Source organism: Nocardia sichangensis (assembly GCF_047200615.1).
Taxonomy (GTDB): Bacteria; Actinomycetota; Actinomycetes; order Mycobacteriales; family Mycobacteriaceae; genus Nocardia; species Nocardia sichangensis.
The window spans coordinates 1-57,671 of the sequence record NZ_JBJZOK010000002.1; the positions used below are offsets into that span (position 1 = coordinate 1).

Here is a 57,671-nt window from a genome sequence, read left to right on the forward strand (position 1 = left end):
TAGCATTCCGAATTCGCGTCGCTTCACAATGTCCTCGACTTCCGGCGCGCTATCGCGACCATCCCTGACCAGGCTATCGCTCGCTATGCCGACGAAGCGCTGGTGAACCAGCGGCACCGTGGCCTCGTGTACGGAGTTGATCTCGGCGCGGAAACGGGCACGCTGCTCATCAGTGAGACGGGCAAGCTCGGTGTCCAACGCTTCAGCCGACTCATTCCGCACCGGCTTCGCGTGGGTTGCGCGCTCCCACTTCCGAATTGTCGCCGTCGTGAAGCCCACCTTCTCGGCGAACTGCTCCTGCGTCATCCGCAGGGCCGCCAAGCGAAGCGCTTTGACCTCCACCTTTGTCCACTTGCAGACGATCATGCTCACCCCCTGTTGCCCCTGCAAAAGCCTGTTGGCGCAAGCGTATTACTTCTGTGCAAGTCCTGTGGCTGGGATCGCATGCCTGCCCTGGCGAAGCTGGAAGCGGCCCCGCCGCCGGGTTGAAATCGGACCCTCACCGACTCCCCGGCGGCGGGTGCATGCCACGTTGAACCAGACGGAGGGACACCCGAATGAGTTCGCCGAAGGACATCAAGGACACCCCGTTGTCGGTGTGCCACTTCTACCGGAATGTGTGTGGCCTACCCGCTGAGGTAGATCCGCCGCACACGGGCCGGATCGTGATCCGCACCGGCGTCGTATGCGGGTTGATGATGCCGGCATTTCTTGGTTCTGAGGTCAAGGCGCGGATGCGGTGCCACGGTCCAGAGGTCGGCCCGATTCTGACTCACCCGCGTTCGCAGCGGTGGACAATCCTGGTGAGTGCGGATCTTCCGGACGAGATAGGGCTGTTCGCGGAGATGTCGCGCTTGCAGGTCTCCATTATCCGTGGCGGAGGAATCATCGCTCTGCCTGGCCCGGGCCAGCGACCTGGTCTGTTCCGTGCGTGGGTACAGCCGCCGAGCGGTCCGTTTCGGCCGTCCGGACGTGCCGTTGTCAGTGCGATTCGGGAGAGTGTCGCGCAGGCGAGCAAGCGGAGGGGACTGGTGCACCATGTCCGATGACGCGCACGGATGCGGCCCGGAATGCGAACCATGGATCACCGCGACGCATTGTGGCGTGACGAAGAGCGATCAAGTGACTGGTGAACTTCTCGCGGTGCGCTGTCCGTCGAAGAACTGCACTGATGTCGTTGTGCCGCTCGCCGCAGGCCGGATTGCGCCACATGTCGCCACGGCCGGTGCGGCGCGCGGTCGGTGCCCATGGACCGGCATTCGCGTGGTCGACGACCGCGCCCAGGTCCACAGCGAGATCGTTGAACCACGTCCGACCGAAGCGCTCACTCCAGACGACAGGTGGTCCGGAGTATGAACTACGACGTCCCCGCAGAGGCGGAAATCGACGTGCTCACGGACGTGCTGACCGCACTTGGCAACGCCACCAGGACAGCAGTCGGCCGCAGACTCAGCGAGGCCGATCGTGTCCGCTTGTTCGCCGTGGTTCTGTACGAGTTGATTGTCAGCGCGCGCAGTGTCGCCGGCCCGGACGCCGGACGGCTGTACGCCGCGCCGATCCTCGACCCGATTATCGAAGGTCCCGCGTTCGCCGATGAGGTGTCGCCGTTGGACCTGCTGATACCAGCTCTGCTGGCCCTTCGGGCTCCGCCTTAACGGCTGTCGCTGAGGATCATTGCGGAACATGTCCAGCAGCGACCCGGTGCCTCCCTGACTCATGGACGCTCCATCCAGATGTCGTCGTACTACGGGCAGGCAGGCCTGAATGATCGAATACACGTGCTACACGGATTGCTAATTCTTCGATCGAGTTCGTTCGCCCGCAGACAGCACACCGACAACCGCGCGATCTCTACAAGCTCTTCGTCCAGTGCTTCGAAGACGACGATCCGAGCCAGTTCCCAGAGGAGCCTTCGTAGTTGAAGCTTCCTACGTAGTGGTTTTCGCCGCGGCAGGGATCGCACACAAGGAACGCACGCATTGGCGGCTCACGCCGGGTTGTGGTTCGGTGCTGTGATCAACAATCGCAAAGGCTGGCTTGGTCTGACAGAGACTGCTACCGTCCGGCGGAAGGATCCGATCCTTCAGGTACGAGTCCTGCTAGTTCGTCAGCGATAGCGGCGCTGTTGATGTAGATCAGCCATGTCTCCTGAGGATGCTTGAGTCTCTGGACCCTTCGTAGATGCTTGGTAGGAGTCGGCGAGACAGCGCCAGATCGCAAGCGCGACGCCGCCCACGCCATCTAGTAGCTATTCCTCAACAGTGAGTGGCTCGCACGATGGCCGTCAGTAAGATCATCAGTCATGCTAGAACAGCCAGACGTCCTCACACGCCCGAACGAGGTCGATATGGTCGACCTGTTCGCTGGACCCGGGGGCCTGGATGTGCCTGCGCGGTGGCTAGGTCTGAAGGTGTACGGGCTCGAGTGGGATGCGGACGCCTGCGCGACACGAAGGGCTGCTGGCTTCAACCATCGTGTTCACGATGTACGGGATTTCGGTCCGGCATCGGTTCCTGAAGCCTCAATTCTTGCCGCTGGGCCGCCGTGCCAGACCTTTACCGTGGCGGGCTCCGGTGCGGGCCGTCGTGCTTTGAAGACAGTACTCAGTTTCGTCGAACGGATGGGCGCTGGGGAAGCCAACCTCCGATTGGAACTGAGCAGGCTCGATGACGATAGAACGGCTCTCGTCCTCGAACCTCTTCGCTGGGCGCTAGAGGCCGGATCAGCTGGCAGCCCATATCGAACCATTGTGCTCGAACAGGTTCCGGCGGTGCTGCCGGTGTGGAAATCCATGGGGAAGGTGTTGAAGGAGAGACTCGGGTACCGAGTTGCCCACAAAGTGCTGCATACCGAGATGTTCGGTGTCCCACAGACACGGCGTCGTGCCGTGCTCATCGCGTCGCTGGATATCGAACCCTGTATGCCTGAGCCGACACACAGGATTTATCGGAAGGCGGGTCTTCGGGCCAGCGACGACCATCGACTTCCTGTCTGGAAGACTATGGGACAGGCCCTGCCCGCTCGAGGCGATGACTTCGAAGTTATCTCCAACTACGGCACGGGGGGAAACCCAAGACTACGGGGTGTCCGCACGTCCAGACAGCCCTCAGCCACTGTGACTGGGAAAATATCCAGGAACAGGGTTATCTCTGCAAGCGGTGAAAGTCGCTTCAGCGATGCAGAGGCGGGACGGCTTCAGAGCTTCCCTGAGGACTACCCGTGGTCTGGCGGCGGTATTGCACAGCAGATCGGCAACGCGGTGCCGCCCATCTTCGGGCTGCATGTGTTGTCCGCAGCGCTAGGGCTGCAGGTGACACGGGAACAGGCGGAAGAGGCCTTCGAACTGTCGTGGACATCGGTTCGTCGACGAGATGAACTCGGTGAACCAGCGGTGCTAGCCGGAGTTCGAGCTGTCGGTCCACATGCGCGCCAGAAGTGGCGGCCGCAGGCGGAGTCTGCACAGGAGCCGACGGGACTCGTTCTGTTCGGTTAACCCGACCTCATTCGTCACCACTCTGCGACCCAAAGTTCGCGCAGGTAACCTGCTCAGCGGCTCAGTCGGCACCACCGATCTACGCGATAGCTTGCATCCCATCGCTTGATTGGGCATATGGTTTATCCACAACCGGGGGGCACCAAACCTCCCTTCACCGACCTTGTTTCGTGGGGAGTGCGGGTGATCCATCTCATCGGCGTTCGATACGTTGCGGACACGTTCCTGCCTTTCGCCGCTCTGTGCGACAGCCAGCGGTCCGATCCGCGGGGGCGGCCTCCCTGCGCCCTATCTCGTGTCTGCCCGGATGTGCCACCGGATCCGTTCGTCAACCTCCCTTCGGTCTCGACCTCCGTGATGTATCGGCAATCGGCAGCACAGCTGTCGGCTGAACTCTGTAACGCCACACGATGGTGCACGCGATCTGTCGTCGGCGGCACGACGGAGTAGCCGGATTCCGCGCAGCCCAACAGAATCGAAGAACCGACATGGTCAGTAGGATGGCATTGAATCAGACAGCGGCGAACTCGTGGAGCCCGGATCCGGGCCTGGTCCAGGACGTCAGAGACCAGTTTGACCGCGCAATCGCTGCGTACCAGGCGAACCCACACCTTGTCATCGAACATGCCAATCACGAAGAGTCGATTCGGGTTGGTGGCTACGCGAATCGAACGCTGCTCGAACTCGTGCAGAACGCGGCTGACGCGATGGCGGGCGTGGTAGCTGACGGATCGGATGTGGCGGGCAAACGGGTGGAAATCATTCTAGACCTCCAGAACTCGGCCCTGTACTGCGCGAATGCGGGTAGACCGTTTTCAAAGGCCGGGTTGACCGCGATCTCACACGCGCATCTGAGCGCGAAACGTGGAGACGAAATCGGCCGGTTTGGTCTCGGTTTCAAGTCGGTCCTCGCTGTCACTCGCGCCCCTCAGGTGTTCAGTCGGTCGGTTTCCTTCGAGTTCAACTCCGAGGTGGCAAACGCTGCGATCGCGACTGTGCGATCTGGTGCAATACGTTACCCGATCCTGCGGACGGCAACCTTGCTGGACGCGCAGAGACAATTCGCGGCGGACCCGGTGCTCGCCGAACTTGCTCAGTGGGCGACCACCATCGTGAAACTGCCGCACGCTGTAAATCTCGACAAGTTGCGGAAGGAGATTGAGGGATTTTCTTCCGAGTTTCTCCTTTTTGTCAGTTCTGTCCGTGAAGTCCAGCTCCGAACGATCGGTGCCGAGGGATTCGAGACGACACATACGTCTCGAGACATGGGTGACGGAGTCCTTAAGATCGAACGACCGGACGGTACCGGCGAAGAGTGGATTGTGCAGGACAGGATGCACCGGCCCTCCAAAGCTGCCAGGCAAGAAGTGGGAGAGGCAGTTTCACGGGAAAGAGTTAAGGTTACTGTCGCCGTCCCCGCTAGAAACTCGCGTCAGCGTGTCGGAAGGTTCTGGTCGTACTTTCCGTTGCAGGATGCCACGTCGGCCTCCGGTCTGTTCAATGCGCCTTGGAGCGTCAATGACGATCGCACTACATTATTGAGAAACGCTTACAATCGAGAAATCCTCCAGACGATGAGCGAGATGTTTGCCGAACTCGTCACCCGTGTCCGGACCCCGGAGGATCCTGCATCGCATTTCGACTACCTGCCTGCTCGTGGTAGGGAGGAAAAATCCTTCGGCGACTCGGTGCTGTGCTCGATTATACCGCAACTATCGGTTACCATTCCGATGATTCCAGACGCCGAGGGCGTGCGCCGCTATCCGAACGAGTTGCGTGCACTTGACTTGGCGGTTAAACAGGAGCCGGAATTCGCGCAGTGGCACCACCGATGGAGTGACTCGCCGAACACAGGAACGGATGTGCCGCACTGGCGTTGCTATACCACGCAGCAACGCTTCACTCGACTGCGCACCTTGCTAGTTCAAGGAGTTGGTTCCGACATCATCGATGACGAGAGTCGAGACCTCAAGAAGGCGTTGGCACTGGTTCCTAGGCGAGGAATGTTGTCCTGGCTTCGGGAATGGGCTGAAGGGAACGACCTCAATTCTGCTGTCGATGCGCTACGGTTCGCGATCCGGTTCAACCACGCCGACGCCAAGGTGGTTCCTACCACCGTCGGATTTCGCGCGATTTCGGACAGTGCGATGGTTTTTCTGGAAGCCGAGGAAGACCTGGAGATCGAGGGCGCCGCCTTCGTTTCGCCGGAGTTTCTTCGACTGAACGGTGTGCGGGATCTTCTCTTGAAGGCCGGCTTCCGGAACCTTGATCCGCTTGCGATCCTCCGAGCCAGGGTCGGTCAGTTGTCGACGTCGGCCACCAACGAGGAACTCATGCGTCTTTGGGATGCTGTCGATTGTGTGTCGGCGTCAGACGCGGTCAAGGTGCTGGCGTCGGACGGGCGTCGGGTCATCAAGGTACCAACCCGCGACGGTGGATGGGCCTGGCCTCGGCAAACTTTCGATATCGATGCGGATCTCGGCCCCCAGTATGCGAGCTTCATGCTCGACCGCAAGAGATGCATGCCGAATGTGGCGCACTCTCTGGGAGTCGTGACCGGGCCTCAGAGGAAGTATTCGATCGATGACGAACCGCTGAAACACGAGTACGAGCAGTGGGTTCTTCAGTCCATTAACGAAATCCTGGGGCTTGGCGATCGGCCGGTCGAGCGGATCAGTCTCTATCCACGCAATGGCGGATCACCGGGGCCGTTCTCGATGTTGTTCATGCTGCGAGAGGCGGGCGTGCCGGATGCTACTCGGGTACGGTGGACGTACAGCCTGCTCAGTCACGGCGACGCTGTGTGGGATTGCGAAGATCAGGACTCCGGGCACTCGTACGAAGTGACCTCCCCCGCATTATGGGCCGCCCAGCAAGCAGGTGTCGCGAAGACATCGCTCGGTATCCGCAGATTAGACGAGGTAGTCGCCTCTTCACTGGTGCGGTATCAGTTCGTCCTGCCCTTATTCGACGGACCACGGCCGGTTGCCGATCTCCTTGCCTTGGCGGATACTCTTGAGGCTGTCGCGCCGGACATTCTTGAGGCGGCCTTGGCGTACGAGCAGCTTCGACCCGATATCAGCGACGCTGTGCTGGCAGAATTCATCACGTCGGCGACCCGCATCGTGTATGCGGACGATCGACCCCCGGCAATTCCTGCCCGGGTAGGCCGAGGAATCGAACCACGACCGCCGACATCGGTTTTCATCGCGACGACTGATGAACAACGGAATTTCCTGGCCGATCGACACCGGCCCTATCTGTATGCGACGGCCGAGATGGCAGAGGAACTCGTTGAGGAAGTCGGGTGCCTCCGATTCGAGGACACCTTCGATTTCTCGATGCACTTCGAAGGTCAGCAGTCGACAGAGCAGATCCTGGATGTGTTCGCAGGGCTTCGAGGTCGTCCCGCCGCTGGGAAGCTCGTGACGGCGACTGTCACACGTGCAATGCGCATCGTCAAGCGGGTGACCACGACTGATGGTGTCGAAGACCAATCCCAAGACTGGCACCTGACGGACTCGGATTTATACGTGCAATCCGATATTGATGAACGTGAGCTGTTGAGAGTCGTCAACGAGGCGTTCCAGCTCGGCTTCAACAATGCCGAGCTGGACGGGGTTCGACGGGCTGGGGTCGACCACCGGCTCGAGAGGCTGCGTCAGCAGGCGCGCGCAGCCTGCAGTGATGTCGAACGCATCGAGATCTACTTTGGTGAGGATGATCTCCGTGACGAACTCCCAAAGGGGCTGTGGAAGGCGCTAGAAGCACAGCGTTTGGTCGACTCGTCGACTTCGGTGGCTCAACTGTGCTTCACAGTCTACGGAACCGACACGATCAGGAGGTTGGCCGAAGCCTTCCGACGTGAGGGTTTCCCCGATGTGCCGAAGGCATGGGTAGGAAGTAGCGCAACGATCTCCTGGCTACACAAGATGGGGTTCGGACCCGAATACGCCGGTCGTTCATCGAGGCGTGAGGAGGCCGAGTTCGTTGTCCCTGGGGCGACGCGACTGACTTCGCTGCACGACTTCCAGCGTGATATCCGGGTGAAGCTTCGTGATGTGCTTACCAAGAAGGACGACAAAGGTTATTGCCTTAAGGCGATGGTTGAATTACCGACGGGATCCGGAAAGACCCGCGTGGCAACACAGACCATCCTCGAGCTTTTCCGCGACGACGAGATGCACGGCACGATCCTGTGGATCGCGCAGTCACAGGAGCTGTGCGAACAAGCGGTACAGACTTGGAGCTTAGTGTGGCGTGGTCTCGGCGACGAGCGTCCGTTGACCATTGCTCGACTCTGGGACAGCAATGAGGTGCACGAGCCCGACACCGAATTCAGTGTTGTCGTGGCGACCGACGCCCAGCTCGACAATGTACTTGGCCGGTCGGACTATCACTGGCTCCGCAACCCGGCAGCTGTGGTCGTGGATGAGGGGCACCGTGCCGGGGATTCCGAACGATACACTCGAATTCTTGAGTGGTTGGGCGTCGCGGGACGCGGTCACGAACGTCCGCTCATCGGGCTGTCAGCGACCCCGTTCAAAGGCAACTCCGATGGCGCGTCGGAACGATTAGCAGCGCGCTTCGGAAATACGATTCTTCGTGCCTTTGAGCGTGACGCCTACCGGCGGCTCGCCGAGAAGAGGATTCTCGCGCGCGTGGAGCACGAGGTGCTCGCCACCGGTCACGCCGTGAAGATGGACGCCGACGAGTTGCGGCACGCTGCTGTGTTCAGATCGATTAAACCCAGTGTCTTGGACAAGATCGGAAGCGATACCAAGCGTATGGAGACCCTGGTCGAGCACATCATGCGGACCTACCGCGAGGGGTCGGTGTTGGTATTCATGCCGAGCATTCTGTCCTCGCAGGTACTCGCTGCCATTCTATCGTATCGCGGTCTCGTCGCCGAATCCGTAAGCGGCGATACCGGTAGACAGAGAAGGCGGGAGATCATCCAACGCTTCAAGGACCGCAAGATTGATGTCTTGACCAACTGCGACCTGTTAGTGCAGGGATTCGACGCACCCGGAGTCCGGACGCTGTACATCGCCCGTCCGACGTTCAGTCCCAACGCTTATATCCAGATGGCTGGTCGGGGTCTTCGTGGACCGGAGAATCAGGGAAGCGAGGTGTGTCGAATCGTGGATCTGGAGGATAACTTCGGTGATACAAACGACTTCCTCGGATTCCGCAAGTATGCCGATCTGTGGGAGGAGTACCGCATATGATCATCGTCCCCGGCCTCGTGGAGATCGAGCGAAGCTCCGCGAGTGAGGCAGAGAAGAGGATCGCGCGGATTCTCAAGAAAATAGCTGGTCCTGAGGACTCTGTCGCGTTCCATTCCGTGAGGCTACGTTCGCACGCCCGCAAGCAACAGGCCGAGGCCGACTTCGTCATCCTCTGGAAGGGGCTCGTTGTGGTCGTCGAAGTCAAGGGAGGTGGCGTTGGTAAGCATCACGGCTCCTGGTGGTCAGTGGACCGCCGGGGCGAGTGGCACCGACTTAAGGAATCGCCGATGTCGCAGGCGCAGTCCGCGATGTTCGCTCTTCGCGACATTCTGCAGCAGGACGGGGTTGGCTGGTTCGCGCACGAGGCAATCGTCATAACGCCAGACACCGACGTGCCACCGCGCTCGATCGAGTGGAAGTCGACGCATTGGTTGGCGAAGGATCACACCACCACTGCCAGCTTGACCGAGGCCCTTGACGCTCTCCTCGCCGACGCTCGGGTCGAGCCGAACAGGGCGAAGAGAGCGCCGATGAAGAAGTTAATGGAAAGGCTGTTCGGCGAGTTCACGCGGATGCCGGTCATCGATGCCCAGCGCGGAGCAGTGCTCGAAGAGCAGAACAAGGCGACCGAGGAGCAAGCCAGAATTCTGGCCTCGTTGGCGCGAAACAAGCGCATGCTCGTCTTCGGAGGAGCAGGGACCGGGAAGTCCCTCGTGCTCGCAGAAGCGGCGAAAGTAGAAGCGGATGCGGGTCGGTCGGTGCTGATCACCTTCCATTCGCCCGGATTAGTCAATCTGTTCGACCCGCTCGTTGCGGGTAGGCAGATCGATGTCGTTCCCTTTGATCGGCTCACCACCGAGCGAGCCTACGATGCCGTCCTCGTCGACGAGGCGCAAGACCTGATGACGGCGGAGGCGATGGATCTGCTCGACAAAGTGATTGCCGGCGGGCGGTCAGGGGGCCGGTGGCGTCTTTTTTTGGATCCAAACAATCAGGCACACGTCGACGGCGGTTTCGACCGAGATGTCTACGACCTGGTCGCCGATGAGGCACCAGCGTTCGACCTGAACCGCAACGTCCGTAACACCAAGGCGATCGTTAGTGCGGTGCAGGGATATCTAGGTGCCGACGTCGGGGATCCGGGCATCGTCCACGGCGAGAAGATTCAATGGCACTGGACCGAGGCCGCGGATGTGGACGGAGCGACCGACGTGGCTCGCACCCTGGTAGGGAACGGCATAGCGCGCAAGGAGATCTGGATCATCTCGGTGACGGCCCGGGCACCATTCGACACTACAGAGGACGGGTACGCAGTCAGGACTCCGAAGCAGGTGAAGGGCTTCGAAGTCGAGCACGTGATCGTGTGTGATCTCCCCGATGAGTTCAACGATGCCTCGATCGCCGCGTTCTACGTGTCACTTACGCGGGCGCGTGTCTCGTTGCATGTCGTGGCGACGAGTGCCGACAAACGCAGATTGCAAAATCTAGCCCAACAGCGGGGAGGCTTTCGATGACCCTGACGATCGCTCAGCGAGACGTGCTGAAGCACCTCCGGGCTGCCTACCTCGGTCCCGAGGGCGGTCCGGACGAGGTGTTGTTCAATCGCCCCAGTCTGCAGTACTCGGTCGGGATGTTGTTTCCTGCACCTGCGGAGGGAGTTCGGGCAAATCCTCCTCGTACCCCGGATGAAATCGAGTTGGACGCAATGGTTCCGATGGGGGAGATCGAAGAGTCGGACGCGGGCGTTCCGCTCGCCGAGGATTGGCGACCATCCTCGGTCGCGCTCTCGTTCGTCACTGACCAACCAACCGTCGTGTGTCGTGTGGCGGGTGGAACCTATGCGTCTCTCGAAGGCGATGGACCACCGCGATGGGTGCGCACACCGTTCGAGTTCGCTGACGTGAAACTCAGGCGTGTGAAGACCTCGCAGACCCTTTTGGCCAGTGGGGTACCATTCGAGATCGGCTCGCTGTGGCGGCCTTTCGGTGACGCTTTTCTGGTCACCGTGCACATCCGTCTTCAAACAATCTCCACGGAGGATGACAAGCTCGACATCCTCAGGATGTTGTTCCAGATCGAACTTGAGGTCTCCGCGGCGCCGGGAGGCCGAATCCTGGAATACTACTCATCGAGTGCCTTCGATCTAGATGAAGAGGCGGCGGAACTGCGTCTCCGATTTCGGAACCGGAAGGTCTATGCCGTCGGACACGGCATGGCCGCGGAGTGGGCCTTCGACAACGGGCATTGCTCGAAGGTGTTCCTCGACCCGGTGCCGTCCTTTGTCATCCCGCAGGTCGAGACGACCGGATTTGCGGTGGACTCCCCCGAGGCCAATGCCTTGCGTCTGAAGGAATTGGCACTGCTGGACACCGAACCGCTCCGAGTCCTGTCGTCGCTTGATGCCTTCGTGGCCGCCTTCGCTAGCTGGGTTTCCACCCAGGAAGTCCGCGCAGAGACCTTCATCGAACACCGGGCGGCCGCCCGCAGAATTGTAGACCGCGCTGCTACTGCGGTCAGTCGCATGAAGCAGGGAGTCGATCTGCTTCGCGATTCGGAGAACGCTACATTGCGACAGGCATTCTCCCTGGGAATGGCGGCCATGCGCCTACAGATGGCGAAGACGGCCGTGAATCGTGACGGCTCGGCTTCGGAACCTGCCTGGCGTCCGTTTCAGCTGGGCTTTCTGCTAGTGTCCCTGGCCTCGTCGGTCGATGAAACTCAAGAGGATCGCGAAGTGGTCGATCTGATCTGGTTTCCGACCGGGGGTGGCAAAACCGAAGCTTATCTCGGTCTCGCGGCCATCGAGATCTTCCGCCGCCGCTTGGTGCACGGTATCGACGGAGGTGGTACGGCGGTTATCACCCGATACACGCTACGTCTTCTGACTGCTCAGCAGTTTCAGCGCGCTGCGGCACTCATTTGCGCCATGGAGATTCTCCGGAAGTGTGACCCGCGGACGAAAGGAATGGCACAGTTCTCCATCGGTCTGTGGGTCGGCAACGAGGTCACGCCCGCAACGCTCGTTGAAGCCAAGGCAGCCGTAGAGCGAATGTATCGAGCCGCTCGCCCGGACGAGGCCAATAGCTTTCAGGTGGAGAGCTGCCCATGGTGTTGGAATCCGCTAGTACCGCAGGAGCGATCCGCCGATCGCAGCAGATACGGTGTCAAACTCGTTGGCAAGGATGTTGTCCTGTACTGCACAGATGCAGCATGCGAGTTTCATCACGAGTTGCCGCTGTCAGTAGTCGATGATGTGATTTACGAGAACCCACCGACGATTCTCCTCGCAACTGTCGATAAGTTCGCACGCTTACAGTTCAAACCGGAAGCAGGACGGTTGCTCGGGCTCAACACCGGTTACCGGCAGCCGTCGATGATCATCCAGGACGAACTGCACCTGCTGTCCGGCCCGCTGGGGACGACCGTGGCGGTGTTCGACGCGGTGATCCAACAACTGTTGTCCACGAATGGAAGCACTCCGAAGATCATCGCGTCGACCGCGACGATTCGCGCTTCGGACGAGCAGATCGCCGGGCTGTACGGCCGCACGGTGCACCTGTACCCGCCATCTGGCTTGGATGATGACAACACGTTCTTCTCCCGGCCAGTCAAGTCAGGAGAAGGGCGCCTGTACGTCGGTCTGATGCCCCAATCGGTGTCGCAGGCATCTGCGCTGGTCGCCAGTACCGCGCCGCTGATCGAGATCCCGGAAGTGGTCACCGGCAACGGCGCCGGGGGGATCTCCCTCGATGCCTATTGGACGCTGGTGATGTACCACAACAGCTTGCGTGAGCTGGGTCGCTCAGGAACGCTTGTCGTGGATGACGTCAACGGGCGCTTGGAGACCCGCGCCGCACGCCTGGATATCCCGCTGCGGCCTATTCGAGCTGGCAAGGTGTTGGAGCTGACGAGCCGTCGCGGGCCGGAGGAACTCCCGAACGATCTTCGTGAACTGCGGTTGTCCGCGGACACCACGGGAGAAGCTATCGATGTCGTGCTGTCCTCTAACATGCTATCTGTCGGCATTGACATTCCACGTCTAGCGTTGATGCTGATGGTTGGACAACCCAAGACAACTGCGGAGTACATCCAGGCGACGAGTCGGGTGGGTCGTGGCAAGAACAACGGAATCGTGGTCACCCTGTTCCGCTCGAATCGTGCAAGGGATCGATCACATTTCGAAAATTTTCGTGGCTATCACGAAGCGCTGTACCGGAGCGTCGAGCCGACCAGCGTCACGCCTTGGTCGTTGGCGTCGCGTGACAGGTCGCTCGCCGGGGCCCTCGTTGCGCTTATACGCCAGAGCATTTCGATGCTGTCCGAGAACACGTCCGCGATTTTCTTCGACCTAGAGAACGAGGACTTGCGGCTGAGAGTAAATCACGTCATCGACAAGTTTCTCGGCTTCGTCAACCGCTCAGATCCAGCCGAGACGGATGAAACGAGGGAAGAGATCGGTCGACTCCTACGGGAATGGGACGAGCGAGCTCGTGCGGCACGCCAGGGGAACGGGTCGTTGCGCTATGACTGGCCCAGCACGAGCGAGCCATCACTGTTGAGGCGTTTCGGACAGTACGGGCCGGGCTGGTTGGTCGGCGACTCGATGCGGTCAGTGGAAACTAACGTCGCTGTCGAAGTGCGAGAGCCGAATGAGGAGGTCGATCATGGATCGTATTAAACATGACTTGCGCCTTTCTGAGACGATCACACCGTTCGGTGTGGGCGCTGTAGTGGATATTCGGGGTGAGTCACTCGCTGCGTCGGACGCGTCGTGGTGGGATCGAAGCCGATCGCCCGAGATCCGGTGTGATCGGCTGCTGACCCGGCTGGGCCGGGGGGAGCTCCGTCAACCGCCGTCGCATGCCGGTCGCAGTGCTAAAGACACTGCGGCACTGATGTATTGGCGCTTTCCCGCTTGGCGCTTCTGCGAGCGGTGCACTAGGCTCTCCAAGCTCTCCGGCAAGTCTAAAGGCCGGTGGAGCAACGCATGTGGTTGCGGTGGATTCTTGGTACCGATGCGCTATATCGCTGTGTGCCAGGGTGGCAGTCACATGCAGGACATCAACTGGTTCCAATGGGCCCACCGTGGGACAGACGAGGGTGTCACCGAGGAAGTCCGGTTCTGCCGTGCGTACGCCGAGCTGCGTTTCGTGCGCTCCGCCAAGCATGGTGAAGGCCTGGCATCGCTACGGGTCAGCTGTAGCAAGTGCAAGCGATCTCGGCCGCTGACCGAACTCGTCGGGCCCCAGTCCCTTCGCCGTGACGGCATCAAGTGCGAAGGTCGGCAGCCCTGGGAGGTGCGTGACTCTGCAACTCAGCCCTGTGATCATCCGCTGATCGCTGTGCAGCGCGGTGCGACCGGGAACTACATCGCGGAGCGTGTCTCGGCCCTCGACATTCCGGACGACCAGCCCAGGTCCAGCGGGATAGCGGAGAAGGTACGCAAACACGACTTCTTCAGCCGATTGGAAGCCGATAACGGTGGTCCGCAGTCGGAGATGATCGCGAGTTGGATCGCCGCTGACCTCGGGATCACAGCCGAGGAGGTACTCGCTGTTCTCGGTGGCGACGGGGGTGGCGATGAATCAATTCTGCTCGACCTGAAAGATGGTGAATGGGCAGCCTTCCTACGCAAACTCGCGCATCGTCGAGATCGAAGCGACAGCAACTTTGTGGTCGATGGTCGGAAACTTGATCGAGGCACGTCGGACATCGGTTCACTGATCGACAGAGTGTCCGGGGTGGGCCAGGTTCGGAGAGTGCGGGAGGTCCGGGCGCTCCGTGGATTCAGACGTCAAAGTGCCCAGGCGTCGTTCATTCCTGCGGATATCGGGCCGGACCAGCATCGTCGTCCGATCTTTCCTGCCATCGAACTGTTCGGGGAGGGCATCTTCATCCGATTCGCCGAGGAGCGCCTTGCAGAATGGGAGTCGCAACAGGAAGTTCAAGCCCGTGCTCGGGTGCTGGTCGACCGGCGGCGTGATTCGGGATGGGCTAGTCGTCTGGACGATCCCGAGCCCCGCTACATTGCTCTCCACACGATCGCCCACCTCCTGATCAGGCGGCTCGCGTTCCAAAGTGGTTACTCATCGGCTTCATTGCAGGAACGAATCTATGCGAACTCGAATCGAGCAGATCCCACGGCCGGGATATTGATCTTCACCGTAGCGGGTGACGCTCAGGGCACGTTAGGAGGATTGGTGCGGCTCGGTGAGCCGCAGCGTCTCGTCTCTCTTTTCCTCGCCGCGCTGGACGACGCCGCAATCTGCTCGAACGATCCGGTCTGTATCGAGAGCGACCGGCAGGGGGCCAGTCGGCTGAACCTGGCGGCGTGCCATGGATGCTCTCTGGTCAGTGAGACGTCCTGTGAAGCGGGCAACCGGCTGCTGGATCGACAACTCGTCCTCGGTGGGAGCAAAGCTCCAGGGTTCCTGGAAGCGGTTCTTCCCGAGCTGAGAAGCGTCCTCGCCCACTGATGTCTCGGCGATTCGTTCGCCGTAGATCTGGGGCTAGTACCGTTAACCCGTGGTGTCTTTCGCAGTGGCGCGACAGGGGCGAGGCGCCTACTTGACCAGTAGCTGCTCGAAGTAGCCGAGCAATAAGACCAACTCAGTGCCTTATTGCGGAACCAACTGTCCAGACACGGCAATGGGTCGCCCCATCGTGTGGTCGTTGAGTGCTGAGCCATGTACCGGTCACCGCCGGACTTCGACGACGTTCACCGCCCGTCCCTCGCGCCGCGACAACTCACACGCCTCGGCGACATAGAACACTTCGAGCGCATCCGCCGGAGTGCAGGGATTGTCGACCCGTCCGGTCGCAACCTCGATGAACGCCGCCAGCTCCTCCGCATACGCCGGACGGAACCGTTCCATGAACCCGGCATAGGGAGGATTGGGGGAGGGATTGTGATCGGGTTCGACGGAAGTCAGCGGCGACCGGTCATCCAATCCGACAATGGCATTCCCGCTGGACCCCAACGCCTCCAGCCGAACGTCATACCCGGCCCCGTTGTATCGGGTCAGCGATACGGTGGCCAGCGTCCCATCATCCAGACGCAGCACCACCGCCGCCGTGTCGACGTCATCCGCTTCGGCGAAGAACGCCGCGCCCCGGTTCGCCCCGAGCGCATACACCTCGACGATCTCCCGCCCCGTCACCCACCGAATGATGTCGAAATCATGCACCCCGCAGTCGCGGAAGATCCCACCCGACCGCGGAATGTACTCGGCGGGCGGCGGGGCCGGATCGAGTGTGGTCGCCCGCAAGGTATGCAGCCACCCCAGCTTGCCGGAGCGGATCGCTTCGCGCGCCGCCCGATAACCGGCGTCGAACCGCCGTTGGAAGCCGATCTGGACGGGAACCGAGGAGTTGCGGGTGTGGTCGATGACGGCGAGCGTGCCGGTGATGTCGGCCGCCACGGGCTTCTCGCAGAAGACGGGGATCCCCGCGTCGACCGCGCGGATGATGAGGTCCGGGTGGGAGTCGGTGGCGGTGGCGATGATCAGGCCGTCGAGGTCGGCGGCGAAGAGGGTGTCGAGGTCGGGGGCGAATTCGACGCCGAGGACGGCGGCGGTGGTGCGGGCGCGGTCGGCGTCGGCGTCGGCTACCAGGACGGTGGCGACGTTCGGGAGCTTCTTCAGGGTCTCGGCGTGCGAGGTTCCGATGCGGCCGGTTCCGGCGAGGCCCAGCGTGACGGGTCGGTGAGGTGACATCGGCTCTCCTTATATATGGACGCGACGTGTGTCGGCGGGCCTCCGGGCCCGGTGGTTCAGCGTGGGGCGGCTGTGGTGGAGCGGACGACGAGTGACGGTTCCACCCGGCGGCGCGCTGGGGTGGTGCGGCCGTCGCGGAGGCGTTCGGTGAGCGCGTCGATCGCTAGGCGGCCCATCTGGATGCGGGGCTGGTCGATGGTGGTCAGCGCGACGTGACGCAGCGCGGCAAGCGAGGTGTTGTCGTAGCCGACCACAGAGACGTCCTCTGGCACCCGCAGGCCCGCTTCCTCCAGCGCGGACATCGCCCCCACGGCGTTGAAGTCGTTGCCGCAGACCAGTGCGGTGGGGAAGTTGTCGTGGGAGAACAGGTTCAGCAGTTTGCGCACCGCGGCCATGCCCGCGGAGTCGGTGTGCTCGCTCGGCACGACCATCGGTTCCAGGCCGTGGCGCTGCATGGCGGCGCGGTAGCCCTTGCGGCGTGGGGCCGAGGTGAAAGCGCCGCCGCCGTCGAGGTGCACGATGCGCCGATGTCCGAGCATGACCAGGTGGTCGACGGCCAATCCGGTGCCGACCTCGCCGTTGTCGTTGACCGTGTCGATCTCGGTGACGGTGGACGTGCGGGATACCAGCACCAGCGGAGCCTGCTGCGCCGCTGCGCGAATGGCGGCGGCGGGCAGGATCGGCGACAGCAGGATGATGCCCCCGGGACGGAAGGAGAGCAGGCTCTCCAGCGCGGTGCGCTCGCGGGCGGCGGTGCGTCTGCCGGTGTTGAGGATCAGTTCGAGGCCGGCGGCCTGGGCGGCGGCGTCCATGCCTTCGACGACGTCGGCGAAGAAGGCGTTGCGCAGGTCGGAGACCATGACGCCGACGATGTTGGAGGTCCGGCTGGCCAGCGAGCGCGCCATGATGTGCGGTTGGTAGCCGAGGTCTTTCGCCGCGTCGAGCACGGCGCGGCGACGGTGCTCGCTGACCTTCGGGGAGTTGCGCATGACCAGCGAGACGAGGGCGCGGGAGACGCCGGCGCGGGCGGCGACATCTTCCATGGTCGGTCGTGCCATGTCGCCTCCGTTCCGCGTTCGCAGGCCTTTTCGGCTCGGACGATACAAGCTCCGCGCGGGCTGATCAATAGAGCGCTCTAATCGGACTTCACGAGTGGCGTATCGGTTCGGGCGAGGCGCTCACAGCCGAATATCGCCTGGTAATTGCGTTTTGGCGGCGCGCTGACGACTCTTGACACGCTATGACCTGCGTTACATAGTTGGAGCGCTCCAATAGAGCGGTTCACCTCGACGTCGAAGGTCGGAGAGCACCGATGACCGAATCCCTCTACCCGCTGCGCATCGCGGCCGCGCCGATCTCCTGGGGAGTATGCGAGGTCCCCGGTTGGGGCCACATGCTCGACGCGCACACCGTCTTGGCGGAGATGGCCGCACTCGGCCTGACCGCGACGGAACTCGGTCCTCCCGGCTATCTGCCACGCGACCCAGGTGAGCTGCGCCGGTTGCTGGAGACCTTCGGACTCACCGCCGTCGGCGGATTCCTCGCCGCCGTGCTGCACCGCGACCGGCAGGACGCCGTCGCCCGCGCCGAGGACACCGCCGCCCAGCTGGCCGCCGCGGGCGCTGAAGTCCTCGTCCTCGCCGCCGCGACCGGATTCGACGGGTACGACGCGCGCCCGCAACTGGACGGCTCCGAGTGGAGCGCCTTGGTCGACACGGCCACCGCGATCCGGGACGTCGCCGCCGCGCACGGCCTGCGCACGGTGCTGCACCCGCATGTCGGCACCCATGTGGAGAGCGCGGCCGAGGTCGAGCGGTTCCTCGCCGATTCCGATCTCGACATCTGCCTGGACACCGGGCATCTGCTCATCGGCGGCACCGACCCGGTCCGGCTCGCGCGACGGCACGCGGAGCGGATCGGGCACATCCATCTCAAAGACGTGCGCGGCGCGCTGGCCGATCAGGTCCGTGCCGGAAAGCTGGACTACAGCTCGGCCGTGTGCCGTGGGCTGTATGTGCCGCTGGGCGAGGGCGAGGTCGACATCGCGGCACTTGTGCACACCGCGCGGGCCGCGGGCTACCGGGGCTGGTACGTGCTGGAGCAGGACACCGCGCTGCGGCCGGGCGAGTCGGCGCGGCAGGCGAGCGACGACACCGGGCGCAGCCTGCGCCACCTCGCGGACATCGCGCTCGCCGCCGCGGGAATCTGAAGGAAGCGACGATGTCTCCGACACCACAGCGCTGCCTCACCGCGAGAGGGCGGCGTTCGAGCCGCCTGCTGCCGTGGATCGCCACGGCCGCGCTCCTGGCCGCGTGCACCGGCCCCGGCGCCGACGCGCCCGCGCCCTCGCAAACACCGATGGCCGCTGGGACGGTGGAATCCATCGCGGTGGTGACCCACGGCAGCCCTGGCGACGCGTTCTGGAATGTGGTCAAGAACGGCGCGGAAGCGGCGGGCAAGGACCTCGGAATCCGGGTGGAGTACAACGCCTCCGGTGATCCCGGCCAGCAGGCGAAGCTGATCGACAACGCGGTGGCGCAGGGCGTCGACGGGCTCGTCGTCTCCATGGCCAATCCCGAGGCGCTGCGGCCGTCGGTGGAAAAGGCTGTCGCAAAGGGCATTCCGGTTGTGACCATCAATTCGGGCGAGTCCGAGAGCGCGAAGTTCGGCGCGTTCGTCCATGTGGGACAAAGCGAATCGCTGGCCGGGCAGGCCGCGGGCAGACGGCTCGCCGAGGCGCGGCGCACCAAAATGCTGTGCGTCATCCACGAAGCGGGCAATATCGGCGCGAACGAGCGCTGCGCGGGCGCGACCAAGGCCTTCGGCAATGCCACCACGCTCCAGGTGGACATCAACAATCCCACCGACGCGCAATCACGGATCAAAGGAGCGCTGGAGGCCGACCGCTCCATCGACGCGGTTCTGACGTTGAACTCGCAAGTCGCCGCGCGAGCCGTGGACGCGGTGCGGGAAGCCGGTTCGGCCGCGACCGTCGCCACCTTCGACCTGAATTCCGATGTGGTGGAAGCGATCCGGGCCGGGAAGCTGCTGTTCGCGGTGGATCAGCAACAGTACGAGCAAGGCTATCTGCCGATCGTGCTGCTGAAGCTGTACCGGACGAATCTGAACACCGCCGGAGGCGGCGCTCCGGTGCAGACCGGACCCGGTTTCGTCGACAAGAGCAATGTGGACGCCGTCGCCGCGCTCGTCGCGCAGGGCACGCGATGAGGTGGATGAAATGACCGTTGCCACAAAGACACCCGACCGGACCCAGGACACGGGCCGCTCACCGCTGCAACGCCTGGCCGTGCGGCCGGAGATCGGCGCGGCGCTGGGGGCGCTGCTGGTGTTCGTCTTCTTCTCCGTCATCACCGACCGGTTCCTGAGTCCGCTCGGCGTCGCGACCTGGCTGGACGACGCCTCCACGCTGGGCATCATGGCGGTGGCCGTGGCCCTGCTGATGATCGGCGGCGAGTTCGACTTGTCGGCGGGCGTGATGACCGCCTCCACGGCGTTGGTCACCGCCCTGCTCGCGGTGCACGCCGGCTGGAACGTGTGGTTCGCGCTGCTCGCTTCGCTGGTGTTCGCGCTGGTCGTCGGCGCGTTCAACGGCTGGGTGGTGATGCGGACCGGCCTGCCCAGCTTCATCGTCACCCTGGGTACGTTCCTCGCCCTTCAGGGCCTGAATCTCGGCGTGACACGGCTGGTCACCGACACGGTGCAAGTATCGGGGGTGCGCGGCGCGGACGGCTACCAGTCGGCGGGCTGGGTGTTCGCCTCGACACTCGATATCGGGGAAGCGCACCTCCAGGCGTCGGTGGTCTGGTGGGTCGTGCTCACCGCGATCGCCGCGATAGTTCTGGTCCGCACGAGGTTCGGCAACTGGATCTTCGCCGTCGGCGGCGCGCTGCCCAGCGCCCGCGCGGTGGGCGTGCCCGCGGATCGCACCAAGATCCTGCTGTTCATGGGCACGGCGTTCGCCGGCTGGGTGGTCGGCTCCTGCAACATCCTGCGGTTCGCGAGCGTGCAGGCCAACCAGGGCGTCGGGCTGGAGCTGCACTACATCATCGCCGCCGTCGTCGGCGGGTGTCTGCTCACCGGTGGCTTCGGTTCGGCGGTGGGGGCTGCGATCGGCGCGCTGATCTTCGGCATGGCGCGCCAAGGCATCGTGTTCGCGCGCTGGGACAGCGACTGGTTCATGCTGTTCCTCGGTGTGCTGCTGCTGGCTGCGGTGCTGGTCAACAACCGATTCCAGAAACGAGCCGAAAGGGTGCGCCGATGACTTCCCTCATCGAGGCCGTCGACCTCGGCAAGAGCTACGGCGGCGTGGTCGCCCTGCGCGAGGTGTCGACGGTGGTGAACGCGGGCGAGGTGACCTGCGTGCTCGGCGACAACGGCGCGGGCAAATCCACGCTGATCAAGATCCTTGCCGGAGTGCACCGGCACGGCCGAGGCGAACTGCGCGTCGAGGGCGAATCGGTGCGGTTCGCCTCACCGCGCGAGGCGTTGGATCGCGGCATCGCCACGGTGTACCAGGATCTCGCGGTGGTGCCGTTGATGAGCGTGTGGCGCAACTTCGTGCTGGGCTCGGAGCCGACGTTCGGATTCGGCCCATTCCGGCTGCTGGACCGCAAGAAAGGCTGCGCGATCGCGCGAACGGCGTTGGCGGATATGGGTATCGAAATCCGCGACATGGAACAGCCTGTCGGCACGCTGTCGGGTGGGCAGCGGCAGTGCGTCGCCATCGCGCGGGCCGTGCACTACGGCGCGAAGGTGCTGATTCTCGACGAGCCGACCGCCGCGTTGGGCGTGAAGCAGGCGGGGGTGGTGTTGCAGTACGTCGTGCGGGCACGCGAACGCGGGCTCGGCGTCGTGCTCATCACGCACAACCCGCACCACGCCTATCCGGTCGGTGACCGATTCCTGCTGCTGAAGCGGGGCGCGATGCTCGGCTCGTACGAGAAATCGGAGATCGACCTGCCGGAACTGACCCGCCAGATGGCGGGCGGGGCGGAACTGGAGGCGTTGCAGCACGAACTGCGACGCGTGGTGACGCCGTGAACGAGGAGGCGAATTCGTGACCGAGCTGGAGGCGTTGACCATCGGCCGGGTCGGGGTGGACCTGTATCCCGAACAAAGCGGCGTCGCCTTGGCACAGGTGCGCAGCTTCTCGAAATTCTTGGGCGGCACCGCGACCAACGTCGCCGTGGCCGCCGCCCGGCTCGGTCGCCGTACGGCGGTGCTGACCAAGGTGGGCCCCGACGGCTTCGGCGACTTCGTGCGCACGGCGCTGGAGGACTTCGGCGTCTCGTCCCGTTATGTGACGACCGCGCCGGACCTCCAGACGCCCGTGGTCTTCTGCGAGCTCACGCCGCCGTCCGATCCGCCACTGCTGTTCTACCGCGCGCCGATCGCGCCGGACCTGACCATCACTCCGGACGAAGTGCCCTGGGAAGTCGTGGATGCCGTGCCCCTGCTGTGGGTCACCGGCACCGGAGTGAGCGCGGAGCCGGGGCGCGGCACGCAGCGGGACATACTGCTGCGGCGTGCACGACGCGGGCATACGGTGCTCGACCTGGACTACCGGCCGATGTTCTGGCCGGATGTCGAGACCGCGCGGACCGAGATCGGGTGGATGGTCGACCACGTGAACGTAGTGGTCGGCAACCGTGCCGAGGTAGAGATGGCGGTGGGCACCGCTGACCCGCACGCGGCGGCCGATCGGTTGCTCGCCCGTGGAGTGCGCCTCGCGGTGATCAAGCAAGGCGGCAACGGCGTGCTGGTGGCCACCGGCGAGGAACGTTGGACGGTGCCGCCGTGCCGCGTGGACGTGGTGTGCGGGCTCGGCGCGGGCGACGGATTCGGCGGGGCGCTGATCCACGGACTGCTCTCGGACTGGGACCCGCGCCGCATCGCCACCTACGCCAACGCGGCGGGCGCCCTGGTCGCCGCGCGTCTGGTCTGCGCCGACGCGATGCCCACGGGCGCGGAGATCGAGGAACTGCTGTGCGGCTGAGTCGCGTGGGCGGGTTAAGGAGCTGTCGTGCCGGTGGCCGACGGCTCTGGGGCGAGTCACTGCGCGTGTGTGCGACGGATGCCCGTCGGGACGGAGCGCAGCTACGGGCTCCGGCAGCTCGGTGGCCCGCGAAGCGGAAGTGCCGCAATCCGATCCATGGTCTGCTTTCGGATCGGCCTCGCGTGCACCGACACCAACGCCGACACGATGGGCGCATCGGCCGCTTCTTGCCCGGCGTGCGGCGGATGCGATGGCACACGGACGCGGAGATCGAGCATCTGCCAGGCAGCCGCACCGAATGGGGAGCGGCCGTGTTGTGGAGCCGGGCTGGAATTCCGGGGCAGCCGCACCGAATGGGGAGCGGCCGTGTTGTGGAGCCGGGCTGGAATTCCGGGGCAGCCGCACCGAATGGGGAGCGGCCGTGTTGTGGAGCCGGGCTGGAATTCCGGGCCGGCCGCACCGAATGGGGGAGCAGCTGTGTGGTCGAGCCGGGCCGGAAATCAGGGGCAGCCGGACCGATGGAGACTCAGCTGTGCGGTTGAGCTGGGCCGGCAATCGAGAAGCGGCGCGCGGACCGATCTGTGCTCAGCCGCGGACCGCGGCTGAGCACTGAGTGCGGGAAGGAGTAACTGTCATGCATGTGACCGACGAACGCTGGCGTGAGTTACTGCACGTGCGCGCGACGGACCCCGCCGCGGTCGAACGGGCCTACGCCGAACGAGTACGCCGCGCCGACTTGTTGGCGGGCAAGCAGACCTTGTTCCTCGTCGCCGCCGACCACCCGGCCCGCGGGGCGCTGGGCGTCGGCGCGGATCGCACGGCCATGGCGGATCGGCGCGCGTTGCTGGAACGGCTGCTGATCGCGCTGGCCGACCCGGATGTCGACGGCGTGCTCGGCTCGCCGGACGTGGTCGAGGAACTGTTGCTGCTGGACGCGCTGGACGACAAGGTCGTGATCGGTTCGATGAACCGCGGTGGGCTGGCGGGCGCGGAGTGGGAGATCGACGACCGCTTCACCGGATACGACGCGGACTCCATCGCGCGGTTCCGGCTCGACGGCGGCAAAATGCTGCTGCGCCTGGTCGACTCCGACGCGGGCACCGTGCCGACGCTGCAAGCTTGCGCGGAGGCGGTCTCGGAGCTAGCGGCGCACGAGCTGATGGCGATGGTCGAGCCGCTTCCGTATCACCGGGACGGCTCCGATGCGCTGGTGATGAGCAAGGACGCGGTCTCGCTGTCGCGGGCGATCACGGTGGCCTCCGGACTCGGCGTCACCTCGGCCTACACCTGGCTGAAGATCCCTGCACCGCAGGATATTTCGGTACTGGACGCCACCACACTGCCGGTTCTCGTGCTGGGCGGTGCACCGTCCGGAGATCCGGCGGTGGATCGAGCGCTGTGGGGCGGGGCGCTCGGCCACGACGTTGTTCGCGGTCTCGTCGTCGGCCGCACCCTGCTGTACCCACCGGACGGCGACGTCGCCAGGGCGGTCGAAACCGCCGCCCGCTTGCTGAAAGAAGCCCGATGAGGCGGGACAGCATCCGGGTACCGGCCTCGCGATGTGCCACAGACGGCGGCGATCGCTCACCGACAGAGCCGATCCGAGCGGTTCCCGTCGTTCCTGCCGTGTACAGCACGGGCACAGTCTCCGACCACTGGCACGGTCGTCGGCGAAGGGGTCGGCCGAATGTGTTCGCCCGGCGAGGCGACCGAGTTGCCGGTTCTGGATCGAGCATGGAGGAGGTGCGATGACACTGCATCGTCCGGAAGGAACGCTGCGTCATGACGGTGACCCGATCCTGCTGACTCCCGACGACGCCGGATGGACCTATGCCGGGCTGCGGGTGCTGCGGATCGACGCGGGCGAGTCGCGGACAGTTCGGACGGGGGAGTTCGAGGCGTTCGTCCTGCCGCTGTCAGGGGCGTGCACGGTACGCGTCGACGGGGAGACCTACGCGCTGACCGGCCGGGAATCGGTCTTCACCCGAGTGACGGATTTCGCCTACGTCCCGCGCGACGCCGAACTGGAACTCGTGGCCGAGGGCGGCGACCTCGAGGTAGCACTGCCGATGGCGCGATGCGGGAAGCGGCTCGAGCCGAGATACGGCCCTGCCGAGGAGGTGCCGGTCGAAATCCGAGGCGCGGGAAGCGCGACGCGTCAGGTGACCAACTTCGGCATTCCCGGTGTGTGGGAACACGCGGACAAGCTCAACGCCTGCGAGTTGATCACCCCGGATGGCAACTGGTCATCCTATCCGCCGCACAAGCACGACGAGGCCAGCGCCTGCGAGGTCGTCAACGAGGAGATCTACTACTTCCGCATCGCCGGACGGGACGGCATCACCCCGTCCCGCGAGGGATTCGGTATGCACCGCACGTACACCGCCGACGGCACGGTGAACGAGAACGTCGTGGTCCGCGACGGTGACGTCGTCCTGATCCCGCGCGGTTATCACGGCCCGTGCATCGCCGCGCCTGGTTACCCCATGTACTACCTCAACGTGCTGGCCGGTCCGGCGCCCGAGCGATCGATGGCGTTCTGCGACGACCCCGCGCACAGCTGGGTGCGGGCGCGCTGGGACGCCGAGCCGATCGATCCGCGCTGCCCGGTCACTTCCCACGAAGGACGGATCGGATGAAGCTCACCACGGCGCAGGCGCTGGTGGCCTGGTTGATCGCCCAGCGCTCGGAGACACTCGACGGCCGCGAGGCGCCGTTGTTCCCCGCCGTCTTCGCGATCTTCGGCCACGGAAACGTGCTCGGCCTCGGCACCGCGCTGCACGAGCGGCGCGCCGAACTCCCCGTCTGGCGCGGGCACGCCGAAGAGGGGATGGCGCTGGCCGCCGTCGGCTATGCGAAGGCCACTCATCGGCGTCAGGTCGGTGTCGCCACCTCATCGATCGGTCCCGGCGCGCTCAACATGGTGACGGCGGCGGGCGTCGCACACGCGAATCGCCTCCCGCTCCTCCTCCTTCCTGGCGACACCTTCACCGGACGCGCGCCGGACCCGGTTCTGCAACAGGTCGAGCACTTCGGCGACCCGACCGTCACTGTGAACGACGCGTTCCGCGCGGTGAGCCGCTACTTCGACCGCGTCACACGCCCGGAACAGTTGATCGCCACTTTGCCCCAGGCGGCCGGGGTGCTCACCGACCCGGCCGACGTCGGCCCGGTCGTCCTGGCGCTTCCACAGGATGTCCAGGCCGAGACCTACGACTTCCCTGACACGCTTTTCGAGCCGGTGCTGCACCGTCTCACCCGGCCACGTCCCGACCACCGGGCACTCGCCGAAGCCGTCGCCGCACTGCGCGCCGCGCACCGTCCGCTGCTGATCCTCGGCGGCGGCGTCCGGTATTCGGGCGCGGGACGCACCCTGCTGGAATTCGCCGAGAAGCACGGCATTCCGATCGTGGAGACCACCGCGGGCCGCACCCTGGTGCCGCACGAACATCCGCTGTACGCGGGACCGCTCGGCATCACCGGCTCGGCGTCGGCGAACGCGATGGCGGCCGACGCCGACCTGGTCCTCGCGGTCGGCACCCGGTTGCAGGACTTCACCACCGCGTCCTGGACGGTCTTCGCACCGGACGTTCGCCTGGTCACCATCAACGTGGCACGCTTCGACGCCCTCAAGCACGGCGCGCTAGCGGTGGTCGGCGACGCCGAGGCCACCGTGTGCGAGCTGGCCGGGCGGATGGGGAAGTGGCGAGTCGACGCCGAGTGGACCGCGCGAGCCGCCGAGCAGCGGGGCGCCTGGGACGCGCACATCGATGAATTGCGCGCGCCGACCCCGGGCGCGCCGAGCTACGCCCAGGTGGTCGGCGCCGTGAACGACCTGAGCGGGCCGAGCGACTATGTGCTGACGGCCTCCGGCGGCCTGCCCGGTGAACTCGTCGGCGGCTGGCGGGCGACCGGTGGCGCGCCGACCATGGACGTGGAATACGGCTTCTCCTGCATGGGCTACGAGCTGGCGGGCGCGTGGGGCGCGGCCATGGCGCGCACCGACGGCGTGGTGACGACGCTGCTCGGCGACGGCTCGTATCTGATGCTGAACTCGGAGTTGTTCTCGGCGGCCTTCGCCGGGCATCCGTTCGTCGCGGTGGTCTGCGACAACGACGGCTATGCCGTGATCGCGAGGCTGCAAGAGGGGCAGGGCGGCGCGCCGTTCAACAACTTCTATGCCGATTGCCGCACCACGCGGGAACAACCGCCGCGAGTCGATTTCGCCGCCCATGCCGCCGCTCTGGGGTGTGCCGCTTTCACCGCCGCCGACCTGGACGAATTTCGTGACGCGTACCTGCGGGCGCGGGCGACGGCGATGGCCCAGCAGCGCCCCGCGGTGCTGGTTGTGCGGACGCGGCCGTCGTCGTGGACCGACGCGGGCGCCTGGTGGGAGGTCGGCGTGCCCGAGCAGCTGCCGGGCCGCGCCGCCTACGACGAGGCGAAACCGCGCCAGGTGCGCTACCTCCGGCCGTGAACAGAACTTAATGAACAGTGCGCCCGATGGGCCACGGACCTAGGCTGAAGTAGGAGTCTAGGCGTGGTACGCTGAAATACGCTGCGGCACAAGATAACTGGTAGCGAATCCGTATCGGTTTCGAGCCGCGTCGCAAAGAAGCTCCACGCTGCCTGGCGCAGGTCGGTGGGGCATGCTCGTCAGGGAGGGTGACGGGCGTTATCCGGCGAAAAGTACGGGTACCCGACGGGCGGGCCCCGGCGATGTCGCGTGATCGGGACCCGACCGAGCGTGGGAGGTGACAGACCAGCCCGCCCCTGAGCGAGCATTGCGAGTGCACTCGCGCACGACCGAGCCGAGCGTCCTCGTGAGCGTTAGCTCACAGTTGGTGGTGCGAAACGTGAGTAATTCGTCGGATCATGGCATCGTTGATCTACGAGACCAGGGCATCTCGATAACACCACCTGGCTCGTCTACAGAAAGTATGAAATGGCTCAAGGCATTGTGAAGTGGTTCAACAGCGAGAAGGGCTTCGGCTTCATCGCACAAGACGGCGGAGGGCCCGACGTCTTCGTGCACTACTCGGCTGTGAGCGGCTCGGGTTTCCGGTCCCTCGATGAGGGGCAGCGCGTGGAGTTCGAGATCGGCCAGGGACAGAAGGGTCCGCAGGCCCAGGACGTCCGCGTTCTCTGATCGCGACTTGACTTTCGAAAGGCCCCGCACCGGGACGGTGTGGGGCCTTTCCGCTTGTTCGGAGGGTCCTCACGCCTCGGAGCGGGTGAAGGTGACATGGGTGACGGCGGGGGAGTGGGTCACCGAGGCGACCTGGTAGCCCGGCAGTTCGCCCAGATCGTCGTAGAGGCGCTCGCCCGCGCCGAGCAGGATCGGGACGACGGCCAAATGCAACTCGTCCACCAGCCGCGTCCGCAGGAACTGCCGCACCGTGGAGCAACCGCCGCCCAAGCGCACGTCTTGGCCGTTCGCCGCGTCGAACGCGCGGTGCAGCACCGCCTCGGGGGTTTCGTCCACGAAGTGGAATGTGGTCCCGCCCTCCATCCCGAACGACGGGCGTGGATGGTGCGTCAGTACGAAGACGTCGTGGTGGTACGGCGGATTGTCGCCCCACCAACCCGTCCATTCGTGGTTCGGCCATGCTCCGCGAATCGGACCGAACATATTGCGGCCCATGATGGTCGCGCCGATGCCGCGATCGCCCGCGGCCAGATGCTCATCGTCGACGCCGGGATCGTTCGTGGCCTCCGGGTTGGCGTAAGGGGTCGCGAAGACCCACTCGTGCAGTCGCGTGCCGCCTTCGCCCAGCGGATTGTCCGGCCCTTGGTTCGGACCGGCGACATAGCCGTCCAGGGAGATCGCCAGGTTGTGTACGCGCAGCTTCGGCATGGCCCACTCATTCCCACTAAGTGATTGCAATTCGCAATCGGTTATGCGGCAGCGTACGTCCAACTGGTTGTATATTGCAAGCAGTAGTTGACGATCGACAGGAGTGCCGGATGCGCGAGGAGGGACGTTCGGGATGCCCGATCAACGCGACGATCGAGGTGATCGGCGATCGGTGGACGCTGCTGGTGCTGCGTGACGTGATGTTCGGCAACCGGCGGCACTTCCGCGAACTGCTGGCCGGATCGGAGGAGGGCATCGCCTCCAACATCCTGTCCGACCGGCTCAAGCGCCTGGTAGCCGCCGGGCTGCTCAGCCGTGCGGACACCAGGCCCGGCCAGAAGGCCGAATACCGGCTCACCGAAGCGGCCATCCAATTGGTGCCGATCATGGCGCAGCTCGGCGCGTGGGGTCTGCGGCACCGCCCGACCACCAAGCGTCTCCGGGTTCGCGCCGAATTGCTCGAGGCGGGCGGTCCGCGGCTATGGGCGGATTTCATGGACGAATTGCGCGAGGGCCACCTCGGCATCCCGCGCCCGGATCCGGACCGTCCGACCGCCACGCAGCGACTCGCCCAGGCTTACGCCGACGCCGTCGCCGAGGACGATCGGAAAGTCGCCTCGTAGGCGTCAGCCCGCCAGTGCCTCGGAGCGGAAGAACTCCGCGGTGATCGCCCTGGCCCGAGTGATGTCCTGGCCCCGAGATTTAACGAAAACATCCTCCGCACAGGCGAATTCGGCGGCGATGAACGCGGAGATCGGCGCGGGCACCGAACCGCTGCCCATCTCGCGGGTTCGTGATTTGAGGTCGGTCAGCTCGGTTACCGCCGCCGACAACTCCGCGGGCAGTTCGCACTGCCGCAACAGTGTGGGCAGATGCATCGGCGCCACCGCCGCCCCGGGACGCTCGCGCAGCCAGCGCAGTGCCATCGCCGGACGCAGCGCGTAGAACACCTTCTTCAGCGATCCGGTGCGCTCGAACAGCTCCCACTGCTTGGCGCCCAGGTGCAGATAGTGCCGGGCGACCCTGTCACGGTCGGCGACCTCATCGGCCAGCGCGCGCAATCGGTCGCGAAACAGCGGGTCGCCGCGGTACACGATCGGCGACATCAGCCATTCGATCAGCACGGCGTTGCCCTGCACCAGCAAGCGCAGCGCTTTGGCCAGATCCCAGCCGTTCACGTCGAGTAGGTCTGTGAGCGGCGTCTCCACCACGTCGCGGGTGCGCCACGGGGACAGATAGGTCTCCAGCGCGGCGACGTAGACGAACCGGCAGTCGTAGTCCGAATCGGGAGACGGAAAGCCCCACGCGCGGCTGCCGCTTTCGATCGCCAACCGGATCGACACCCGGTGGTCCAGCTCCACCCGGTCCAGCTCGCGATCGATGGACCCGACCACCGTCGGGTCCATCGAATCCGGTATCGCGCGCAGAGACATGGAGCGATGGTAGGTGCCGCAGCGCGGTTGTCGCAGCTGCATTTTCGTCGTTCAGGACCGGTGCACGCCCCTTCCGAGCGCGGCGACCGGCACGGCCATGAGCGCGAGCGTCCCGCCCAGCCACATGGCGGCGGCCACGCCGATCGCGTCCGCCGCCAGACCGCCGATCAGCGACCCCAGCGCGATGGCGGCATTGAAAACACCCGCGAACAGGGCGGACGCGCCTTCCTTCGCCTGCGGCGCCGCGGCGAAGACCCAGCTTTGCGTGCTCACCGAGACCCCGCCGTAGGACACGCCCCACACGATCATCAGCACGACAGCCCCCGGCAGGGAGGCGCCCAGCGCAGGCAAGGCGATCGTGGTCGCGGCCAGAATCGAGCCGATCGCGATCAAGGTCTTCCGCGGTGCCCGCGCCGCAGCGGTGCCCGCGCCGAAATTGCCTGCGACACCGGCGATCCCGTAGATGAGCAACAGCGCACCGAGCGTTTCCGCATCGACGCCGGTCGCTCCCTCGAGCGCAGGCCGCACATAGGTGTAGGCGGTGAAGTGGCCGGTTACCAGGAATGCGACAACGAGCAAGGCGATTCGCAAGCCGGGCTGCCGCGAAAGTCGCAACACGCCACGCAATGCCGAGGTTTCCGTCGCGGGCAGACGCGGCAGCAGCACCGCCAGAGCCGCGAGCACCAGTACTGCCAGGCAGGCCGCGGCCACGAACGCGATCCGCCACCCGGCGAGCCCACCCAAGAAAGTTCCGGCCGGAATGCCGAGCACCGACGCGACCGCGACGCCGGAGAAGACCAGCGAGGTCGCGGCGGCGACCGATCGCGCGGGCACCAGCCGCGCGGCCAGGCTCGCCGCGATCGCCCACACCCCGCCCATGCCGACGCCGACCAGCACCCGCGCCCCGATCAGCACGCCGAAGGTGGGGGCGGCGGCCGCGCCGAGATTGCCCAGCGCGAGCAGCGCCAGCAATCCGCACAGCACCACCTTGCGCTCGACTCGGCGCAGCGTCGCGGTGACCAAGGGCGCGGCCAGCGCGGCGACCAGGCCTGTCACCGTCAACGCGAGACCGGCGCGGCCTTCGCTCACTCGCAGCGCCGAGCCGATCGGAGTGAGCAGTCCGACCGGCAACATCTCGGCGGTGACCACCGTGAACGTGCCCGCTGCCACCGCGCCCACTCCGAGCCAACCGCGTAGCGACGAAACCGGCTGCGAAGCAACGACTTCTCGAACCTGTGTCATGTCTTCCAGACAAAAGGCTCCCGGTATGGGGAAACAACGGCGAAGGTCTCATAGTTCTATGAGCTGGACTCATCGACCGTGGAAGGGAAGCAGATGAGTGGGCTGGAGGTCCGTGAACTGGAAGCGTTTCTCGCGCTCGCCGAGGAACTGCACTTCGGGCGGGCCGGTGCTCGGCTGTATGTGTCGCAGAGCCGGGTGAGCCAGCTACTGCGCTCGCTGGAGCGGCGCATCGGCGGACAGCTCGTGGAACGGACCAGTCGCACCGTCCGGTTGACCCCGCTCGGCGCGGATTTCCTCGCCGCGCTGCGGCCCGCCTATGCCGCGTTGCGCGCGACGGTCGACGATGCTCGCGCCGCCGCCCGGGGTGCGGGCGGGATCTTGCGCATCGGATTCCAAGGCGCGGGCAACGATCACCTGATGGCCGCGGTCGAGTTGTTCCAGCAGTGGCACCCGGACTGCTCGGCCGAGCTGGTCGAAATACCGCTGGCCGACCCGTTTGGTGCGGTGCGGCGCGACGAGGTCGACGCCGCCGTCGTGCTGCTGCCGATGGGCGAGGGAGATCTCGTGCTCGGCTCGGTGTTCGCGGGGCAGCCGCAGACGCTCGCGCTGGCCAGTGCCCACCCGCTTGCGGGCCGGGCCGAACTGTCGGTAGAGGAACTCGCCGCTCTTCCACTGATAGGAGTGCGCGCGCCCGCGCCGGAGTATTGGCGCAGAGCTCAGGCGCTCGACGTCACGCCGGGCGGTCGAAGGGTGCGCTCCGGGCCCGAGGTCGGCACGTTGGAAGAAGGTCTCGCCGCGGTGGCGGCCGGCCGCGGAGCGATGTTGCTGTGTCATCCCACCGCGGATTCCCACCGCCGACGGCCGGTGGCCTTCGTGCCGGTCACCGGGATCGCCGAGTCCCGGCTCGGACTGGTGTGGCGTCGGTATCGCGAGACACCGCGGGTGCGCGCGTTCTCCCGCGCCGTCGCGGCCACCAAGCCGTCCGAAGATGTGCGATCGGTCACTGTCGGGGCATCCTGACGGTCTGCCGTCGCGGCGCCCGGCGAATCGGGAACAGGGCCGCCGACGTGGAGCCGAGCATTTCTCCGTCTACCCCTTCGACGTATTCGAAAGTTATTTGGTATCTCTATTGCCGGGTTTGTCGAAGTGGCTCGAATCACTCGGCGGCCTCATTTCCGGACGCGGCGCGAGATTCGTACGAAGTTTTTCTGGAATGTCGCATTCGACTTCTATTAGCGAGGGAAATCTTCTAGCGCTTTCGGTGTCTTGACCTGGACAAACGTATAGATTCCCAGCTCATTCGCAATGGGATGAGTGTCGTGAGTCACATTTCGATTGATATGTGGTCTGCATTACCAAACATTCGAATTCTGTAACTGTCGCCGATCCGGCACCGACATGCCCCGTGTCAGCCAGTTCGACTGGATAAGTTTCGAGGAAGAGGTATTTCCATGATCCCCGTTATCATCGACACCGGTAGCGCTGCCTTGAACGGTCTTTTCGGCACCCTTGGCGCCGCGCTGCACGGTCTTGTCGACACCCTGTGGACGGGTTCCTTCGGCGGCCGCTGACCGACGTAACGGTCGAGCAGAGTCGACCGGGTCGCGCGCCGACCGATGGCGTGGCCGAGCGGGCCCCCGCACCTGGTGGTGTGGGGGCCCGCCGCTATGTGCGGTTGGTGGACGAGCCGGGGTGGTCGGGTTCCGCCGCGATGAGGTCCGCGCCGATGCCGGGAAGGTCGAAGCACAGTGCGGCCGCGTGTGCTGCGCGTCGACAAGCCGCGCCCCGCAACGGGCGGGATCGGCCGCGCGGCCGGGATGTCGGCGGTCGGGATCGGCCTCGTGCCGCGTGGTCAGCGGTGGGTGTGGCCCCGTGCCCTCGACGCCGGAGTCGGAGATCAGCCTTGCGCCGCGATGTCGGAGTGCGAGATCAGCCCTGCGCCGCGACGGCGGAGATCCGGCTGAGTTCTGCCGCCACCTGGGCCGGGTGGGTCAGTTGCGGGTAGTGGCCCGCGCCTTCGATCGAAATCCGCTCTCGCGCGGTCGGAGCGGTGATCGGGTCGTCGGAACCGGCGATGATCCGCACCGGCACGTCGATCCGTTCCAGCAGAGTTCGCAACTCTGCACGCCGCGCGGGAGCGCTCGCCTCGCGCAACGCGCCGACCGTTCGACCCGCGACGCCCGGCCTGCGCAGGTTCGCCGCCGCGCTCGCGATGGCGTCGCTCTCGGGCACGCCGAGCCGTTTCGACAAGGCCGCCGCCGAGCTCCGGCGCATCGCCGCGGTCGCGAGTGGCGAGCGCAGCAGCCGGCCCGACCGCGGCTGCAAGAAGGCGGGCGCGACCAGCACCACGCCGGAGACTCGGTCGGGATGCTGCGCCGCGTACCGCAGCACCGGGCCGCAGCCGAGCGAGTGGCCGACCAGAACGGGGCGCGTGTGCACCGAAGCGAGCAATCCCGGCAGCACCGCGTCACGATCCCCGGGCGCCGAACGCCCGAGGCCGGGCAGGTCCACGACCAGGGCGGGCCCGTCCAGTTCCGCGCGCACCTCGTTCCACGACTCGCCGTCCAGCGGAAGGCCGTGCACCAGGACGTAAGCGGGGCGGACGCGCTCGCCGCCGACCCAGACACCGTCGGCGAAACCGGCTGTCGGGTCATCGGCCACCGCGCCGAACCGGGTGGCCACGAGATGGTCGGCCCAGCCCAGGAGGGTCGCCTCGGTCGGCGGCATGGTGAGACCGGCTCGGCGCGCCACTTCCAGCGCCGCCGATGTGTCGTAGCGGTCGTCGGCGATGAAGCTGAGCGTCTCCGGGTCGGCGCCGGTGAGTGTGGGCGGAAGCTTCGAGATGACGCCGACCGGAATCGAGAACCGGGGCGCACGGACGCCCAGGTGATCCGCCAGTAGCCGAACAAGCTTCGGCAGCACGGGAGTCCGATCATCCAGAACCGTGTAGGACCGGCCCGCGGTATCGGGCAGCGTGGGCAGGCTGATCAAGAAATCCGTGAAGTAGTCCAGATCCACGATGGGCACGAAGGTCTCGGGCCCGCCGGGGAGAGCCGGGAGCCGCCCGTTCCACAGATCCTCGACGACGCTCGCCAGCCCGATGTATTGACCGGGGCCGATGACGCTGCTCGGGTTCGCGATGGTCAGCGCGACGCCGAGTTCCGCCGCCCGGCGGCGCAGCAGCGGATCCGATTCGAACTTCGACGCGCCGTACGCGCCGTTCTCGTAGTGCTGCTCCTCGGATTCCTCCACGGTGATCCGGTACCCGGTGATGTGCACGACGCGTCGCAACTCGGGGAGGGCGGCGGCCCATTCCAGCACCCGCAGCGCCCCGGTGACGTTCACCGCGTACGCGTCCTCGGGGGCGAGCCCGAAGGCGAAGCGGGCCGCGCAGTTGTACACGTCGCGCACGCCGGACGAATCGAACTCGGCGGGCAGGCCGAGGTCCGGCGCGGTCACGTCACAGGTGAGGATCTCCAACCCGCTCTCGTCCACGCCTTGTCTGCGCAGCCAACTGGTGAGCCGCTCCGCGCTGCCCGCACGCAATGCGGCGGCGACGGAATGCCCCTGCTGGAGCAGGCGGGCGACCGCATTGCGGCCGAGGAACCCGGCGGCTCCGAAAACGATGCTGTCGGACATGACATCCTCCTTACTAGACCGGTCTACATATTCTGGGGACATGGAAACCTCCTTGCGGTATCGGCGGATTCGGCCTCAGATCATGGCGCGCAGTGTGCGTTCGACCCGTTCCAAGGGTTCACGGCTTCGCTGCGCACGTGCCAGCAGCAGTGCGCCCTCGACCATCGCGAGCACCGCTGCCGCCAGATCGTCCGCATCGTCACGGCCGTCGGCCCGCAGCCGGATGCGCAGCGCCTGCTCCCATGCGGCGTAGGCGGCGGCGCACTCGGCCTGGATCGGGTCGTTCGCCGCCGCGACGTCCAGGGCGACGGTGGCGACCGGGCAGCCTTGTTGCCAGCCGGATGCTTCCAGCCGGTCGCCGAACGCTCGGAGCAGCCTGCTCGCGGCCTCGGCGGCATCGCCGGGCTCGATGGTGTCGATCAGCGCGGCGATCTCCTTGCCCGCTTGGGCGACCGCCGCCGCGACCAATTCGTCCTTGCCGCCGGGGAAATGGAAGTACAACGATCCGCGTGGCGCCCCGCTGGCCGCCAGGATCTGGTTGAGCCCGGCGCCGTAGTAACCGTGCCGCTCCACCAGCGTGCGCGCCGCGTCGACGAGTTTGCCGCGAGTCTCGGTGCCTTTGACGCCCATGCGGTGACTGTAGACCGGTCTGCATATTTTTGCCAGCGTCGGGACTGACGACGGCCGCCCACCAGGTGGTAGCCGGGTCGGAAATCGCGCGCACTAAGCTGGTCGGCGGTAATTGCCGACCCCATTCCCCAGGAGTACTCCACGTGAGCCAAGCAGGCCGTCCTGTAGTTCTGATCGCCGACAAGCTCGCCCAGTCGACCGTCGACGCGCTCGGTGACGGTGTCGAGGTCCGGTGGGTGGACGGACCGGACCGCCCGGCCCTGCTGGCCGCGGTGCCCGAGGCCGACGCGCTGCTCGTGCGGTCGGCGACCACGGTCGACGCCGAGGTCCTGGAAGCCGGGAAGAACCTGAAGATCGTCGCTCGCGCGGGCGTCGGCCTGGACAACGTCGACGTTCCCGCCGCCACCGAGCGCGGCGTCATGGTCGTGAACGCGCCCACCTCGAACATCCACACCGCCGCCGAGCACGCGGTCACCCTCTTGCTGTCCGCCGCCCGCCAGATCCCGGCCGCGGACGCCACCCTGCGTGAGCACACCTGGCAGCGCAGCAAGTTCAACGGCGTCGAGATCTTCGACAAGACCGTCGGCGTCGTCGGCCTCGGCCGCATCGGCCAGCTGTTCGCCGCGCGACTGGCCGCCTTCGAGACCAAGATCGTCGCCTACGACCCCTACGTGTCGCCCGCGCGCGCCGCGCAGCTCGGCATCGAGCTGCTCAGCCTGGACGAACTGCTCGAGCGTGCCGATCTGATCTCGATCCACCTGCCGAAGACCCCGGAGACCAAGGGCATCATCGGCAAGGAGGCCATCGCCAAGACCAAGCCCGGCGTGATCATCGTCAACGCCGCGCGCGGTGGCCTGGTCGACGAGGCCGCCCTGGCCGAGGCGATCAAGTCCGGCCACGTGCGCGCCGCGGGCCTGGACGTGTTCGAGACCGAGCCGTGCACCGACAGCCCGCTGTTCGACCTGCCGCAGGTCGTGGTGACCCCGCACCTGGGCGCCTCCACCTCCGAGGCGCAGGACCGCGCGGGCACCGACGTCGCCAAGTCGGTGCTGCTGGCGCTCGCCGGTGAGTTCGTGCCCGGCGCGGTGAACGTCACCGGTGGCGCCGTCGGCGAAGAGGTCGCCCCCTGGCTGGACATCGTCCGCAAGCAGGGCGCCCTGCTCGGCGCGCTGTCCAACGAGCTGCCGGTCAGCGTGGAGGTGCAGGTGCGCGGCGAGCTGGCCGCGCAAGAGGTCGGCGTACTGGAGCTGTCCGCGCTGCGTGGCATCTTCTCCGCGCTGGTCGAGGACCAGGTCACCTTCGTCAACGCGCCCGCGCTGGCCAAGGAGCGGGGCATCACCGCCGAGGTCACTACCGCGACGGAGAGCCCGAGCCACCGCAGCGTCGTCGACCTGCGCGCCGTGTTCGGCGACGGCAGCACCCTGAACGTGGCGGGCACGCTGACCGAGCCGCAGCTGGTGGAGAAGATCGTCAACGTCAACGGCCGCAACTACGACATGCGCGCCGAGGGCCTCAACCTGGCCATCCTGAACTACGACGACCGGCCGGGCGCGCTGGGCAAGATCGGCACCAAGCTCGGCGAGGCCGAGGTCGACATCCTGGCCGCGCAGCTGACCCAGGACGTCGACAAGGAAGGCGCCACCGTGGTGCTGCGCGTGGCCCGCGAGGTGCCCGCCGACGTCCAGGCCGCGATCGCCGAGTCCGTCGGCGCGGCCAAGGTCGTCCAGGTCGACCTGTCCTGATCCGATCCGGGGCGCGGCCCCGGTGAACTCGGAATCGGCGCCGCGCACGAGCACTCGTGCGCGGCGCCGGTCTCTTCGTCGGCGCGCAGGCCCGCCACGCGCCCGGTGCTCGGCGATCCGGCCGCGCCGAGTACCGTGACGGTGCTGCGGTCACCCGGCCGGAATGTCGTGCGCACGCCGACGGTCGCCTCCGGGCCGCACGTTGCGGCGGCCCGCGACCGGCAATATCGAACGGAGCATTTGTCATGAAGCTTGCTGTCATCCCGGGCGACGGGATCGGGCCCGAGGTCATCGCCGAGGCGCTCAAGGTGCTCGACGCGGTCGTGCCCGGCGTCGAGAAGACCGAGTACGACCTCGGCGCGCGCCGCTACCACGCGACCGGCGAGATCCTCCCGGATTCGGTGCTGCCCGAACTGAAGCAGCACGACGCGATCCTGCTCGGCGCGATCGGCGATCCGTCGGTGCCCAGTGGCGTGCTCGAACGCGGCCTGTTGCTGCGCACCCGGTTCGCGCTGGACCACCACGTGAACCTGCGGCCGTCCAAGCTGTTCCCTGGCGTGACCAGCCCGCTGGCCGGCAACCCTGACATCGACTTCGTCGTCGTGCGCGAGGGCACCGAGGGCCCGTACACCGGCACCGGCGGCGCGATCCGCGTCGGCACCCCGCACGAGGTGGCGACCGAGGTCAGCACCAACACCCGCTTCGGCATCGAGCGCGTGGTGCGCTACGCCTTCGCCAAGGCGCAGGCCCGGCGCAAGCACCTGACGCTGGTGCACAAGAACAACGTGCTCACCTTCGCAGGCTCGCTGTGGCAGCGCACGGTGGACGAGGTCGCGGCCGAGTTCCCCGATGTCACAACGGCTTACCAGCACATCGACGCCGCGACCATCCACATGGTCAACGACCCGGGCCGGTTCGACGTGATCGTCACCGACAACCTCTTCGGCGACATCATCACCGACCTGGCCGCCGCCGTGAGCGGTGGCATCGGCCTCGCCGCCAGCGGCAACATCGACGCGTCCGGCACGAACCCGAGCATGTTCGAGCCGGTGCACGGCAGCGCCCCCGACATCGCGGGCCAGTCCAAGGCCGACCCGACCGCGGCGATCCTCTCGGTCGCCCTGCTGCTCAACCACCTCGGCGACGCCGAGGAGGCCGCGCGCATCGAGTCGGCGGTCGCGAAGGACCTCGAGTCTCGCTCCGGCACGGCGTCGACCGTGGAAATCGGCGACCGCATCGCGGCCACTCTCTGACCGTCGCCCAGGAAGGTCCCGTTGCCACCGCCGGCAACGGGACCTTCCACGTTCAGCCGTCCGCTCCGCCAGCGCGGGCGAATCCCGCGGCGGCTCCCGCGCCCCGCGGCGCGCTCGACCAGCGCTGTGTCACCGAATTCAGGTGACGCAGCGACATCGAGTCGAGATCGTCCGGGGCGATCTGCATGCGGAGTGCGGCCCTGTGCCGCGGACCCGGCAATCCTTCGACGCGTGAACCTAGGCGGGGTCGCGGGGAACCAGCGGGACCGCCGCGACGGCCGAGACCGCGGCCAGGAGGAAGGCGGCCGGGAAGCCGCTCGCGGTGATCAGGGCGCCGAACACGGGCGGAACCGCGGCCATCGCGAGGTTCTGCCCAGTGTTCTGGATGCCGAGGCCCCGGCCGCTCCAGTACGGGCCCGCGATCTCGGCGACCGCGGTGAAGGCCAAGCCGTTGTCGGAGACGGTGATCACGGACGCGGCGATCAACAGCGGAATGGCGGCCCACCACCAGTGGGTCGACGCGGTCAGCGCCAGCGCGGTCATCGACAGCACGGCGGCGACGGCCACCGTGCGCAGCGGGCCCATCCGGCTGCCGACCCGATCCGACCACGCGCCCGCACCGATGCGGCCAAGCGCGCCGAGGATCTGTGTGACGGTGACCAGCGCACCCGCCGCGGCCAACGACCAGCCGACATCCCGGTGCAACCACAGCAGCGCGAACGTCCACACGGTGCCCTGCGGGACGACGAGCAGAACCGAGACCAGATGGATGCGCCACAGCATGGCGTTGTCGCGATAGGGATTGGCGCGCAACGCCGGATCGGCGGCGGCGCGATCGGGACGCGGTGGGTCCACGATGCCGGCCAGACAACCCATGGCCGCGACACCCGCCATGAGTGCGGGAACGAGAATGGCCGCGGGTACACCGTGGGCGGAGGCGACGGCCGGAATCGCCAGCGCGCCGACACCGACGCCCAGCGGCTGCGCGGTCTGCCGGATGCCCATCGCCAGCCCGCGCCGCTGCGGCGGGAACCAGCCGACGATCACCCGGCCGCTCGCGCCGTTCGTGCTGGCCGCCCCGACGCCCCCGAGAAACAGCAGCGCGCCGAGGGCGATGTCGTTCGTCGTCGCCGCGGCGGCGCAGCCCGCCGCCAGCATCAGCAGCGGACCACCGACCAGCACCTTGCGTTCGCCGATTCGGTCCACCAGATAACCCCACGCGATCAGGGTGCACACCAGCCCGACGGTGGGCATGGCCACCAGCAGGCCCGCCGTCGCCAGCGGCAAGCCACGGTCGGTCAGCGCGGGCAGCAGGAACGGGACGCCGTGGATGAAGACCGCGCTGGAGGCCTGGGCGAACACGCCGAGACCGAGCATGGACCAGCGTCGAACCTCGTCGATCTGCGTAACGGTCGCCATCGGCCTCACCTCGACATCTCATTATTTGGGATACAATTCCCATTGTGTGAACTTCGCTGCTCACGGTACACCCGGCGGCGGTTCGATTCGACGGTTGCGGCTGTCGGGCTGCTCACAGCGCGCGCCGCCGTCGGATCCGGGCGGATTCCGTACCACCCGGTCGGGCGCGTTCGAGCAGGTGACGGTGGGTCGATAGACTCCGGGCATGCGTCTAGGTCGAGTTGCCAGTCCCGATGGAGTCGCTTTCGTCAGCATCGAAGGCGACGGAAGCGACAGCGTGGCCAAGGAGATCGCGGAACACCCGTTCGGCACACCGACGTTCACCGGCCGCAGCTGGCCGCTGGCCGACGTGCGGCTGCTCGCGCCGATCCTGGCCAGCAAGGTGGTCTGCATCGGCAAGAACTACGCCGCCCACGCTGCGGAGATGGGTGGTCCCGCGCCCGCCGACCCGGTGATCTTCCTCAAGCCGAATACCGCGATCGTGGGGCCGAACGCCCCGATCATCCTGCCGCCCAGTTCATCTCAGGTCGACTACGAAGGGGAGCTGGCGATCGTCATCGGCCGCCCCTGCAAGGACGTGCCCGCCGCCCGCGCGCTGGACGTGGTGCTGGGTTACACCGCCGCCAACGATGTGACCGCTCGCGACCAGCAGCGCCACGACGGCCAGTGGACCAGGGGCAAGGGCTACGACACGTTCTGCCCGCTCGGTCCGTGGATCGAAACCTCCCTGGACCCTTCGGATCTGGAGGTCGTCACCGAGCTCGACGGTGAAGTGCGTCAGCGCAGCCGCACTTCGCTTCTGCTGCACGACATTCCGAAGCTCATCGAGTGGATCACCACCGTGATGACACTGCTGCCCGGTGACGTCATCCTCACCGGCACCCCGGAGGGCGTCGGCCCGATGCGGGAGGGCCAGCAGGTGTCGGTGACCGTCGAGGGCATCGGAACCCTCACCAATCCCGTTGCCGCCAAACGCTGATCGAAAGAGAGCCATGACTGAAGTACGGGTCCGATTCTGCCCGTCACCGACCGGGACGCCGCACGTCGGCCTGATCCGGACGGCGCTGTTCAACTGGGCCTACGCCCGCCACCACGGTGGCGCATTCGTCTTTCGAATCGAAGACACCGATGCCGCACGGGATTCCGAGGAATCCTACCGGGCGATTATCGACGCGCTGCGCTGGCTCGGCCTCACCTGGGACGAGGGGCCGGAGGTCGGCGGGCCTTACGCGCCATATCGCCAGTCGCAACGAAAAGAACTGCACCAGGACGTTGTTCGGCGTTTGCTGGAGGCCGGTGAGGCTTACGAATCGTTCTCCACGCCGGAGGAAGTCGAGGCCCGTCATCGCGCCGCGGGACGCGATCCGAAGCTCGGTTACGACAACTACGATCGCGACCTGACGCCGGAGCGGATCGAGGCGTACCGGGCCGAGGGGCGCCCCGCCGTCGTCCGGCTGCGGATGCCAGAAGAAGACCTGTCCTGGAACGATCTGGTGCGCGGGGAGACCACCTTCAAGGCCGGCAGCGTCCCGGACTTCGCGCTCACCCGCGGTAACGGCCAGCCGCTGTACACGCTGGTCAACCCCGTCGACGATGCGCTGATGCGGATCACCCACGTACTGCGCGGCGAGGACCTGCTCTCCTCCACTCCCCGCCAGCTCGCGCTGTACGCCGCGCTGCGCCGGATCGGGGTCGCCGATTTCACTCCCGAGTTCGGCCATCTGCCGTTCGTGATGGGTCAGGGCAACAAGAAGTTGTCCAAGCGTGATCCGGAGTCGAATCTGTTCGCCCATCGCGACCGCGGGTTCATCCCCGAGGGTTTGCTGAATTATCTCGCGCTACTCGGCTGGGGCCTGTCCGAGGACCGCGACGTGTTCTCCATGGCGGAGATGGTCGAGGCCTTCGACATTTCGAAAGTGAATTCGAATCCGGCCCGATTCGACCAGAAGAAGGCGGACGCGCTCAACGCCGAGCACATCCGATTGCTGGCTCCGGGTGATTTTGCCCACCGGCTGCGGGAGTATCTCACCGGACACGGCCATATCGGCGCCGAAATCGATGAAAAAGTGTTCGCCGCGGCGGCGGAACTCGTGCAGACCAGGATTGTCGTCTTGTCCGACGCTTGGGACCTTCTGCGTTTCCTGTTCGCACCAGCGGAGGAGTTCGCGATCGACCCGGCCGCGGGGGCCAAGAATCTCGGTCCCGACGCGGCTCAGGTATTGCAGGCGGCTATTACCGCCGTGGAGCCGTTGACCGAGTGGACCACCGAAGCGATCGAAGCGGCACTGAAAAAGGCGCTGATCGATGATCTCGGGCTGAAACCGCGCAAAGCCTTCGCTCCGGTGCGGGTCGCGATCACCGGATCGCATATCAGCCCGCCGCTGTACGAATCCCTGGAACTGCTCGGCCGCGACCTCACCTTGGACCGGCTGCGCGCGGCGCTGGACTGGAAGGAGACCGCCCAGACCGGCTCCGAAGGCTGAAAATATGGCTTTGACCAGGCGATTTGTAGTTAACCCGTAGCCGTTTGGTACTCTTCTTCTCGGCCCGGAACACGGTCTCGAGTCACCCAGACGCGAGGCTGAACGACCTGGTCATTGGGGTATGGTGTAATTGGCAACACAGCTGATTCTGGTTCAGCCATTCTAGGTTCGAGTCCTGGTACCCCAGCGGAGTGTGTTGTAAGACTTCGGTTCGCGGCCGAAATCCCTCAGCACCTGGCGATTTGGTCGCCGGGCCTCGGCCAGATAAACTAGCCGAGCCTCCTGATCGAAAGATCAACCACGGCGCTCCTCGCGACAGTGAGAAGCAGTCCTGGCCCCGTCGTCTAGCGGCCTAGGACGCCGCCCTCTCAAGGCGGTAGCGCGGGTTCGAATCCCGTCGGGGCTACACGAATGGAAGGCCCATGCTCATGGAGCATGGGCCTTTCTCGTTTCGCAGTGTCTTGTGATGGTGCAACCCCCACGCCCCGCCTGGAGGGCTTCGCCCCCGGACACTCGGCGAGGGCTTCGCCCCGCCTGGATGGTCGTGGTCCGGTGGTGTGGTCAGTGGCGGATCCGGGCCTAGGCGGGCGGCGGATCTCTTCGGAAGCTCGGCCTGTCGTTGGTGGTACCTCGCCTGAACTACTGACTGTGCCGTATCTCACTCTCGGCCGATGGTTCGCGCTGGACCCCGTGGGCGCTGTCCGGCTCCGTATGAAGGGGCCATGATCCAGGTGTTCGGCGGGTACCAGCTCTGGTCCCGTCCCACCGTGGGAACGCCGCCGAGTCATCGAAGGCAGAGCGGCATCCCATGCGACGTGCTCGTGTGGACCGATTCGCATGCTGCGGCAGTCGGCCCGAGTCTCGATCCGCAATGACCTGGATCGCACGGCAGAGAGCGTCGGAGCCGCCTGTGCGGACGGTCAGGATCGCCCACCGGCAGGATCGGGCTGCGCGGCGGTGGCGCCGAATTGCCCGTGCCGGGTCTTCCGGGTGCGGGACTGTTCGAGCCGTCCCGGTGAGTCCGGCAGTCCAGCCGAGCCGTTCGCGGGAGAGGGGGCAAATGAGCGGCCCGGCTGCGCCGGTGGCAGCGGACGGACGCAAATCGGCCGCCGGGCCGTGCCGGTGGCAGCGGACGGACGCAAATCGGCCGCCGGGCCGCGCCGGTCGCGGGGGACGGACGCAAATCGGCCGCCGGGCCGCGCCGGTCGCAGGGGACGGACGCAAATCGGTCGCCGGGCCGCGCCGGTCGCAGGGGAGAGCGGCAAAAGAAAGGCCCTCCAGCGATCTTGCTGGAGGGCTTTCGCCGACTGTGCGGACTATCCGCTCTTGCGCCGGAATTCCCGCTTGTGGCCGACCGCGGAGTGCGCCGAGGACGCCTTCGACCGTCCGTCGAGGTGGTCGGCCGCGCGGGCGTTCTGCTGGTTCTTGCGCTCCAGTGCTTCCCGGAACTTGCGCTTCACCTCGTCGGCGCCGTTGGACTTACCCGAATCCGCCATCGCTGCTCCTCGTCGTCGCGGCCGCGCGCCGCGTCCTCGCGGGCGGCGGTGCCCGGCCGATTGCTGTCGAACACCCGACGCTAGCCCGTGCGAGGCGGTTGTGTCAGTTGGATTTCGCGCGCGTCGCGCGGCCCGATCGCGTTCGGGCCGGTCAGTCGAGTGCCTGCGCGGTACTGCCGCCCAGCGGCATCGCCGGAAGGCCGAGCTTGCGATGATCCCAGCTGCGCGTGCGCTCCGGCACGACGCGCACGGCGACCCGCTTGTTCAGCATGGCTTCGACCATCGGGCGCAATTCCTCGTTGTAGGGGCCGGTGTAGCGCTCCCATACGCTCACGCCGACGGCGAAGAGTTTCTCGGCGTCATCGATGATCTCGGCGCGGCCCTCGATCGAGACGCCCCGGAGTTGGTCGTAGGTGTCGCCCGCCTCGACCATGCAGGTGACCCGAGGATCGCGGCGCAGGTTCACCGCCTTCTGCGATTTGGCCTTGGTCTCGAACCAGATCTCGCCGTCGATGAGCGCGTACCACATCGCGGTCAGGTGCGGCGTGCCCTTCGGTCCGATGGTCGCCAGCGTCGCGATCCGGCTGCGCTGCAGGAACTCGGTGATCTCGGTGTCGGACATCACGATCTGTGCCCGTTGATTGACTCCCATGGGGCAACTCTAGAGAGTCCGGACTGAAACAGGTTACAGGCGCTTGTGCAGCGCCTCGGCCGCCGCGACCAGATCCGCCGCCCACCGCGCGCCCGGCCTGCGGCCCATCCGATCGATCGGTCCCGACACCGACACGGCCGCGACCACGGCGCCGCCCGCGTCGCGCACCGGCGCGGAGACGCTGGCCACGCCTGCCGCACGCTCGGCCGCGCTCTGCGCCCACCCGCGCTTGCGCACCTCGGCCAGCGCGCGTTCGCCGAACACCGCGTCGGCCAGGATGGTGCGCTGTAGTTCCGGGTCGGCCCACGCCAGCAGTACTTTGGCCGCCGACCCCGCGGTGAGCGGCAGCCGCGCCCCGATCGGCACGGTGTCGCGCAGTCCCACGGGAGGTTCCAGCGCCGCGACGCAGACGCGGGCGTTGCCGTCGCGGCAGTACAGCTGGACGCTCTCGCCGGTGATCTCGCGCAGCCGGGGGAGGATGGCCGACGCGGCCTCGAGCAGTGGATCGTTCGCGCTGGTCGCGAGCTCGGCGAGGGCCGGCCCCGGCCGCCAGGTGCCGTTGCTGTCGCGCGCGAGCAGGCGATGCACTTCCAAGCCGACGGCGAGACGGTGTGCGGTGGCGCGGGGTAGACCGGTGCGCGCGCACAGCTCGTTGAGACCCGAGGGATGCTCGGCTACGGCGTACAGGACCGCCACTGCTTTGTCGAGGACGCCGATGCCGCTATGCTGTCTCATAGAACGATACTAGCGTCTCGGATGTTGAGAAACCACCTCCACGGATCCTTCCTCTCAGCGTTCGGACCAGGCGCAGCTATCCCAACTTGTGCAACCGTCGCCGCGTCGGAGTCCAGATCGCGGAACGGCTGCTTCGTCCGAAAGGTGATCGACAATGGCCGAACCGCGCACGCTGGCCGAGAAGGTATGGGACCAGCACGTCGTCGCTCGCGGGGAGGGCGAGGGTGCCTCGCGCGAACCGGACCTGATCTACATCGACCTGCATCTCGTCCACGAGGTGACCAGCCCGCAGGCCTTCGACGGACTGCGCGCGGCGGGCAGGCCGGTGCGACGGCCCGATCTCACGATCGCGACCGAGGACCACAACGTTCCGACGATCGATATCGACAAGCCGATCGCCGACCCGATTTCGCGTACCCAGGTGGAGACGCTGCGGCGCAACTGCGCGGAATTCGGTGTGCGGCTGCACCCGATGGGCGACCTGGACCAGGGCATCGTGCACGTGGTCGGGCCGCAGCTGGGCCTGACCCAGCCGGGCACGACCGTGGTCTGCGGCGACAGCCACACCTCGACGCACGGCGCGTTCGGGGCGCTGGCGATGGGCATCGGCACCTCCGAGGTGGAGCATGTGCTTGCCACTCAGACCCTCTCGCTGCGCCCGTTCAAGACGATGGCGATCACGGTGGACGGCGTCATGCCGCCCGGCGTGACGAGCAAGGACCTGATCCTGGCCGTCATCGCGAAGATCGGCACCGGCGGCGGACAGGGCTACGTCCTGGAGTACCGCGGCGAGGCCATCCGGGCCATGTCGATGGAGGCCCGAATGACGATCTGCAACATGTCCATCGAAGCGGGCGCTCGGGCAGGCATGATCGCGCCGGACGAGACCACCTACGAATTCCTCAAAGGACGGCCGCACGCGCCGCAGGGAGCCGATTGGGACGCCGCGGTGGCCGCCTGGGAGGCGCTGAAGACCGACGAGGGCGCTGTTTTCGACGCCGAGGTGCACATCGACGCCTCCGAGCTGACTCCGTTCGTCACCTGGGGCACCAACCCGGGTCAAGGCGCCCCGCTGGGCGAGGCGGTGCCCGACCCCGCCGCCATCGCCGACGAGGTGGCTCGCGAGTCCGCGGAGAAAGCTCTGCGTTACATGGACTTGGAGCCGGGTACTCCGCTTCGACAAGTGCCGATCGACACCGTATTCGTCGGCTCGTGCACCAACGGACGCATTGAAGATTTGCGTGCGGTGGCCGGGATTTTGAAGGGACGTCATGTCGCCGACGGCGTGCGAATGCTGGTTGTACCGGGCTCGATGCGGGTTCGCGCACAGGCGGAAAAAGAAGGACTCGGGGAGATTTTCACTGCGGCGGGCGCCGAATGGCGGCAAGCCGGCTGCTCAATGTGCCTGGGAATGAATCCGGACCAGCTCGAGCCGGGCCAGCGTTGCGCGTCCACCTCGAACCGCAACTTCGAGGGCAGGCAGGGCAAAGGCGGCCGTACGCACCTCGTTTCTCCCCTCGTAGCGGCCGCGACGGCGGTCCGTGGAACTCTGTCATCGCCTGCGGATCTGGACTGACCGGCCCCGATTCCCTCAATCAAACCCAGGAGATTCGTTATGGAAGCCTTCACTGTGCACAAGGGCATCGGGGTGCCGCTGCGCCGCTCCAATGTCGATACCGATCAGATCATCCCGGCGGTCTACCTCAAGCGGGTGACGCGGACCGGATTCGAGGACGGGTTGTTCGCCGCATGGCGCACCGATCCCGACTTCATTCTGAACATCGCGCCTTACAACAGGGGTAGTGTCTTGGTGGCGGGTCCGGATTTCGGTACGGGATCGTCGCGTGAGCACGCCGTTTGGGCGCTGTCGGACTACGGCTTTCGGGTGGTCATCTCATCCCGGTTCGCCGACATCTTCCGCGGCAATGCGGGCAAGGGCGGTCTGGTCGCCGCTCAGATGTCACAGAACGATGTCGAAATGCTCTGGAAGTTGCTCGAGGAACAGCCCGGCTTGGAATTGGTTGTGGACCTCGAGGCGCGCACGGTGACGGCCGGAACCGTCGTGTTGCCGTTCGAAATTGATGACTACACCAGGTGGCGTCTGCTGGAAGGATTGGATGACATCGGCCTGACGCTGCGCCGGGAGGACGCGATCGCCCGGTTCGAAAAGGCAAGGCCAACATGGAAACCCACTACCCTGCCTGCACATATTTCGCAGACGTAATCACCCCCGCCGGTTAGCTGGACACCCGGAGTTGCGGTAGCTGGACGTGTGCTAAACCACATGAATTTTGGCGTGGCACATAGACTCTTGCCCAAAGTGGGTTTACCGTGGTACCTAGTCGGTCCGACGACGGGCCATTAGTCTGCGGAGGATTCAATGAACAAGGCGGAACTGATCGACGTTCTGACCGAAAAGTTGGGTACGGACAGGCGCACGGCCACCGCGGCAGTCGAGCATGTGGTCGACACCATCGTGCGCGCGGTGCACAAGGGTCAGAGCGTCACTATCACCGGATTCGGTGTGTTCGAACAGCGTAAGCGTGCGGCTCGCGTCGCGCGGAACCCGCGTACCGGCGAAACCGTGAAGGTCAAGCCCACTTCGGTGCCCGCGTTCCGTCCCGGCGCTCAGTTCAAGGCGGTGATCGCGGGTAAGCAGAAACTGGCCGCGACCGGGCCCGCCGTCAAGCGCGGGGTGAATGCGCCGGTGTCGGCGAAGAAGGCGGCGGCGAAGAAGACGGCGGCCAAGAAGACCGCCGCCAAGAAGTCGACGCCGACCAAGGCGCCCGCCAAGACGACGGCCCGCAAGGCCGCCGCCAAGGCTCCGGCGAAGACCACCGCGCGCAAGACGACCGCTACGAAGACCGCTGCGAAGAAGGCGCCCGCGAAGAAGACCGCGGTCGCGAAGAAGGCTCCGGCCAAGAAGACGGCCACCAAGGCCACGGCGGCCAAGAAGACCACCACCGCTGCCGCCAAGAAGACCACCGCGAAGAAGACCGCGGCCAAGAAGGCCTCGACTCGCGGAACCCGCTGATCTCGAGCCACCGCCGGATCGGCGCTGAATGCGTGGCCCCACGACTGGGCCCATTCGCCTCAACGTCGAGACGGCCCCGGGAGACACCCGGGGCCGTTTTCGGCTGTCCGCCTACCGAGACCTCACGGCCGTGGCCGCCACTCGGCGCCCGCCGACCCGCGCGGTGACGCGGGAGCTGCCGGTCTAATCCGACCGCACCACGTAGGCTGACAGCGATCGATCCAGATGGTCGGCGGCCACCAAGCGATGGCCGACGAACGACAGCACCCACACACTGCCCTTGCGATTGCGCGCCGACGGCAGCGCGACTCCATCGCGTTCGGCCAGCCATCCCAGCAGATCGGGGATCACCTTGCCCTGACTGCAGACGACACGAATGGCTTTGTCCGACACCAGGGCTCGAAAACGTTCCCGGGCGTCGTCCGGGTTTTCGGCGTACCCGGTCTCGGAAAGTAATGGCTCCTCGATGATTTCGACACCGAGTTTCTCCGCCAACGGCGTCACGGACTGCACGCAACGCAGTGGTGGAGCCGAATAGACCTCAGATGCGCCGAACGCCAAGAGGTTCGGCGTGAGCGCCTGTGCCTGCGCCTCGCCCTCGCGGTCGAGTGGACGCTGCTCGTCGGGACCGTTGAAGCGGTCCCTGCGGCCTGCTTTGGCATGCCGCACCAACAGCAGAGTGTCGGTGCGCGCGGGCAGCCGGGTGAAGGCGCGCACCACCTGCCGGTCCATCGGATACGACAGCTGGTCCATCACCCGATCCAGCGGATGCCAGCTGAGCACGTCCACCTCGGAGTTGACGGTGAACTCCCCGCCCACCTGTTCGGCGGCCCAATAGTCGACCCGCTTCAGCTTGCGGTGGCCGGGGATCGGGTAGGTCACGTGGCCGAGGTAGCGGCCGAGCCTGCTCTCCAGCCCGGTTTCCTCCCGTACTTCGCGGACCGCGGCCAGCACCGGGGTCTCGCCCGGGTCGAGTTTGCCCTTCGGCAGCGACCAGTCCTCGTACTTGGGGCGGTGGACGATCGCGATCTCGATCGCACCCGAGGACGACTCGCGCCACAGCACCGCTCCGGCGGCGTGGATATTGGCGGTGACGCGGGGATCCCAGAACGGGCCCCCCTCTTGTTCGAACCCCGTTTTGGCGTTCACTGCTGATCTGGCCTCCGCAGCCGCATCAAGAACTCCTGATGGTCTCTGATCTTGTCCCCGTCGCCGGACACGCCCGGCGACGCCTGCCACGTGCCGTCCGGTTGCAGCACCCAGCAGCGCGTGGTCGGCGACAGAGCCGAGTCGAAGACCCCGCCGAGTTGTTCGGTCAACCGCGGATCCTTCACCTGCGCCATCACCTCGACCCGGCGATCGAGGTTGCGGTGCATCATGTCGGCGCTACCGATCCAGTACTCGTCCTGCGCCTGGAAGTGCAGGATGCGGGAATGCTCCAGGAACCGGCCGAGGATCGAGCGGACCTCGACGTTCTCGCTCATCCCGGGCACACCGGGGCGCAGGCCGCAGATGCCGCGCACCACGATCTGTACCGGCACGCCCGCCTGGGAGGCCCGGTACAGCGCGTCGATGACCTCCTCGTCGACGATGGCGTTGGCCTTCAGCCGGATTCGGGCGTCCTTACCCTCACCCGCCAGATCGGTCTCGCGCTGGATGCGCTCGATGATGCCGGAGCGCACGCTGTGCGGGGCGACGAGCAGATTGCGGTAGTTCTCTTTCCGCGAGTAACCGGTCAGCGAATTGAACAGGTCGGTCAGGTCGGCGCCGATTTCGGGTGCGGCGGTGAGCAATCCGACGTCCTCGTAGAGGCGCGCGGTCTTCGGGTTGTAGTTGCCGGTGCCGATGTGGCAGTAGCGCCGGATGGTGGCGCCCTCGCGGCGCACCACCAGGCAGGTCTTGCAGTGGGTCTTCAGGCCGATGAGGCCGTACACCACGTGCACGCCGGCCTGTTCCAGCGCGCGGGCCCATTTGATGTTGGCCTGCTCGTCGAAGCGCGCCTTGATCTCGACCAGGGCGACCACCTGCTTGCCCGCCTCGGCGGCGTCGATGAGCGCGTTGACGATCGGGGAGTCACCGGAGGTGCGGTACAGCGTCTGCTTGATGGCGAGCACCTGCGGGTCGGCGGCGGCCTGTTCGATGAACCGCTGCACGCTGGTGGAGAACGAGTCGTACGGATGGTGCACCAGCACGTCACCCTCGCGCAGCGCGGCGAAGACGTTGCGCGGCGTCTCGCGCTCGCCGAACGCGGGCGGGGTCGCGGGAACGTACGGAGTGTCCTTCAGATTCGGCCGGTCGACGCCGTACACCTGCCAGAGGCAGGACAGGTCGAGCAGGCCGGGCACCTGGATGACGTCGTCGGGGTCGACGTCCAACTCGCGGAGGAGCAGATCGAGCATGTGCTCGGTCATGTCGTCGGACACCTCTAGTCGCACCGGCGAACCGAACCGCCGCCGGGCCAGTTCCCGCTCCAGCGCCTGGAGCAGGTCCTCGTCGCGATCCTCGTCGACTTCGAAGTCCGCGTTGCGGGTGATCCGGAACGAGTGGTGCTCGACCACCTCCATGCCGGGGAACAACAGGTCCAAGTGCGCGGCGATGAGCGCTTCCATCGGCAGGAAAGCCGCGATCGGGGAGCCGGAGTCGGTGCGGCGCACACGGACGAACCGGTCGACGTTGTCGGGGACCTTGACGCGGGCGAAGTGCTCGCCGCCGGTCGCGGAATCCTTTACCGTCACCGCGAGGTTGAGACTCAGCCCGCTGATGTAGGGGAAGGGGTGCGCCGGATCGACCGCGAGCGGGGTGAGGACCGGGAAGACCTGATCCTGGAAGTAACCCGAAAGGCGACTGCGTTCGTCCTCGTCCAGATCGCTCCAGTCGATGATCGCGATGCCCTCGGCGGTCAACGCGGGCAGCACGCTGTCGAGGAAGACGCGGGCATGCCGCACCGCGATCTCCTGGGTGCGCGCGGCGATCAGTTCCAACTGCTCGCCGGGGGAGCGGCCGTCAGCCGAGCGCACCAGCAGGCCGGTCTCGGCGCGGCGTTTCAGCCCGGCCACCCGCACCATGTAGAACTCGTCGAGATTGGACGCGAAGATCGCCAGGAACTTCGCACGCTCCAGCAACGGCAGCGACTCGTCCTCGGCGAGGGCGAGCACGCGGGCGTTGAAGTCCAGCCAGCTCAATTCGCGATTGAGGTAGCGATCGCGTGGCAACCGCGCCGCCGACGAGTCGGCGGACAAGGGTGTCGCCGCTGGGGGTGGCGTGGGAAGCAACGGCTGCTGCTTGACGGTTTCCGTATCGCTCACGTCACCGATCATCCCCTACCGGAGAGGTCGTGTGCATCCCGCGACCGTGATCGTCATGTGTCTCACGCCACCACGGCGACCGGCTAGCACACGTGTGGAACGTGTTCGTGAACGCCGCCCGGCCAGCCGATGTCGTGCAGGACAGCACGCGTCGCGTTTCCGGCCCCGAGTGCCACCGCGCGGTCCAGATCGGCGGGAGTGTCGACGTCCAAGCGCAGGCCCGGCCAGTCCCCGGTGAGATCGACGGCGCCCGCGTCGATATGGCTGCGTGCCGACCCGGGACCGAAACGGGGATCGAGCGCGGCGACCGGGTCGCGAACCACGAGCGCGGCGGTGCCGCTGCCCTCGTGATCGATCACGATCGAGCGCAACCCGCGCGGGGCGGCGGCGAGCATGTCCGACAGTTCTTCCGGGCGCAGCGCGGGCAGATCCGCCTGCAAAGCGAGCAGATCGATCGGGCCGTGCGCGCCGCGCAACGCGGCGGCGGTGGCGGCGAGCGCGGTGTTCAGCCCGTCGGCGTGCCGCTGACGCGGTTCCGGATGGACTTCCGCGCCCAACGTGCGGGCCAGGTCCGCGACGGCGGGGTCGGGCGTGACCACGGTGACCGATACGACCTCGCCGACCGCCGCGGTGGCGGTCACGGTGTCGGCGAGCATGGCCAACACCAACCGGGCCCGGTGCTCCGGGCGCAGCCGGTCGGCCAGTCGGCTCTTGGCCTGATCGAGGCTCTTGACCGCGATCACGGCATGCACGGCGTGCGGGCGCATGCGAGCAATCCTTCCATGGCATATTGGGCTGATGACGAGGGCGGCAGTGCTGGGCGCGGGATCGTGGGGCACCGCGTTCGCGAAGGTGTTGGCGGACGCGGGAACCGAGGTCACGATCTGGGCCCGGCGGCCCGAGGTCGCCGCGACGCTGGCCTCCGAACATCGCAATCCCGATTACCTGTCGGATATTCCGCTGCCGCCGGTCGCGGCCACCCACGACCCGGCGGTGGCGCTGGATGGAGCGGACATCGTCGTGCTGGCGGTGCCGTCGCAGTCGCTGCGGGCCAACCTCGCGGAGTGGAAGGGGTTGATCCCCGGCGACGCCACGCTGCTGAGTCTGGCGAAAGGCATCGAGACCAGGACGCTGCTGCGGATGAGCCAGGTGATCGAGGAGGTCACCGGGGCCGATCCGAGCCGGATCGCGGTGCTTTCCGGACCGAACCTGGCGCGCGAGATCGCGGTGGGCCAGCCTGCCGCGACCGTGGTCGCCTGCTCGGACAACGATCGCGCGGTGGCGGTGCAGCACGCCTGCGCGACCGGATACTTCCGTCCCTACACCAACACCGACGTGGTCGGCTGCGAGATCGGCGGCGCTTGCAAGAACGTCATCGCGCTCGCCTGCGGCATCGCGTCGGGAATGGGACTCGGCGACAACTCGATCGCCAGCCTGATCACCCGCGGTCTCGCCGAGATCATCCGGCTCGGGGTGGCCCTCGGCGCGGAGCCGGTGACGCTCGCGGGTCTGGCCGGCGTCGGAGACCTGGTCGCCACCTGTACCTCCCCGTTGTCGCGCAACCGGTCGTTCGGGCACGTGCTCGGCGCGGGCGGATCCATGGACGCCGCCCAGTCGGCCACTCATGGCCAGGTCGCCGAGGGTGTGAAGTCCTGCACATCGGTGCGCGCGCTGGCCGAGCGGCACGGCGTCGAGATGCCGCTGACCACCGCGGTGCATCAGGTCTGTCACGAAGGGCTCTCCGTGCGCGAAGCCGTCGGCAACCTGCTCGGGCGGCGGATGAAGCCCGAGTGAGCCCGCTCCGCCCCGGCGGGAGTGTCCGGGACGGTCAGCGGTGGGAGTGCGCATCGAAACGGGTACGGTTCGGGGCATGACGAACCGGATCAGGGTGGCTGTGGTGTTCGGCGGGCGCAGTAACGAGCACGCCGTGTCCTGCGTATCGGCCGGTAGCGTGCTTCGCCACCTGGATCAGGAGAAGTACGAGGTCGTGCCGATCGGCATCACCACGGAAGGCCGCTGGGTGCTCGGCGGTTCGGAGGTGGCCGCGCTCGGCATCCACGATCGCGCACTGCCGTCGGTGGACGCCACCGGCACGGCATTGACCCTGGCCGCGGACCCCAGCCGCCCCGGGGCGCTGATCGCGCTCGACGATCCCGGCGCGGCGCTCGGCTCGGTCGATGTGGTGTTCCCGATCCTGCACGGACCGTTCGGCGAGGACGGCACCCTGCAAGGGATGCTGGAACTCGCCGGAATTCCCTACGTCGGCCCCGGCGTGCTGGCCAGCGCCGCGGGCATGGACAAGGAGTTCACCAAGAAACTGCTCGCGGCGGAGGGGCTGCCGATCGGCACGCAGGTGGTGTTGCGGCCCGGCACCGCGACGGTCACCGAGGAAGACCGGCTGCGCCTGGGTCTGCCCGTGTTCGTCAAACCGGCCCGTGGCGGCTCATCGATCGGCATCACCCGGGTCACCGACTGGAACGAGCTGGACGCGGCCATCGCCGTGGCGCGCGCGCATGATCCGAAGGTGATCGTCGAAGCGGGCATTGTCGGGCGTGAGGTGGAGTGCGGGGTCCTGGAATACCCGGACGGCCGGGTCGCGGCGAGCGTGGTGGCGGAGATCCGGATGCCGGAGACCGGCGTCACCGTCGACGGACCCGCGTTCTACGACTTCGACACGAAGTACCTCGACGACGTCTGCGAATTCGACGTTCCCGCGAAACTGGACGACGAGGTGTCCGACCGGATCCGGGAATTGGCCGTGCGTGCCTTCCAGGCTCTCGACTGCCAGGGACTGGCGCGGGTCGATTTCTTCGTCACCGAGCAGGGGCCGGTCATCAACGAGATCAACACGATGCCGGGATTCACCGCCATCTCCATGTATCCGCGCATGTGGGAGGCCACCGGCATCGACTATGCCGCACTCGTCTCCACGCTCATCGAGACCGCGCTCGTTCGCGGCACCGGGTTGCGTTAGGGCCTGCCGTCGTCGGGTGCGCCCCAGGTGATCGGCGCGCGACTACTCGGAGTCAGTTGGGCAGCGGTCCCGGGTCGATCGGCTGGGCCGGGAGGTTGGCGGTGATGGTGTCGGAGACTTCTTGCAGCGGTGTCGGACCGGAGCCGTCAGGGACGGTGAGGGCGACGTAGGTCCCACGGTCGACGGCGAACCACGTGCTCGCCTTGGCGGCCTGGTCGCGGACCTCGAACCACTGCACGCCGTTCACGATCTGCAGCGGCGAGGCGCGATTGAATTCCAACGGGCGATCCAGCCCGCAGCGCAGCACGATGGCGTCGCCGCCGTCGGCGCGCTGCCATGCGCGTGTGGCGGGCGGAGCGGGCTCGACCAGCGTCGATTTCGTGAAATCACCCAGCTCCGCGGGTAAGGCGGGCAGCAGGGCGGCGCACGCCGGGCCCTCCGCAGCCGGAGCCGGGACAGGGCCGAGCACCAGCGGTTCGCGCTCGACGGGCGCGCGGTGCGCGAGTACGGCGGCGACGAGCACCGCGACGACCAGCACGACCGGAAGCGCCACGGCGGTCGCGATGAGCGCGGGCGGGTACTGGTGTGCCGGGGACGACGCGGGGCGGCTGTCCGGCTCACCGGTATCGGTATCCGCTTTCGCGCTGTCCTCGCTCTTCGACAAGGAAGGAGTGGTCCGCGCGTCCGAATCGGCGGCTTGTGGGCGATCGGACGCATTGTCCGTCGCCGCCGGTTCCTTCGGGGCGCTCCCGGGATCCGTGGCATCGGTGCGTTCGTGCTCGGGCTCCGCCGAATCACGGTCCGACGAATCCGCCGCCATGCTCACCGATCCTTTCCGCTACGCGCGTCGTCGCTGCCGCGCCGCAGGGCCGTTGGTACTCGAGTGCCCCCGAAAGGGTACCGTCGGGCTCATTCCAGCAAGCAGCGCGCCGGAGAGGATCGGTCATCAGCGCCAGCAGTGCCCCGAGGACAGTGCGTGAACTGGGCGAGTTCGCGCTGATCGAGCGCATCAACGCGGGTCGCGTCCAGGCGCCGGGTGTGCTGCTCGGCCCCGGTGACGACGCGGCGCTGGTCGCGGCGCCGGACGGCCGTTTCGTGGTGACCACCGACATGCTCGTGCAGGACCGGCACTTCCGGCTGGACTGGTCCAGCCCCGAGGACGTCGGCCGCAAGGCGATCGCGCAGAACGCCGCCGACGTGGTCGCCATGGGGGCGACGCCGACCGCGTTCGTCGTCGCGCTCGGCTGCCCGGCCGAGACCCCGCTCGAGGTGATCGACGGACTCGCGGACGGCATGTGGGCCGAGGCCGCCAGGGCGGGCGCGTCCATCGCGGGCGGCGATCTGGTCCGCAGCCGCGAACTGGTCGTCTCCGTCACCGCCTTCGGTGATCCGGGCCGCGGCGCGCCGGTCACCCGAGCGGGTGCCCGCGTGGGCGATGTCGTCGCGGTAGCGGGCCGCCTCGGCTGGTCGGCCGCGGGACTGGCCGCCTTCACCGCCGGAGCGACCGGACCGGAGTTCGTGGAAGCGCTTGCCGCGCATCGCGTTCCGCAGCCGCCGTACGCGCTCGTATTGAGCGCGCTGCGGCGCGGGCGACGCGGAGGATCGAATCCGTCTGAGGTGCAGCCCGTCTCGTCCCGAACCGAAACCACATCCGAGGTAACTGCCGGAGATCCCGCGACCGCACGCCTCGATTCGGGAGCGCCCGGCTCCCTCGGGACCTCGGCTACCGAGTCGTCCGCACCGGTCACGCTCGACGAGGACTTCGGAACCGAAGCGTCCGACGTCGGCCCGCACGCGCTGACCGACGTGTCCGACGGACTGCTCGCGGATCTGGGGCACATCGCGTCGGCCTCGGGCGTGGCCATCGATCTGGATTCGGCCGCCCTGCGCGACCCTGCGCTGGAACCGATCGCCGCCCGGCTGGATGCCGATGCGGCGCAATGGATCCTGACCGGCGGGGAGGACCATGCCTTCGCGGGCACCTGGGCGCCGGACGGTGCGCTTCCCCCTGGATGGGTCGCGGTCGGGCGGGTTCTGGCCGGTCGCGGGCTCACCGTCGACGGTGTGGCGCAGACCGGCGACGTCGGGTGGGAATCGTTCCGTGGGGCGGACTCGTCATGCGACGGCCGGTCACGCTAAGTTGTGCGGTCATGGGCGCGAAACCACTGTCGGAAATCATGGATCCGGGATGGGCGAAGGCACTCGAGCCGGTGGCGGATCGGATTACCGCCATGGGCGATTTCCTTCGTGCCGAGAACGCGGAAGGCCGTGGCTATCTACCGTCCGGTGACAACGTGCTGCGGGCCTTCCAGCGTCCGTTCGACGCGGTGCGCGTGCTGGTCGTCGGCCAGGATCCGTATCCGACGCCCGGTCACCCGATGGGGCTGAGTTTCTCCGTGGCGCCGGATGTTTCGCCGATCCCGCGCAGCCTGGCCAATATCTTCGCCGAATACAGCAAGGATCTCGGTCACCCGACGCCGTCCTGTGGCGATCTGAGCCCGTGGTCGGACCAGGGTGTGCTGATGTTGAACCGAGTGCTCACCGTGTCGCCCGGCAAGCCTGCCTCGCACCGCGGCAAGGGGTGGGAGGCGGTCACCGAGCAGGCGATCCGCGCCTTGGTCGCCAGGGACGAGCCGTTGGTCGCGATCCTGTGGGGCCGCGACGCGGCGACGCTGAAGCCGTTGCTGACCGAGTCCGAGGTGCCCTACATCGAGTCCGCGCATCCGTCGCCGCTGTCGGCGTCCCGCGGGTTCTTCGGTTCCCGCCCCTTCTCGCGAGTGAACGAACTGCTCGACGAACTGGGGGCCGAACCGGTTGACTGGCGCCTGCCCTGAGTTGGGCGTCTGTGTGTGATCGACCGAGTTAACGAGTGAGGAGCTGTTCCATGCACAACAACACCGTCCGGGGCGCGCTGCGCGGTACCACCGCGACCCTGGCCTTCTGCGCCGCTCTGAGCAGTGGCGCCGCCGTCGCGAGCGCGGCTCCGCTGCGGCTCGAGCCGGCCACGGAGACCACCACGGCCCCGGTCGCCGAGGAATACACCTCCAGCGGTTCCTCCACCATCTCCGCGTCGTTCAATGCCAAGATCGCGTGCCTGTTCTTCGCGGGCAACCTCGCCTGCTGAACGCTCGAAACGCCGGGTTCGCGCCAGCGCGTCCCGGCGTTTGTGCGATCCTACGGATCGTGAGTAATGCGAACTATCTTCTCGAACCGTCCCGGCTCCGGCTGCGCGGTTCGGGCGGAATCGAGCTGGCCGCCGATCAGTTCGGCCCGGTCGACGGCCCGCTCGTCGTCTTCCTGCACGGTGGCGGGCAAACCCGCC

General features: G+C 66.5%; 46 protein-coding genes and 2 tRNA genes (1 of these 48 running past the window's edge). 32 read left to right on the top strand and 16 right to left on the bottom strand.

The window, feature by feature from the left end:
* Positions 1-366: helix-turn-helix domain-containing protein (locus tag ACL03I_RS02480; RefSeq protein ID WP_412805061.1), on the bottom strand; the 366-nt coding region annotated here is incomplete at its 3' end.
* Between the two features lie 986 nt (positions 367-1,352).
* On the opposite strand from ACL03I_RS02480, the gene ACL03I_RS02485 reads away from it, so the two are divergent.
* The 6 genes from ACL03I_RS02485 (at position 1,353) to drmB (ending at position 15,200) form a co-directional block, all read left to right on the top strand.
* Positions 1,353-1,655: a hypothetical protein gene (locus ACL03I_RS02485; protein ID WP_412805062.1), complete on the top strand. Its 303-nt coding sequence runs from the start codon at positions 1,353-1,355 to the stop codon at positions 1,653-1,655.
* A 692-nt stretch (positions 1,656-2,347) separates the two neighbouring features.
* Entirely contained in the window at positions 2,348-3,493 is a 1,146-nt protein-coding gene (locus ACL03I_RS02490) for a DNA cytosine methyltransferase (protein ID WP_412805063.1), read from the top strand.
* A 500-nt stretch (positions 3,494-3,993) separates the two neighbouring features.
* The gene (locus tag ACL03I_RS02495; protein ID WP_412805064.1) at positions 3,994-8,724 is read left to right on the top strand and encodes a sacsin N-terminal ATP-binding-like domain-containing protein; all 4,731 of its coding nucleotides are present in this window, start codon (positions 3,994-3,996) and stop codon (positions 8,722-8,724) included.
* Positions 8,721-10,238 carry an NERD domain-containing protein gene (locus ACL03I_RS02500; RefSeq protein ID WP_412805065.1) on the top strand — a complete coding sequence of 506 codons (1,518 nt, stop codon included), beginning with the start codon at positions 8,721-8,723 and terminating at the stop codon, positions 10,236-10,238. The genes ACL03I_RS02495 and ACL03I_RS02500 overlap by 4 nt, the downstream gene beginning before the upstream one ends.
* Positions 10,235-13,402 carry a helicase-related protein gene (locus tag ACL03I_RS02505; RefSeq protein WP_412805066.1) on the top strand — a complete coding sequence of 1,056 codons (3,168 nt, stop codon included), beginning with the start codon at positions 10,235-10,237 and terminating at the stop codon, positions 13,400-13,402. Before ACL03I_RS02500 ends, ACL03I_RS02505 begins: the two co-directional genes overlap by 4 nt.
* Positions 13,389-15,200: a DrmB family protein gene (gene drmB, locus ACL03I_RS02510; protein ID WP_412805067.1), complete on the top strand. Its 1,812-nt coding sequence runs from the start codon at positions 13,389-13,391 to the stop codon at positions 15,198-15,200. The genes ACL03I_RS02505 and drmB overlap by 14 nt, the downstream gene beginning before the upstream one ends.
* Before the next feature lie 219 nt (positions 15,201-15,419).
* Here drmB and ACL03I_RS02515 read toward each other — a convergent pair whose 3' ends face one another.
* Together ACL03I_RS02515 and ACL03I_RS02520 are read right to left on the bottom strand one after the other, a co-directional pair.
* The gene (locus tag ACL03I_RS02515; protein ID WP_412805068.1) at positions 15,420-16,439 is read right to left on the bottom strand and encodes a Gfo/Idh/MocA family protein; all 1,020 of its coding nucleotides are present in this window, start codon (positions 16,437-16,439) and stop codon (positions 15,420-15,422) included.
* A 56-nt stretch (positions 16,440-16,495) separates the two neighbouring features.
* A complete protein-coding gene (locus ACL03I_RS02520) occupies positions 16,496-17,497 on the bottom strand; it encodes a LacI family DNA-binding transcriptional regulator (RefSeq protein WP_355080602.1) in 1,002 nt (333 codons plus the stop codon).
* Positions 17,498-17,751: 254 nt separating this feature from the next.
* Between ACL03I_RS02520 and ACL03I_RS02525 the strand changes: the two genes are divergently transcribed.
* The 9 genes from ACL03I_RS02525 to ACL03I_RS02565 all read left to right on the top strand — a co-directional run bounded on the left by ACL03I_RS02525 (position 17,752) and on the right by ACL03I_RS02565 (position 27,604).
* Positions 17,752-18,648, top strand: a complete 897-nt coding sequence (locus ACL03I_RS02525) for a TIM barrel protein (protein WP_412805069.1) — start codon at positions 17,752-17,754, stop codon at positions 18,646-18,648.
* Positions 18,649-18,659: 11 nt separating this feature from the next.
* Positions 18,660-19,667 carry a sugar ABC transporter substrate-binding protein gene (locus tag ACL03I_RS02530; protein ID WP_412805070.1) on the top strand — a complete coding sequence of 336 codons (1,008 nt, stop codon included), beginning with the start codon at positions 18,660-18,662 and terminating at the stop codon, positions 19,665-19,667.
* A gap of 10 nt (positions 19,668-19,677) precedes the next feature.
* Entirely contained in the window at positions 19,678-20,721 is a 1,044-nt protein-coding gene (locus ACL03I_RS02535) for an ABC transporter permease (protein WP_397275483.1), read from the top strand.
* Positions 20,718-21,500 (top strand): ATP-binding cassette domain-containing protein, encoded by a 783-nt coding sequence (locus tag ACL03I_RS02540; RefSeq protein WP_412805071.1) that lies wholly within the window; start codon positions 20,718-20,720, stop codon positions 21,498-21,500. The genes ACL03I_RS02535 and ACL03I_RS02540 overlap by 4 nt, the downstream gene beginning before the upstream one ends.
* Before the next feature lie 16 nt (positions 21,501-21,516).
* Positions 21,517-22,455 (top strand): 5-dehydro-2-deoxygluconokinase, encoded by a 939-nt coding sequence (gene iolC, locus ACL03I_RS02545; protein WP_412805072.1) that lies wholly within the window; start codon positions 21,517-21,519, stop codon positions 22,453-22,455.
* A 634-nt stretch (positions 22,456-23,089) separates the two neighbouring features.
* Positions 23,090-23,983, top strand: coding sequence for a Cgl0159 family (beta/alpha)8-fold protein (locus ACL03I_RS02550; RefSeq protein WP_355080592.1), 894 nt, complete (start codon positions 23,090-23,092; stop codon positions 23,981-23,983).
* Positions 23,984-24,203: 220 nt separating this feature from the next.
* The gene (iolB, locus tag ACL03I_RS02555; protein WP_355080590.1) at positions 24,204-25,094 is read left to right on the top strand and encodes a 5-deoxy-glucuronate isomerase; all 891 of its coding nucleotides are present in this window, start codon (positions 24,204-24,206) and stop codon (positions 25,092-25,094) included.
* A complete protein-coding gene (gene iolD / locus ACL03I_RS02560) occupies positions 25,091-26,932 on the top strand; it encodes a 3D-(3,5/4)-trihydroxycyclohexane-1,2-dione acylhydrolase (decyclizing) (RefSeq protein WP_412805073.1) in 1,842 nt (613 codons plus the stop codon). Before iolB ends, iolD begins: the two co-directional genes overlap by 4 nt.
* 468 nt (positions 26,933-27,400) lie before the next feature.
* On the top strand, positions 27,401-27,604 hold the full coding sequence (locus tag ACL03I_RS02565; protein WP_014987157.1) for a cold-shock protein: 204 nt from the start codon (positions 27,401-27,403) through the stop codon (positions 27,602-27,604).
* A 69-nt stretch (positions 27,605-27,673) separates the two neighbouring features.
* Here ACL03I_RS02565 and ACL03I_RS02570 read toward each other — a convergent pair whose 3' ends face one another.
* Positions 27,674-28,312 carry a dihydrofolate reductase family protein gene (locus tag ACL03I_RS02570; RefSeq protein ID WP_356961223.1) on the bottom strand — a complete coding sequence of 213 codons (639 nt, stop codon included), beginning with the start codon at positions 28,310-28,312 and terminating at the stop codon, positions 27,674-27,676.
* Positions 28,313-28,422: 110 nt separating this feature from the next.
* On the opposite strand from ACL03I_RS02570, the gene ACL03I_RS02575 reads away from it, so the two are divergent.
* A complete protein-coding gene (locus tag ACL03I_RS02575) occupies positions 28,423-28,935 on the top strand; it encodes a winged helix-turn-helix transcriptional regulator (RefSeq protein ID WP_356961224.1) in 513 nt (170 codons plus the stop codon).
* Between the two features lie 3 nt (positions 28,936-28,938).
* Here the strand turns inward: ACL03I_RS02575 and ACL03I_RS02580 are convergent, their stop codons facing one another.
* Both ACL03I_RS02580 and ACL03I_RS02585 read right to left on the bottom strand, forming a co-directional pair.
* The gene (locus ACL03I_RS02580) at positions 28,939-29,745 is read right to left on the bottom strand and encodes a nucleotidyltransferase domain-containing protein (protein ID WP_412805074.1); all 807 of its coding nucleotides are present in this window, start codon (positions 29,743-29,745) and stop codon (positions 28,939-28,941) included.
* A 51-nt stretch (positions 29,746-29,796) separates the two neighbouring features.
* On the bottom strand, positions 29,797-30,987 hold the full coding sequence (locus ACL03I_RS02585; RefSeq protein WP_412805075.1) for an MFS transporter: 1,191 nt from the start codon (positions 30,985-30,987) through the stop codon (positions 29,797-29,799).
* A 93-nt stretch (positions 30,988-31,080) separates the two neighbouring features.
* On the opposite strand from ACL03I_RS02585, the gene ACL03I_RS02590 reads away from it, so the two are divergent.
* The gene (locus ACL03I_RS02590; protein WP_412805076.1) at positions 31,081-32,007 is read left to right on the top strand and encodes a LysR family transcriptional regulator; all 927 of its coding nucleotides are present in this window, start codon (positions 31,081-31,083) and stop codon (positions 32,005-32,007) included.
* A gap of 909 nt (positions 32,008-32,916) precedes the next feature.
* Here ACL03I_RS02590 and ACL03I_RS02595 read toward each other — a convergent pair.
* Complete coding sequence (locus ACL03I_RS02595) at positions 32,917-34,626, bottom strand: alpha/beta fold hydrolase (protein ID WP_412805077.1); 1,710 nt, start codon at positions 34,624-34,626, stop codon at positions 32,917-32,919.
* 75 nt (positions 34,627-34,701) lie between these two features.
* Positions 34,702-35,256 carry a TetR/AcrR family transcriptional regulator gene (locus ACL03I_RS02600; protein WP_355080575.1) on the bottom strand — a complete coding sequence of 185 codons (555 nt, stop codon included), beginning with the start codon at positions 35,254-35,256 and terminating at the stop codon, positions 34,702-34,704.
* A 143-nt stretch (positions 35,257-35,399) separates the two neighbouring features.
* Here ACL03I_RS02600 and serA point away from each other — a divergent pair, with 143 nt between their 5' ends.
* Entirely contained in the window at positions 35,400-36,998 is a 1,599-nt protein-coding gene (gene serA, locus ACL03I_RS02605) for a phosphoglycerate dehydrogenase (RefSeq protein WP_355080573.1), read from the top strand.
* Between the two features lie 245 nt (positions 36,999-37,243).
* Positions 37,244-38,251, top strand: a complete 1,008-nt coding sequence (locus tag ACL03I_RS02610; RefSeq protein WP_355069789.1) for a 3-isopropylmalate dehydrogenase — start codon at positions 37,244-37,246, stop codon at positions 38,249-38,251.
* 237 nt (positions 38,252-38,488) lie between these two features.
* Here the strand turns inward: ACL03I_RS02610 and ACL03I_RS02615 are convergent, their stop codons facing one another.
* Positions 38,489-39,670: an MFS transporter gene (locus ACL03I_RS02615; protein WP_355069791.1), complete on the bottom strand. Its 1,182-nt coding sequence runs from the start codon at positions 39,668-39,670 to the stop codon at positions 38,489-38,491.
* A gap of 205 nt (positions 39,671-39,875) precedes the next feature.
* Between ACL03I_RS02615 and ACL03I_RS02620 the strand changes: the two genes are divergently transcribed.
* The 4 genes from ACL03I_RS02620 to ACL03I_RS02635 all read left to right on the top strand — a co-directional run bounded on the left by ACL03I_RS02620 (position 39,876) and on the right by ACL03I_RS02635 (position 42,559).
* Positions 39,876-40,649: a fumarylacetoacetate hydrolase family protein gene (locus ACL03I_RS02620; protein ID WP_355069792.1), complete on the top strand. Its 774-nt coding sequence runs from the start codon at positions 39,876-39,878 to the stop codon at positions 40,647-40,649.
* Between the two features lie 13 nt (positions 40,650-40,662).
* The gene (gene gltX, locus ACL03I_RS02625; protein ID WP_355069794.1) at positions 40,663-42,153 is read left to right on the top strand and encodes a glutamate--tRNA ligase; all 1,491 of its coding nucleotides are present in this window, start codon (positions 40,663-40,665) and stop codon (positions 42,151-42,153) included.
* Positions 42,154-42,268: 115 nt separating this feature from the next.
* Positions 42,269-42,340 (top strand) — tRNA-Gln (locus ACL03I_RS02630).
* Between the two features lie 146 nt (positions 42,341-42,486).
* Positions 42,487-42,559, top strand: a tRNA-Glu gene (locus ACL03I_RS02635).
* Positions 42,560-43,469: 910 nt separating this feature from the next.
* Here the strand turns inward: ACL03I_RS02635 and ACL03I_RS02640 are convergent.
* The 3 genes from ACL03I_RS02640 to ACL03I_RS02650 form a co-directional block, all read right to left on the bottom strand.
* Positions 43,470-43,649, bottom strand: a complete 180-nt coding sequence (locus ACL03I_RS02640) for a DUF5302 domain-containing protein (protein WP_355069796.1) — start codon at positions 43,647-43,649, stop codon at positions 43,470-43,472.
* A 151-nt stretch (positions 43,650-43,800) separates the two neighbouring features.
* Complete coding sequence (locus ACL03I_RS02645; RefSeq protein ID WP_356961235.1) at positions 43,801-44,301, bottom strand: PPOX class F420-dependent oxidoreductase; 501 nt, start codon at positions 44,299-44,301, stop codon at positions 43,801-43,803.
* A 33-nt stretch (positions 44,302-44,334) separates the two neighbouring features.
* The gene (locus ACL03I_RS02650; RefSeq protein WP_355069799.1) at positions 44,335-45,036 is read right to left on the bottom strand and encodes an IclR family transcriptional regulator; all 702 of its coding nucleotides are present in this window, start codon (positions 45,034-45,036) and stop codon (positions 44,335-44,337) included.
* Positions 45,037-45,190: 154 nt separating this feature from the next.
* On the opposite strand from ACL03I_RS02650, the gene leuC reads away from it, so the two are divergent.
* The 3 genes from leuC to ACL03I_RS02665 all read left to right on the top strand — a co-directional run bounded on the left by leuC (position 45,191) and on the right by ACL03I_RS02665 (position 48,070).
* Complete coding sequence (gene leuC / locus ACL03I_RS02655; RefSeq protein ID WP_355069800.1) at positions 45,191-46,612, top strand: 3-isopropylmalate dehydratase large subunit; 1,422 nt, start codon at positions 45,191-45,193, stop codon at positions 46,610-46,612.
* Positions 46,613-46,651: 39 nt separating this feature from the next.
* Positions 46,652-47,260 carry a 3-isopropylmalate dehydratase small subunit gene (gene leuD / locus ACL03I_RS02660; RefSeq protein ID WP_355069801.1) on the top strand — a complete coding sequence of 203 codons (609 nt, stop codon included), beginning with the start codon at positions 46,652-46,654 and terminating at the stop codon, positions 47,258-47,260.
* A 156-nt stretch (positions 47,261-47,416) separates the two neighbouring features.
* Complete coding sequence (locus tag ACL03I_RS02665) at positions 47,417-48,070, top strand: HU family DNA-binding protein (protein WP_039799597.1); 654 nt, start codon at positions 47,417-47,419, stop codon at positions 48,068-48,070.
* Positions 48,071-48,253: 183 nt separating this feature from the next.
* On the opposite strand, the gene ACL03I_RS02670 is transcribed toward ACL03I_RS02665, so the two are convergent.
* From ACL03I_RS02670 to cofC, 3 genes are all read right to left on the bottom strand, one after another.
* Positions 48,254-49,219, bottom strand: coding sequence for an NUDIX hydrolase (locus tag ACL03I_RS02670; protein WP_412805078.1), 966 nt, complete (start codon positions 49,217-49,219; stop codon positions 48,254-48,256).
* On the bottom strand, positions 49,216-51,387 hold the full coding sequence (locus ACL03I_RS02675; protein WP_355069805.1) for an RNA degradosome polyphosphate kinase: 2,172 nt from the start codon (positions 51,385-51,387) through the stop codon (positions 49,216-49,218). Before ACL03I_RS02675 ends, ACL03I_RS02670 begins: the two co-directional genes overlap by 4 nt.
* 71 nt (positions 51,388-51,458) lie before the next feature.
* The gene (gene cofC, locus ACL03I_RS02680; RefSeq protein WP_355069806.1) at positions 51,459-52,142 is read right to left on the bottom strand and encodes a 2-phospho-L-lactate guanylyltransferase; all 684 of its coding nucleotides are present in this window, start codon (positions 52,140-52,142) and stop codon (positions 51,459-51,461) included.
* A 31-nt stretch (positions 52,143-52,173) separates the two neighbouring features.
* Between cofC and ACL03I_RS02685 the strand changes: the two genes are divergently transcribed.
* Together ACL03I_RS02685 and ACL03I_RS02690 are read left to right on the top strand one after the other, a co-directional pair.
* Entirely contained in the window at positions 52,174-53,169 is a 996-nt protein-coding gene (locus ACL03I_RS02685; RefSeq protein ID WP_355069808.1) for an NAD(P)H-dependent glycerol-3-phosphate dehydrogenase, read from the top strand.
* A gap of 76 nt (positions 53,170-53,245) precedes the next feature.
* Positions 53,246-54,349, top strand: a complete 1,104-nt coding sequence (locus ACL03I_RS02690; RefSeq protein ID WP_355069809.1) for a D-alanine--D-alanine ligase family protein — start codon at positions 53,246-53,248, stop codon at positions 54,347-54,349.
* Positions 54,350-54,401: 52 nt separating this feature from the next.
* Here ACL03I_RS02690 and ACL03I_RS02695 read toward each other — a convergent pair whose 3' ends face one another.
* On the bottom strand, positions 54,402-55,169 hold the full coding sequence (locus ACL03I_RS02695) for a DUF3515 domain-containing protein (RefSeq protein WP_355069811.1): 768 nt from the start codon (positions 55,167-55,169) through the stop codon (positions 54,402-54,404).
* Positions 55,170-55,321: 152 nt separating this feature from the next.
* Here ACL03I_RS02695 and thiL point away from each other — a divergent pair, with 152 nt between their 5' ends.
* The 4 genes in view from thiL to ACL03I_RS02715 are tightly spaced (at most 59 nt apart) and all read left to right on the top strand, a layout consistent with a single transcriptional unit that may run on beyond the window.
* A complete protein-coding gene (gene thiL / locus ACL03I_RS02700) occupies positions 55,322-56,488 on the top strand; it encodes a thiamine-phosphate kinase (protein WP_412805079.1) in 1,167 nt (388 codons plus the stop codon).
* An 11-nt stretch (positions 56,489-56,499) separates the two neighbouring features.
* Positions 56,500-57,183, top strand: coding sequence for a uracil-DNA glycosylase (locus ACL03I_RS02705; RefSeq protein ID WP_355070973.1), 684 nt, complete (start codon positions 56,500-56,502; stop codon positions 57,181-57,183).
* Positions 57,184-57,233: 50 nt separating this feature from the next.
* Positions 57,234-57,473, top strand: a complete 240-nt coding sequence (locus ACL03I_RS02710; RefSeq protein WP_355069814.1) for a hypothetical protein — start codon at positions 57,234-57,236, stop codon at positions 57,471-57,473.
* A gap of 59 nt (positions 57,474-57,532) precedes the next feature.
* Positions 57,533-57,671: the 5' portion of an alpha/beta fold hydrolase gene (locus ACL03I_RS02715; RefSeq protein WP_355069816.1), read on the top strand. Its footprint extends 725 nt past the window's final position; 139 of the gene's 864 nt are visible here — the first part of the coding sequence; its start codon is at positions 57,533-57,535; its stop codon lies beyond the right edge, outside the window.

Coding starts and splice junctions, on each gene's coding strand:
- ACL03I_RS02485 (WP_412805062.1), top strand. CDS start 1,353: ATGAACTACGACGTCCCCGCAGAGGCGGAAATCGACGTGCTCACGGAC.
- ACL03I_RS02490 (WP_412805063.1), top strand. CDS start 2,348: ATGGTCGACCTGTTCGCTGGACCCGGGGGCCTGGATGTGCCTGCGCGG.
- ACL03I_RS02495 (WP_412805064.1), top strand. CDS start 3,994: ATGGCATTGAATCAGACAGCGGCGAACTCGTGGAGCCCGGATCCGGGC.
- ACL03I_RS02500 (WP_412805065.1), top strand. CDS start 8,721: ATGATCATCGTCCCCGGCCTCGTGGAGATCGAGCGAAGCTCCGCGAGT.
- ACL03I_RS02505 (WP_412805066.1), top strand. CDS start 10,235: ATGACCCTGACGATCGCTCAGCGAGACGTGCTGAAGCACCTCCGGGCT.
- drmB (WP_412805067.1), top strand. CDS start 13,389: ATGGATCGTATTAAACATGACTTGCGCCTTTCTGAGACGATCACACCG.
- ACL03I_RS02515 (WP_412805068.1), bottom strand. CDS start 16,439: ATGTCACCTCACCGACCCGTCACGCTGGGCCTCGCCGGAACCGGCCGC.
- ACL03I_RS02520 (WP_355080602.1), bottom strand. CDS start 17,497: ATGGCACGACCGACCATGGAAGATGTCGCCGCCCGCGCCGGCGTCTCC.
- ACL03I_RS02525 (WP_412805069.1), top strand. CDS start 17,752: ATGACCGAATCCCTCTACCCGCTGCGCATCGCGGCCGCGCCGATCTCC.
- ACL03I_RS02530 (WP_412805070.1), top strand. CDS start 18,660: ATGTCTCCGACACCACAGCGCTGCCTCACCGCGAGAGGGCGGCGTTCG.
- ACL03I_RS02535 (WP_397275483.1), top strand. CDS start 19,678: ATGACCGTTGCCACAAAGACACCCGACCGGACCCAGGACACGGGCCGC.
- ACL03I_RS02540 (WP_412805071.1), top strand. CDS start 20,718: ATGACTTCCCTCATCGAGGCCGTCGACCTCGGCAAGAGCTACGGCGGC.
- ACL03I_RS02550 (WP_355080592.1), top strand. CDS start 23,090: ATGCATGTGACCGACGAACGCTGGCGTGAGTTACTGCACGTGCGCGCG.
- iolB (WP_355080590.1), top strand. CDS start 24,204: ATGACACTGCATCGTCCGGAAGGAACGCTGCGTCATGACGGTGACCCG.
- iolD (WP_412805073.1), top strand. CDS start 25,091: ATGAAGCTCACCACGGCGCAGGCGCTGGTGGCCTGGTTGATCGCCCAG.
- ACL03I_RS02565 (WP_014987157.1), top strand. CDS start 27,401: ATGGCTCAAGGCATTGTGAAGTGGTTCAACAGCGAGAAGGGCTTCGGC.
- ACL03I_RS02570 (WP_356961223.1), bottom strand. CDS start 28,312: ATGCCGAAGCTGCGCGTACACAACCTGGCGATCTCCCTGGACGGCTAT.
- ACL03I_RS02575 (WP_356961224.1), top strand. CDS start 28,423: ATGCGCGAGGAGGGACGTTCGGGATGCCCGATCAACGCGACGATCGAG.
- ACL03I_RS02580 (WP_412805074.1), bottom strand. CDS start 29,745: ATGTCTCTGCGCGCGATACCGGATTCGATGGACCCGACGGTGGTCGGG.
- ACL03I_RS02585 (WP_412805075.1), bottom strand. CDS start 30,987: ATGACACAGGTTCGAGAAGTCGTTGCTTCGCAGCCGGTTTCGTCGCTA.
- ACL03I_RS02590 (WP_412805076.1), top strand. CDS start 31,081: ATGAGTGGGCTGGAGGTCCGTGAACTGGAAGCGTTTCTCGCGCTCGCC.
- ACL03I_RS02595 (WP_412805077.1), bottom strand. CDS start 34,626: ATGTCCGACAGCATCGTTTTCGGAGCCGCCGGGTTCCTCGGCCGCAAT.
- ACL03I_RS02600 (WP_355080575.1), bottom strand. CDS start 35,256: ATGGGCGTCAAAGGCACCGAGACTCGCGGCAAACTCGTCGACGCGGCG.
- ACL03I_RS02610 (WP_355069789.1), top strand. CDS start 37,244: ATGAAGCTTGCTGTCATCCCGGGCGACGGGATCGGGCCCGAGGTCATC.
- ACL03I_RS02615 (WP_355069791.1), bottom strand. CDS start 39,670: ATGGCGACCGTTACGCAGATCGACGAGGTTCGACGCTGGTCCATGCTC.
- ACL03I_RS02620 (WP_355069792.1), top strand. CDS start 39,876: ATGCGTCTAGGTCGAGTTGCCAGTCCCGATGGAGTCGCTTTCGTCAGC.
- gltX (WP_355069794.1), top strand. CDS start 40,663: ATGACTGAAGTACGGGTCCGATTCTGCCCGTCACCGACCGGGACGCCG.
- ACL03I_RS02640 (WP_355069796.1), bottom strand. CDS start 43,649: ATGGCGGATTCGGGTAAGTCCAACGGCGCCGACGAGGTGAAGCGCAAG.
- ACL03I_RS02645 (WP_356961235.1), bottom strand. CDS start 44,301: ATGGGAGTCAATCAACGGGCACAGATCGTGATGTCCGACACCGAGATC.
- ACL03I_RS02650 (WP_355069799.1), bottom strand. CDS start 45,036: ATGAGACAGCATAGCGGCATCGGCGTCCTCGACAAAGCAGTGGCGGTC.
- leuC (WP_355069800.1), top strand. CDS start 45,191: ATGGCCGAACCGCGCACGCTGGCCGAGAAGGTATGGGACCAGCACGTC.
- leuD (WP_355069801.1), top strand. CDS start 46,652: ATGGAAGCCTTCACTGTGCACAAGGGCATCGGGGTGCCGCTGCGCCGC.
- ACL03I_RS02665 (WP_039799597.1), top strand. CDS start 47,417: ATGAACAAGGCGGAACTGATCGACGTTCTGACCGAAAAGTTGGGTACG.
- ACL03I_RS02675 (WP_355069805.1), bottom strand. CDS start 51,387: ATGATCGGTGACGTGAGCGATACGGAAACCGTCAAGCAGCAGCCGTTG.
- cofC (WP_355069806.1), bottom strand. CDS start 52,142: ATGCGCCCGCACGCCGTGCATGCCGTGATCGCGGTCAAGAGCCTCGAT.
- ACL03I_RS02685 (WP_355069808.1), top strand. CDS start 52,174: ATGACGAGGGCGGCAGTGCTGGGCGCGGGATCGTGGGGCACCGCGTTC.
- ACL03I_RS02690 (WP_355069809.1), top strand. CDS start 53,246: ATGACGAACCGGATCAGGGTGGCTGTGGTGTTCGGCGGGCGCAGTAAC.
- ACL03I_RS02695 (WP_355069811.1), bottom strand. CDS start 55,169: ATGGCGGCGGATTCGTCGGACCGTGATTCGGCGGAGCCCGAGCACGAA.
- ACL03I_RS02705 (WP_355070973.1), top strand. CDS start 56,500: ATGGGCGCGAAACCACTGTCGGAAATCATGGATCCGGGATGGGCGAAG.
- ACL03I_RS02710 (WP_355069814.1), top strand. CDS start 57,234: ATGCACAACAACACCGTCCGGGGCGCGCTGCGCGGTACCACCGCGACC.